This is a genomic window from Arthrobacter sp. U41, assembly GCF_007679325.1.
Classification (GTDB): Bacteria; Actinomycetota; Actinomycetes; order Actinomycetales; family Micrococcaceae; genus Arthrobacter.
The window spans coordinates 1-57,671 of record NZ_VEGI01000006.1 but is presented as its reverse complement, the minus strand read 5'-3'; the positions used below and the strand labels follow the sequence as shown (position 1 = coordinate 57,671).

At 68.7% G+C, this 57,671-nt stretch carries 45 protein-coding genes and 2 riboswitches (1 of these 47 running past the window's edge); of the genes, 11 read left to right on the top strand and 34 right to left on the bottom strand.

From position 1 onward, the window contains the following. Positions 1–385, bottom strand: partial view of a DMT family transporter gene (locus FS787_RS15690; protein ID WP_144673827.1) — the 5' portion only. The gene continues 584 nt to the left of window position 1, outside the view; the window shows 385 of its 969 coding nt (coding positions 1–385); its start codon is at positions 383–385; its stop codon lies off the left edge, out of view. A 33-nt stretch (positions 386–418) separates the two neighbouring features. Here FS787_RS15690 and FS787_RS15685 point away from each other — a divergent pair, with 33 nt between their 5' ends. Further along, the gene (locus tag FS787_RS15685) at positions 419–655 is read left to right on the top strand and encodes an RNA-binding S4 domain-containing protein (RefSeq protein WP_056432688.1); all 237 of its coding nucleotides are present in this window, start codon (positions 419–421) and stop codon (positions 653–655) included. A gap of 95 nt (positions 656–750) precedes the next feature. Here FS787_RS15685 and FS787_RS15680 read toward each other — a convergent pair whose 3' ends face one another. Then, positions 751–1,401 carry an alpha/beta hydrolase gene (locus tag FS787_RS15680; protein ID WP_144673825.1) on the bottom strand — a complete coding sequence of 217 codons (651 nt, stop codon included), beginning with the start codon at positions 1,399–1,401 and terminating at the stop codon, positions 751–753. A 70-nt stretch (positions 1,402–1,471) separates the two neighbouring features. On the opposite strand from FS787_RS15680, the gene FS787_RS15675 reads away from it, so the two are divergent. Beyond that, on the top strand, positions 1,472–2,347 hold the full coding sequence (locus FS787_RS15675) for an SGNH/GDSL hydrolase family protein (protein WP_395940361.1): 876 nt from the start codon (positions 1,472–1,474) through the stop codon (positions 2,345–2,347). Between the two features lie 564 nt (positions 2,348–2,911). Next, complete coding sequence (locus tag FS787_RS18220) at positions 2,912–3,052, top strand: DMAP1-binding domain-containing protein (protein WP_260982593.1); 141 nt, start codon at positions 2,912–2,914, stop codon at positions 3,050–3,052. A 78-nt stretch (positions 3,053–3,130) separates the two neighbouring features. Here FS787_RS18220 and FS787_RS15665 read toward each other — a convergent pair whose 3' ends face one another. Both FS787_RS15665 and mmsB read right to left on the bottom strand, forming a co-directional pair. Beyond that, complete coding sequence (locus FS787_RS15665; protein ID WP_144673823.1) at positions 3,131–4,615, bottom strand: CoA-acylating methylmalonate-semialdehyde dehydrogenase; 1,485 nt, start codon at positions 4,613–4,615, stop codon at positions 3,131–3,133. An 80-nt stretch (positions 4,616–4,695) separates the two neighbouring features. Then, complete coding sequence (mmsB, locus tag FS787_RS15660; protein ID WP_144673821.1) at positions 4,696–5,598, bottom strand: 3-hydroxyisobutyrate dehydrogenase; 903 nt, start codon at positions 5,596–5,598, stop codon at positions 4,696–4,698. A gap of 184 nt (positions 5,599–5,782) precedes the next feature. On the opposite strand from mmsB, the gene FS787_RS15655 reads away from it, so the two are divergent. Beyond that, positions 5,783–6,682: a LysR family transcriptional regulator gene (locus tag FS787_RS15655; RefSeq protein WP_144674115.1), complete on the top strand. Its 900-nt coding sequence runs from the start codon at positions 5,783–5,785 to the stop codon at positions 6,680–6,682. A gap of 30 nt (positions 6,683–6,712) precedes the next feature. Here the strand turns inward: FS787_RS15655 and FS787_RS15650 are convergent, their stop codons facing one another. The 3 genes from FS787_RS15650 to FS787_RS15640 form a co-directional block, all read right to left on the bottom strand. Beyond that, positions 6,713–7,180, bottom strand: coding sequence for an SRPBCC domain-containing protein (locus FS787_RS15650; protein ID WP_144673819.1), 468 nt, complete (start codon positions 7,178–7,180; stop codon positions 6,713–6,715). Positions 7,181–7,316: 136 nt separating this feature from the next. Continuing rightward, the gene (locus FS787_RS15645) at positions 7,317–8,699 is read right to left on the bottom strand and encodes an MFS transporter (RefSeq protein ID WP_144673817.1); all 1,383 of its coding nucleotides are present in this window, start codon (positions 8,697–8,699) and stop codon (positions 7,317–7,319) included. A 161-nt stretch (positions 8,700–8,860) separates the two neighbouring features. After that, the gene (locus FS787_RS15640) at positions 8,861–9,400 is read right to left on the bottom strand and encodes a DinB family protein (protein WP_144673815.1); all 540 of its coding nucleotides are present in this window, start codon (positions 9,398–9,400) and stop codon (positions 8,861–8,863) included. A gap of 92 nt (positions 9,401–9,492) precedes the next feature. Here FS787_RS15640 and FS787_RS15635 point away from each other — a divergent pair, with 92 nt between their 5' ends. Then, positions 9,493–9,837, top strand: a complete 345-nt coding sequence (locus tag FS787_RS15635; protein WP_144673813.1) for a PadR family transcriptional regulator — start codon at positions 9,493–9,495, stop codon at positions 9,835–9,837. Beyond that, positions 9,834–10,235 carry a hypothetical protein gene (locus tag FS787_RS15630; protein ID WP_144673811.1) on the top strand — a complete coding sequence of 134 codons (402 nt, stop codon included), beginning with the start codon at positions 9,834–9,836 and terminating at the stop codon, positions 10,233–10,235. The genes FS787_RS15635 and FS787_RS15630 overlap by 4 nt, the downstream gene beginning before the upstream one ends. Here the strand turns inward: FS787_RS15630 and FS787_RS15625 are convergent. Together FS787_RS15625 and FS787_RS15620 are read right to left on the bottom strand one after the other, a co-directional pair. Next, complete coding sequence (locus FS787_RS15625) at positions 10,201–11,376, bottom strand: homoserine O-acetyltransferase (RefSeq protein ID WP_144673809.1); 1,176 nt, start codon at positions 11,374–11,376, stop codon at positions 10,201–10,203. The genes FS787_RS15630 and FS787_RS15625 overlap by 35 nt on opposite strands. Positions 11,377–11,387: 11 nt before the next feature. Then, a riboswitch (SAM riboswitch) is annotated at positions 11,388–11,503 on the bottom strand. 183 nt (positions 11,504–11,686) lie between these two features. Then, on the bottom strand, positions 11,687–13,003 hold the full coding sequence (locus FS787_RS15620) for a bifunctional o-acetylhomoserine/o-acetylserine sulfhydrylase (RefSeq protein WP_144673807.1): 1,317 nt from the start codon (positions 13,001–13,003) through the stop codon (positions 11,687–11,689). Positions 13,004–13,064: 61 nt separating this feature from the next. Further along, a riboswitch (SAM riboswitch) is annotated at positions 13,065–13,180 on the bottom strand. A 211-nt stretch (positions 13,181–13,391) separates the two neighbouring features. Here FS787_RS15620 and FS787_RS15615 point away from each other — a divergent pair. Continuing rightward, positions 13,392–14,030, top strand: a complete 639-nt coding sequence (locus FS787_RS15615) for a VOC family protein (RefSeq protein ID WP_144673805.1) — start codon at positions 13,392–13,394, stop codon at positions 14,028–14,030. A 186-nt stretch (positions 14,031–14,216) separates the two neighbouring features. Here FS787_RS15615 and FS787_RS15610 read toward each other — a convergent pair whose 3' ends face one another. Then, complete coding sequence (locus FS787_RS15610; RefSeq protein WP_144673803.1) at positions 14,217–14,999, bottom strand: CPBP family intramembrane glutamic endopeptidase; 783 nt, start codon at positions 14,997–14,999, stop codon at positions 14,217–14,219. Positions 15,000–15,075: 76 nt separating this feature from the next. Between FS787_RS15610 and FS787_RS15605 the strand changes: the two genes are divergently transcribed. Beyond that, a complete protein-coding gene (locus tag FS787_RS15605) occupies positions 15,076–15,756 on the top strand; it encodes a histidine phosphatase family protein (protein ID WP_260982592.1) in 681 nt (226 codons plus the stop codon). 73 nt (positions 15,757–15,829) lie between these two features. Here the strand turns inward: FS787_RS15605 and hutI are convergent, their stop codons facing one another. The 4 genes from hutI to tdh form a co-directional block, all read right to left on the bottom strand. Then, a complete protein-coding gene (gene hutI / locus FS787_RS15600; protein WP_144673801.1) occupies positions 15,830–17,038 on the bottom strand; it encodes an imidazolonepropionase in 1,209 nt (402 codons plus the stop codon). A gap of 11 nt (positions 17,039–17,049) precedes the next feature. Further along, entirely contained in the window at positions 17,050–18,174 is a 1,125-nt protein-coding gene (locus tag FS787_RS15595) for an FAD-binding oxidoreductase (protein ID WP_144673799.1), read from the bottom strand. Between the two features lie 81 nt (positions 18,175–18,255). Then, positions 18,256–19,464, bottom strand: a complete 1,209-nt coding sequence (locus FS787_RS15590) for a glycine C-acetyltransferase (RefSeq protein ID WP_144673797.1) — start codon at positions 19,462–19,464, stop codon at positions 18,256–18,258. A 51-nt stretch (positions 19,465–19,515) separates the two neighbouring features. Next, positions 19,516–20,562, bottom strand: a complete 1,047-nt coding sequence (gene tdh, locus FS787_RS15585; protein WP_144673795.1) for an L-threonine 3-dehydrogenase — start codon at positions 20,560–20,562, stop codon at positions 19,516–19,518. A gap of 145 nt (positions 20,563–20,707) precedes the next feature. On the opposite strand from tdh, the gene FS787_RS15580 reads away from it, so the two are divergent. Continuing rightward, positions 20,708–21,616 carry a LysR family transcriptional regulator gene (locus FS787_RS15580; protein ID WP_144673793.1) on the top strand — a complete coding sequence of 303 codons (909 nt, stop codon included), beginning with the start codon at positions 20,708–20,710 and terminating at the stop codon, positions 21,614–21,616. Between the two features lie 3 nt (positions 21,617–21,619). Here FS787_RS15580 and gatB read toward each other — a convergent pair whose 3' ends face one another. From gatB to FS787_RS15560, 4 genes are all read right to left on the bottom strand, one after another. After that, positions 21,620–23,125 (bottom strand): Asp-tRNA(Asn)/Glu-tRNA(Gln) amidotransferase subunit GatB, encoded by a 1,506-nt coding sequence (gene gatB, locus FS787_RS15575; RefSeq protein WP_144673791.1) that lies wholly within the window; start codon positions 23,123–23,125, stop codon positions 21,620–21,622. Then, the gene (gatA, locus tag FS787_RS15570; protein ID WP_260982591.1) at positions 23,125–24,723 is read right to left on the bottom strand and encodes an Asp-tRNA(Asn)/Glu-tRNA(Gln) amidotransferase subunit GatA; all 1,599 of its coding nucleotides are present in this window, start codon (positions 24,721–24,723) and stop codon (positions 23,125–23,127) included. The genes gatB and gatA overlap by 1 nt, the downstream gene beginning before the upstream one ends. Before the next feature lie 4 nt (positions 24,724–24,727). Then, positions 24,728–25,024, bottom strand: a complete 297-nt coding sequence (gene gatC / locus FS787_RS15565) for an Asp-tRNA(Asn)/Glu-tRNA(Gln) amidotransferase subunit GatC (RefSeq protein ID WP_056432749.1) — start codon at positions 25,022–25,024, stop codon at positions 24,728–24,730. Between the two features lie 286 nt (positions 25,025–25,310). Continuing rightward, complete coding sequence (locus FS787_RS15560; protein ID WP_395940360.1) at positions 25,311–26,804, bottom strand: CitMHS family transporter; 1,494 nt, start codon at positions 26,802–26,804, stop codon at positions 25,311–25,313. 141 nt (positions 26,805–26,945) lie between these two features. Here FS787_RS15560 and FS787_RS15555 point away from each other — a divergent pair, with 141 nt between their 5' ends. Next, positions 26,946–28,724 (top strand): sensor histidine kinase, encoded by a 1,779-nt coding sequence (locus tag FS787_RS15555; RefSeq protein ID WP_260982590.1) that lies wholly within the window; start codon positions 26,946–26,948, stop codon positions 28,722–28,724. Then, entirely contained in the window at positions 28,717–29,388 is a 672-nt protein-coding gene (locus tag FS787_RS15550) for a response regulator (protein WP_144673789.1), read from the top strand. The genes FS787_RS15555 and FS787_RS15550 overlap by 8 nt, the downstream gene beginning before the upstream one ends. A 21-nt stretch (positions 29,389–29,409) precedes the next feature. Here the strand turns inward: FS787_RS15550 and FS787_RS15545 are convergent, their stop codons facing one another. From FS787_RS15545 to FS787_RS15470, 16 genes are all read right to left on the bottom strand, one after another. After that, the gene (locus FS787_RS15545) at positions 29,410–29,793 is read right to left on the bottom strand and encodes a RidA family protein (protein WP_144673787.1); all 384 of its coding nucleotides are present in this window, start codon (positions 29,791–29,793) and stop codon (positions 29,410–29,412) included. 431 nt (positions 29,794–30,224) lie between these two features. After that, positions 30,225–30,746: a hypothetical protein gene (locus FS787_RS15540; protein WP_144673785.1), complete on the bottom strand. Its 522-nt coding sequence runs from the start codon at positions 30,744–30,746 to the stop codon at positions 30,225–30,227. Positions 30,747–30,874: 128 nt separating this feature from the next. Next, positions 30,875–31,378, bottom strand: coding sequence for a GNAT family N-acetyltransferase (locus FS787_RS15535; RefSeq protein ID WP_144673783.1), 504 nt, complete (start codon positions 31,376–31,378; stop codon positions 30,875–30,877). Positions 31,379–31,526: 148 nt separating this feature from the next. Further along, positions 31,527–32,366: an inositol monophosphatase family protein gene (locus tag FS787_RS15530; protein ID WP_144673781.1), complete on the bottom strand. Its 840-nt coding sequence runs from the start codon at positions 32,364–32,366 to the stop codon at positions 31,527–31,529. Then, positions 32,363–34,636 carry an NAD-dependent DNA ligase LigA gene (ligA, locus tag FS787_RS15525; protein WP_144673779.1) on the bottom strand — a complete coding sequence of 758 codons (2,274 nt, stop codon included), beginning with the start codon at positions 34,634–34,636 and terminating at the stop codon, positions 32,363–32,365. Before ligA ends, FS787_RS15530 begins: the two co-directional genes overlap by 4 nt. 36 nt (positions 34,637–34,672) lie before the next feature. Next, a complete protein-coding gene (locus FS787_RS15520; RefSeq protein WP_144673777.1) occupies positions 34,673–35,992 on the bottom strand; it encodes an LssY C-terminal domain-containing protein in 1,320 nt (439 codons plus the stop codon). A 38-nt stretch (positions 35,993–36,030) separates the two neighbouring features. After that, entirely contained in the window at positions 36,031–40,476 is a 4,446-nt protein-coding gene (locus tag FS787_RS15515; protein WP_144673775.1) for an FtsK/SpoIIIE domain-containing protein, read from the bottom strand. Continuing rightward, entirely contained in the window at positions 40,473–41,204 is a 732-nt protein-coding gene (locus FS787_RS15510) for a hypothetical protein (RefSeq protein ID WP_144673773.1), read from the bottom strand. The genes FS787_RS15515 and FS787_RS15510 overlap by 4 nt, the downstream gene beginning before the upstream one ends. A gap of 33 nt (positions 41,205–41,237) precedes the next feature. Continuing rightward, complete coding sequence (locus FS787_RS15505) at positions 41,238–42,908, bottom strand: serine/threonine-protein kinase (protein WP_144673771.1); 1,671 nt, start codon at positions 42,906–42,908, stop codon at positions 41,238–41,240. After that, on the bottom strand, positions 42,905–44,761 hold the full coding sequence (locus FS787_RS15500; RefSeq protein ID WP_144673769.1) for an FHA domain-containing protein: 1,857 nt from the start codon (positions 44,759–44,761) through the stop codon (positions 42,905–42,907). The genes FS787_RS15505 and FS787_RS15500 overlap by 4 nt, the downstream gene beginning before the upstream one ends. Continuing rightward, positions 44,745–45,773 (bottom strand): PP2C family serine/threonine-protein phosphatase, encoded by a 1,029-nt coding sequence (locus FS787_RS15495; protein WP_144673767.1) that lies wholly within the window; start codon positions 45,771–45,773, stop codon positions 44,745–44,747. Before FS787_RS15495 ends, FS787_RS15500 begins: the two co-directional genes overlap by 17 nt. After that, the gene (locus FS787_RS15490; RefSeq protein ID WP_144673765.1) at positions 45,770–47,254 is read right to left on the bottom strand and encodes an RDD family protein; all 1,485 of its coding nucleotides are present in this window, start codon (positions 47,252–47,254) and stop codon (positions 45,770–45,772) included. The genes FS787_RS15495 and FS787_RS15490 overlap by 4 nt, the downstream gene beginning before the upstream one ends. Further along, positions 47,251–49,824 carry a transglutaminase family protein gene (locus tag FS787_RS15485; RefSeq protein ID WP_144673763.1) on the bottom strand — a complete coding sequence of 858 codons (2,574 nt, stop codon included), beginning with the start codon at positions 49,822–49,824 and terminating at the stop codon, positions 47,251–47,253. The genes FS787_RS15490 and FS787_RS15485 overlap by 4 nt, the downstream gene beginning before the upstream one ends. After that, positions 49,821–51,152 (bottom strand): DUF58 domain-containing protein, encoded by a 1,332-nt coding sequence (locus FS787_RS15480; RefSeq protein WP_144673761.1) that lies wholly within the window; start codon positions 51,150–51,152, stop codon positions 49,821–49,823. The genes FS787_RS15485 and FS787_RS15480 overlap by 4 nt, the downstream gene beginning before the upstream one ends. A gap of 65 nt (positions 51,153–51,217) precedes the next feature. Further along, entirely contained in the window at positions 51,218–52,192 is a 975-nt protein-coding gene (locus tag FS787_RS15475) for a MoxR family ATPase (RefSeq protein WP_144673759.1), read from the bottom strand. 91 nt (positions 52,193–52,283) lie between these two features. Beyond that, positions 52,284–57,671 (bottom strand): Ig-like domain-containing protein (locus tag FS787_RS15470; protein ID WP_144673757.1); only part of this gene is annotated, 5,388 nt, incomplete at its 5' end.

Genomic DNA, 57,671 nt, shown 5'->3' with positions numbered 1-57,671 from the left:
TCCTGTCCACGAGCAGCCCGCTCAGGGTCTGCCCGGTGACGGTGGCGACGGTAAACAGGGCGACCCCCAGCAGGCCCACGGTGAAGGACTGGGCAAAGACGAAGAACCCGCCGATACAGCCGGCCAGGAGGTAGTACGGCGGGAACTTGCGCTCCCGGACGGCCGGCAGGATGCCCCGCAGCCCGGCCCGGCCGCGTGGCAGCGCAAGCGAGATCACGATCATCAGGGCCAGCCCGGTGGTGAAACTCACCACGGCGGCGGCGATCCCGTCCGCGAGCGCCGCCCCGAGGGCGCCGTTGATCCTGCCCTGGACAGGCATCAGCAGCCCCGCCGCCACCGCGAGGGGCAGCCCCGCGAGGAACGGAAGCCGGGGAGTGTGGGTCATTGCTGTCACCTTACGTCAGGCATTATTGCTTGTATGAGCAACCCGGAAATTGAAGAAATCCCCATCCGCGACGACATGATCCGGCTGGGCCAGCTGCTGAAGCTCGCCAGCCTGGTGGAGGACGGAGTGGAAGCGGCGGAGCTGATCAAAGCCGGGCTCGTCAAGGTCAACGGCGAGATCGACGAACGCCGCGGCCGGCAGCTCCACCACGGCGACACGGTGACCGTCAACGGCCGGACCGTGCGGATCAGCACTCCCGCCGGAGCCTAGCACCGGCGCCGGGGCCTAGCCCCGGCACCGGGGGGCAGGCGCCGGACGACGGGCGGGACCCGCCCGTCGTCGTGAGGTCTACGTCCGCCGCGTGGTTACTTGTTCAGCACCCCGTGGGTGAGGAACTCGGACACGTGTCCGATTTCCTGCTGGTTGATGCCGTGCCACATTCCGGTGTAGAGCACCTTCGTGAGCTTCACGTGCTTGCGCACCCAGCCCATGGTGAACTCAACCTTGTCCGGCGTGATCACCGGGTCCTGCTGGTCACGGCCCCAGAACATCGGCACCGTCCCGTCCAGTTCGGCGTCGCGGAAGGCGGGGTCGCCGTCGGCGTCGACGGCAAAACCGGACAGCCCGATGACGGCGGCGTAGTCCGCGGGCCGGCGCCGCAACAGCGTGGTGGCCAGCGCCATCCCCATGGAAAAGCCCAGCAGCGTCACGGAAGGGTGGTTCGGCCGGACGGTATCGAGCCAGTCCTCCACGTAGGAGGCGGCCTCCTTGACCGCGTCGAGGGAGTAGTCGATCGAGGCGGTCAGCGGGAACCACGTGAAGCCCGCCCCGGAAACCATCGGAGCGCGCACCGAGGCCACGGCGAATTCCTGCGGCAGCAGGTCCGCCAGGCTCAGGAGATCCTCTTCGTTGGCTCCGTAACCGTGCAGCAGGACCAGGAGCGGCTTTCCGGCGCGCTCCTCCTCGGGCTTTGACCATAGGACAACGGGGGCGGGGAAGGCAGCGGCGTTCGTCATGGCTCCATTCTTACAGTTACCCGGAGGTAACAACCTACGGTGGCGTAGCTTTGCAGGAACAGTGCACCATATGAAGGTGAGCGAAACCGAAGCCATGGAGAACACTCCAGACAATGCCGTGACCCACCCTTGGACCCGCTATGTGGCCATGGGGGATTCCTTCACGGAAGGCATCGGCGATCCCGAGCCGGCGAGTCCGGGGGGCCACCGGGGGTGGGCGGACCGTGTGGCGGAGGAGCTCAGCCGCGGCCACGAAGGCTTCGCCTACGCCAACCTGGCCGTCCGCGGCAGGCTCCTGCAGCAGATCGTGGACCAGCAGCTGGCGCACTGCCTGTCCCTCCGGCCCGACCTCGTGACGCTCTCCGCCGGCGGTAACGACCTGATCCGTCCCGGCGGTGACCCGGACGCCCTGGCAGAAAAGCTGGACTCGGTGGTGCAGATCCTCACCCTGGCCGGCGCCACGGTGGTGCTGTTCAACGGCCCGGACACCGGCTCGTCCGTGCTGGGGCGGGTGCGCAGCAAGGTGGCGATCTACAACGAAAACCTCCGCACCGTCGCGGCACGGCACGACGCCGTCATCGCGGACATGTGGTCCCTGCGGCAGCTGAACGATCCGCAGATGTGGGACGTGGACCGCCTGCACTTCTCTCCGCTGGGCCATCACACCATCGCGGCGATGGTCCTGGATTCCCTCAACGTCGAGCACACCCTGGAGCCCCTCTCCCCCAAGCCGCTGCCGCAGCAAAGCTGGCGGCAGGCGCGCTCCGGCGATCTGGTCTGGGCCCGCGAGCACTTTGTGCCGTGGGTGGTCCGCCGGCTCCGGCACCGCTCATCCGGCGACGGCATCACGGCCAAACGCCCGCTCCCCGGACCGGTCTTCGGCCCCGGGATGCCGCTCGGCTCGGGCGAGGGTCCGCCCGGCGCCGAAGAGCCAGTGCGCTCCTGACCTGCCCTCTGCCGCCCTGCCCGGCCGAGGGGGCAGCCGGGCACGGGCACTGACGCCTGGCCGTGGGCGTTAAGCTGGAAGGACACTTCCTGAGAGGCCCGGTACCGTGAACAGTCTGTTCTTTTGGATCATCATCTTGTCATTCCTGATCCCGATAGCGATGCGCTACTACAAGAAGTCTATGCGCGGACGGAACCAGGACCAGGGTATGCCGGGCGGCTACCCCGGCCAGTTCGGGCAGTTCCCGGGGGATGCTCCCGGAAACTACCCCGGCCAGCAGAACAAGCAGCCTCGTGACGGCTTCACCCAGCGCGACTACTACGGCGCCTTCGGCCAACTGGGCGCTCCCCAGCAGCCCGCTCCCCCGGAAACCAGCCGTACGGCCAGCAGTACCCCGGGCAGCCGTTCCCGGGGCAGCAGCCGTACCAGCCCCCGGTCCCCTACGAAGACAGCCCCGACTACCCGGCCAACCAGCCCGGGACCGGAGCTCAGCGGGATGCGCAGCAGTTCAACAGCCAGCAGTTCAACGCTCAGGAGTCTCCGGCCCGGCCGTCCGGCCCCGCAGTGCCTCCTCCGCCGCCGTCACCGGCGGCGCCGCAGGGATTCCGGGCGCGCAAGCTCGCGGAACTGGACCAGCGATACAGCGACGGCGACCTCACCATGGAGGATTACATGGCCCAGCGCGCGGAAATCATGAAGGGCTGACCGGAAACCGCTCCAACAAGGACGACGGAAAGGGGCCCTGCAGCAGTGCTGCAGGGCCCCTTTCCATCGGTTCCTGTGTCAGTCGACCTGGGGGAAGCCGAGGTCGATCACGGAGGTGGACGGGTCCGGCCAGCGGGTGGTGACCACCTTGCCGCGGGTGTAGAAGCGGATGCTCTCCGGGCCGTACATGTGGGTGTCGCCGAAGAGCGAGTTCTTCCAGCCGCCGAAGGAGAAGGTACCCACCGGGACGGGGATCGGCACGTTGACGCCCACCATGCCGGCCTCGACGTCGAACTCGAACTGCCGCGCTGCGCCGCCGTCGCGCGTAAAGATCGCCACGCCGTTGCCGAACTCGTTGTCGTTGACGAGCTTGACGGCGTCGGCGTAGGTCTCAACGCGGACCACGGACAGGACCGGGCCGAAGATCTCGTCGTCGTAGACCTTCATGCCGGGCTTGACGTGGTCAACCAGGCTGACGCCGATGAAGAAACCGTTGGAGTCGAACGTCTGGTCCCGGCCGTCCACCACCACGGTGGCGCCTTCCTGGGCCGCGCCGGCGACGTAGGAGGCCACCTTGTCGCGGTGCTCGGCGGTGATGAGCGGGCCCATCTGCGATGCCGGGTCGGTGCCGGGGCCGATCTTGAGCGTGGCCATCCGGGTGCTGATCGCCTCGATCAGCTCATCGGCGATGTTCCCGACGGCCACCAGGACGCTGACGGCCATGCAGCGCTCGCCGGCGGAGCCGTAGGCTGCCGAGACGGCTGCGTCGGCGGCCATGTTCAGGTCCGCATCCGGCAGCACCACCATGTGGTTCTTGGCCCCGCCGAGCGCCTGCACGCGCTTGCCGTGGTCGGCGGCGCGCTTGTAGATGGACTGGGCGATCGGCGTCGAGCCGACGAAGCTGATGGCCTTGACGTCGGGGTGCTCCAAGAGGACGTCCACTGCTTCCTTGTCGCCGTGGACCACGTTGAGCACACCGGCGGGCAGGCCGGCTTCGGCGAAGACCTCCGCGATGAAGATGGCCGAGGACGGGTCCTTTTCGCTGGGCTTGAGCAGCACCGTGTTGCCGCAGGCCAGGGCGCTGCCGATCATCCAGAGCGGCACCATGGCCGGGAAGTTGAACGGCGTGATGCAGGCGACCACACCCACCGGCTGGCGCACCGAATGGACGTCGACGCCGCCGGCCACCTGCTCGGAGCGCTCACCTTTGAGCATGTGGGACAGCCCGGTGGCGAATTCGATGTTCTCCAGGCCGCGGGTGATCTCGCCCTCGGCGTCGGAGAGGACCTTGCCGTGTTCGCTGGTCAGCAGGGCCGCCAGTTCGGGCCGGCGCTGCATGAGCAGTTCGCGGACCTTGAAGAAGATGTTGGTGCGCTTGGCGAGGCTCGTTGCGCGCCAGCCGGGCAGGGCGGCGCGGGCGGCCTGGACGGCCTCCTCGACGCGGGCGGCGGAGGCCAGCGCCACCTCTTTCTCCTGCTCGCCGGTGGCCGGGTTGAAGACCGGGCCGTAGCGCTCGGCGTCGGAAATCAGGGCGCCGTTAATGAAGTGTGGAATGCGTTCCATGGGGTAAGTCTCTTTCGTGTGGTGCTGTGTGTGCGGGGCAGCGGCGTGTGGCCGCTGTGCGGGTGAACCGGCCGGGACGGCTATTTGGCGGTGTCGAGGGAGCCGTCCACCAGCTTCACGATCGCGGAGCAGTCCATGCCGGACTGGCCGGAGTCGATGAGGCGCTGGAAGAGCTGCTGCACGTGCTCGCCGATTTCCAGCGGGGTGCCGGTGTCCCGTGCGGCGCTGATGGCGAGTCCGATGTCCTTGTTGGCCAGCTCGGTGGTGAACGTCGGGGCGAAATCATTGTTGGAGGCCGCGGTGGGAACCACTCCGGCTACCGGGTACCACGTGCGCAACGCCCAGCTGTCGCCTGAGGAAACCGAAGCGATGTCCCAGAAGACCTGCTTGTCCAGCCCGAGCCGGTCGGCCAGCACAGCGCCTTCCGCGGTGGAAGCGAGGTTGATGAAGAGCATGAGGTTGTTGCAGATCTTTGCGGCCTGGCCGGTGGTGGCGCCGCCGGTCGGGATGATGTTGGCGGCCATCGGCTTGATGTATTCGGTGGCCTCGGCCACGGCGCCGGCCTCACCGCCGATCATGAACGTCAGGGTGGCGGCCTTCGCGCCGCTCATGCCGCCGGACACCGGGGCGTCGACGAAGCGGAAGCCGGCGGCAGCCGCGGCGTCGTGCAGCGCCTGGGCGGAGGCGATGTCGATGGTGGAGGAATCCACCAGCAGCGTGCGGGTGTCGGCGTGGGCCAGGACCCCATCCTCGCCAAGGTAGACGGCGCGGGCGTGCTCGCCCTTCGGGAGCATGGTGAAGACGACGTCGGCACCGTCCACGGCGTCGGCGATGCTTCCGGCGGGCTTCACGCCCCCTGCCTCCGCGGCGGCGACGGCCTCCGCGTTGAGGTCGAAACCGCGGACGTCGTGGCCTGCCTTGGCGAGATTCACCGACATGGACCCGCCCATGTTCCCCAGTCCGATCCAAGCGATTACTGCCATGGCATAAGCTCCTTTGCTCTGCGTCGTACGGTGCGTCTTTGCTGCGCTGCTGCTGTGCGCGGTGCGCGCTATCCGGATGTTCCGTGTCAAGCATCACACCCTGCTACAGTGCAATCAAGGGAAAAATTTACAGATGGCATGTGCATGGATGCACATAGCCGGATCCAGAGGAGTTCGTGTGGACTTGAGGCGGCTTCCGAGTCCGGATGATCTGCTGATCCTGCTGACCGTCGCCCGGCTGGGCCGGTTCAATGCGGTGGCGGAAACCCTCGGCACCACCCACACCACCATCTCCCGGCGGATCCTTGCCCTGGACAAACAGTTGGGCGGCCGCACCCTGGAGCGGAGCCCGCACGGCTGGGAACTCACCGATCTCGGTAACGAGGCGGTGGCCGCCGCCGAGGCGATCGAGGGAACCCTCGGGGCGCTGAGCAACCGGATCGCGCAGTCCGAAGATGTCCTCTCGGGCCTGGTCCGCATCAGCACGCCCGACGGCTTCGGCGCAGGGTTCGTTGCGCCGGCCCTCGTGCGGCTGCAGCGGCAGCACCCGCTGCTCAACGTCGAAATGCTCAGCGCCACCCGCAAGGTCAGCCAGAACCGCTCCGGCGTGGACCTCGAAGTGGTGGTGGGCAACCTGGACGTCAGCAATGCGCAGACGATCTTCCTGTCCAACTATTTCCTGCGGCTCTATGCGAGCCCGGAGTACTCCCGGGACCACGGGCTGCCGGAGACGCTCGACGACGTCCGGCAGCACGGGTTCGTCTCGTACGTGGAGTCGGCGCTGCAGGTCGCAGAACTGGGCCACCGGTCCACCCAGCTTCCCGTCCCGCGGTCCAGTTTCCAGGCCACCAGCATCTTTGCCCAGCTGGAGGCCGTCCGGCGGGGCGCCGGGATCGGTCTGCTGCCCAACTTCCTGGTGGCCGACGATCCCACGTTCCTGCCGGTGCTGCCGGACGACTTCCAGCGGCAGCTGCCCATCTGGGCGGTGGCACGCGCGGAATCACTGCGCTCGGCCCCCGTGCAGGCCGTGCTGGAGGCGATCCGGACCGAGATCTCCGCCCGCCAGGACGTTCTGGCAGGCTGAGTCGTCGCGGAGGCGCCCGGATCCGGAGGTTCAGGAGTCGGTTAGTCCGTCATAGGTGGACCAGAAGTCGGCCATGGAGCGGGGCTGACCCAAGAGCAGAGATTCAAGGTAAAGAAGGTGTGTGTGCCAACCAGGCAGGTAGTCGGCGGCCTGGTTTCCGAGCCCTTCGTGCTGCAACGCCAGATGGGTTGGCCCACCGGCGGGAGTGAGCACAATCCTCACTTGCGACAGTGGTTCGTCTGGGAACTCCCACGTCATGCCGAGAACCCGCTCCGGCTCACACTCCTGAATACGGCTGCTGCAGAAATAGCCATCGGCATGCTGAATCGTGATGGCGCTCCCGGCGACGAACTTCCCAGAGGTCAGCTTACCCAGCCAGCGCGGCAACGCCTCAGGGTCGGTTAGCCCCCACCAGATGCGCGCCGGGGGCGCGGCCATGGACCAGTTGTGGGTCAACCGCTTGTTCGCAGCATCGAGCGAACTGTTGATGATTGGCATAACCGGAGCCTAGTGCAGTGCCGGGTATCTGCCGTAGGAGCGGCCGGCAGCACCGAAGGCACATCTGCAACGGCAACAGCCCGGGTCCCGCAGTGCGGGGCCCGGGCTGTTGCCGTTAATTCGTCGTTACACTTGCCTACTTCTTGGAAGCGGCAAGCAGGTCCGCGGTGCCCTGGGCATCAGCGGCGTCGACGTCGTGCAGGGAGATGCCGCGGGTTTCCTTGAGGAAGAACACCGCGACCATGGTGACCACACAGGCGCCAAGGAGGTAGATGGCCACCGGGACGGAGGACTTGTACTGGCTCAGCAAGGCGACGGCGATGATCGGTGCCATCGAACCGGCCACGATCGAGGTGACCTGGTAGCCCAGCGAAACACCGGAGTAGCGCATCCGGGTCGGGAACATTTCGGCCATGATGGCCGGCTGGCCGGCGTACATGAGCGAGTGGAACAGCAGACCGATGGTGATCGCCGCGAGGATGATGAGATCGTTCTTGGTGTCCATCATCGGGAAGGCGAAGAAGCCCCAGGTGCCGCCGAGGACAGCGCCGGCCATGTAGACCTTCTTGCGGCCGAGGTTGTCGGAGAGCTTACCTACCATGGGGATCACGGCGAAGTGGATGAAGTGCGCCACCAACAGCAGCAGCAGGATGCGGGAGGTGTCCGTCTGCACAATGACCTTCAGGTACGTGATGGAGAACGTGACCACGAGGTAGTAGAGGATGTTCTCCGCGAAACGCAGGCCCATCGCGGTGAAGACACCGCGGGGGTAGCGGCGGAACACTTCGCCGACGCCGTAGCCCTTCTTCTCAACGGTGACTTCCTTCTGGGCCTCCAGGAAGATGGGGGCGTCCGTGACCTTGGTCCGGATGTAGTAGCCAACCAGCACGATGACAGCGGAGAGCCAGAAGGCCACGCGCCAGCCCCAGCTGAGGAAGTCGTCGGAGGACAGGGTGGCGGACAGGGTGAACAGCACACCGGTGGCGAGCAGGTTGCCCAGCGGAACGGCGGACTGCGGCCACGCGGACCAGAAACCGCGGGACTTGCTCGGGCTGTGCTCGGCCACGAGGAGGACTGCACCGCCCCATTCACCGCCGACGGCGAAGCCCTGGGCGAAGCGCAGGAAGACCAGGAGGGCCGGGGCCCAGTAGCCGATCTGCTGGAAGGTGGGCAGGCAGCCCATCAGGAAGGTGGAGACACCCACCAGGATGATGCTGAGCTGGAGGAGCTGCTTGCGGCCGAACTTGTCGCCGAAGTGGCCGAAGACGATGCCGCCGATCGGGCGGGCGACGAAGCCGACAGCGTAGGTCAGGAACGCGGCGATGATGCCGTCCAGCTCGGTGCCCGAGTTCGGGAAGAAGATCTTGCCGAAGACGAGGGTCGCCGCGGAGGCGTAGAGGAAGAACTCATACCACTCGACAACGGTGCCGGCCATGGAGGCCGTTACTACTTTTTTGAGGCCGGACGATTTGACGTCTTCCTCTTCCGGCCGCCTGGCGGCAGCGTTTTGCGTACTCATTTCGACTCCTTTGGCGTCTCCGTCGACACCCTATGGACCTCTGGGCAATGGATGCCTGTGATTTGGGACACGGGCATCATTCTCAACGAGTATGGACGCTCAAGCCCCGGGCCTCAACGGCCATTAGTGCAGAGCGCATCTGCAAAAATGCACATTTGGGCTCATTCCCCGACGCTTCCGTCCACGGATTCGCGCAGGAGATCGGCATGGCCGTTGTGCCGGGCGTACTCCTCGATCATGTGGCACATGATCCAGCGCAGGCTGGGCACCCCGCCGTCGGACCATGCACGCCCGGCCGGCGAGTCCAGACCGCCCGCGGCCAGGGTTTCGGCCACGAGGGAGCGCGAGCGCTCGACGGCGTCCTGCCAGCGTCCGCGGAGGTCGTCTGCTGAGTCTTCGGCGGCCGAGTGGAAATCCCAGTCGGGCTGCGCCTTCCAGTCCACCGCGTTCCACGGCGGCTGCCGGTCCTGGCCGTGCAACGAGTAGGAGAACCAGCTGTCCTCCACATAGGTCATGTGCTTGAGCAGCCCGCCCAGGGTCAAGGCGGAGGCGGCGGTCTTCGCGCCCAGGGCCGCGGCATCAAGGCCGGCGCACTTCCACTCAAGGGTGGCCCGCTGGTAGTCGAGGAAGCCCAGGAGCGTGGCGGCCTCACCGTCCGCAAGGGGAGGTTCCGGACGGCCTTGTTCATCGATGGTGATCATGCGCCGTGAGCCTACCGGCGGACGTGCCCCGGCGGAAATCCGGGCCCGCCAAATGAATTGTACCGCAAGCTAGGTCGTGACACTATCTATCCATGCAGGAGGATGACTGGAACCAGGAGCTGACCCGCGCAGCGCTCCCGCAGGCGGTACTCGCGGTACTCAGCCACGGCGAATCCCACGGCTATGCGATCGCCGAGATTCTCCGGCAGCACGGCTTTACGCGGATCAAGGGCGGGACCCTGTATCCCCTCCTGAAAAGACTGGAGGACCAGGGTCTCGTCGTGCATTCATGGCAGCACGACCAGTCTGGCCCCGGGCGCAAGCAGTTCTCGATCACGGAGCACGGCCGCAACACACTGGAAAACTCGGCCGCGGCCTGGCAGCGCGTGAGCACGGCCCTCACCGAGATTCGATCAACCCGACAGGAACGCCCATGAGCTACGAACGAGACCTGGCTTTCAACCTGCGCATCCGCGGGCTCCCGGAGGATGCGATCGCCGAGACCCTGGATGAGGTTCGTGCCCACACGGCCGCCAATGGGTCGCCGGCCGATGAGGAATTCGGTAGCCCGCAGGAGTACGCGAAGCAGTTTCCCAAGCAGAAAACGCGCTCACGCGGCTACGCCATCGCGATGGTCGGAGCGGTGCTGGCAATTACCTATGCTGCCGTCGCGATGCTTCTTCTACCGTTCGTGCGCATCGATGTCCGAGACCTCGTGGGGCCCATCAGGCTTTGGCCTGCGCTGGTGCTGATTCTGGGTGGTGTGGTCTCTGGCTTCCTGACCGACTACTTCCGCCCGCCTAGCCGAAGAAGTGCTGCCGGAGCTGGTCGGTGAGCTGGCCGATCTCGGTCAGGAAGCCGTCGTGCCCGATCGGCGCCTCGATGGTGTGCACGGCAACCTCTCCCGGAAGCGCGGCGGCGAGCGCGCTGGTCTGGGCCGGGAAGTACAGCCGGTCCGAGTCGACGGCCGCCAGCAGGAATTCCGCCGTTGCCGGAGCCAGGGCGTCCGCGAGGGCGCCGCGGCCCCGGCTGATGTCGTGGCTCATCAGCGCTTCCGTGATGGCGATGTAGCTGTTCGCGTCGAAGCGGCGGACCAGCTTGTTGCCCTGGTGGTCAAGGTAGCTCTCCACCTGATAGCGCCCGCGCCCGGCGAGCGATCCGGCTTCCAGCGGGGCTTCCGGGTCCTGGGCCTTGCGGCCGAACCGTCCGTCCAGCTCCGCGGCGGAGCGGTAGGTGATGTGCGCGATCCGCCGGGCCAGCGCCAGACCTGCTTCCGGCTGCGGGCCCCCGTAGTAATCCCCGCCGTTGAAGTTGGGGTCCTGCCGGATGGCAAGCGTCTGGGCCTGGGCGAAGGCAATCTGTTCGGCGGTGCTGCTGGCCCCCACCGAAAACACACCGCAGCGCCGGACCCGGTCCGGGTAACTGACGGCCCACTCCAGGGCACGCGCTCCGCCCAGCGAACCGCCCAGCACGGCGTACCAACTCCGGATGCCCAGGGCGTCCGCCAGCCTGGCTTCGGCCGTCGTCGTGTCCCGCAGGGTGACCAACGGGAACCGGGAGCCCCAGGGCCGGCCGTCCGGTGCCGGCGTCGAGGGTCCCGTCGAGCCGTAGCAGCCGCCCAGGATGTTGATCGAGACGACGAAGTACTTGTCCGTGTCCACGGGGGCGCCGGGGCCGGCGAGCTGTTCCCACCAGCCCGGTTCCTCGCCGGCGCCCCGGGTGACGTGGGTGTCCCCGGTCAGGGCGTGTTCGATCAGCACCGCGTTGGAGCCGTCCCGGTTGAGTGTCCCCCACGTTTCATAGGCGAGGATCACGTCCGGCAGCCGGGCACCGGACTCGAGGTCCAGGTCGCCGATCCGGGCGTACCGGACGGTTCCATCCAGAACCGTTCCATCCAGCACCGCACCGTCAGGGACTGCCTGGGGATGGGAGGTCGTGTTTACGGGTGCACCCTGGCGGGTGACGGCAATAGTCATATGAGGACCTAACTTCGCGCTTGCCCACCGTCAGCAGACCGGCAGGCCAGGTCTTCACCCGGGGCACCCCGCCGCAAAAGGAGGGTTGCCGGCCAGCAAGCCGGGGCTGTCGCTGGCACTCATGACCTTCCCTGAGTGTACGAAATGGGGCGGCCCCGTGGCGAAGATTGTGACTTCCATGTGACGGCCGTCTGCGTCAGCACCGCAATTTCCCCACTTTCGAAGGCCGTGTCCGGCGGGTCGCCCCCGAACTGTCGGCGATTACCGGCGTCGCGCCGGCTAAGGTGGGGAAATTCGGCGTTGAATTGTCTCAGGCGTTCTTGGCCGCCCGGAATCCGGCTTCGAGGTCCGCGAGGATGTCGTCAATATGCTCCAGTCCCACGGAGAGCCGCACGAGGCCCGGGTTCACGCCGGCAACAGCCTGCTGTTCCGCCGAGAGCTGGCTGTGCGTGGTCGACGCCGGGTGGATGACCAGCGAGCGCACGTCACCGATGTTCGCGACGTGGGAGTGCAGCTCGAGGGCATCGACAAAGCGCTTCCCGGCCTCCGCTCCCCCGCCGATGTTGAAGGACACGACGGCGCCGGTTCCCCGGGGACCGTACTTGCGGCCGCGCTCGTACCAGGGGCTCGACGGCAGCCCCGCGTAAGCGACCGATTCGACGTCGTCCCGGGCTTCGAGCCATTTGGCCACCCTGGTGGCGTTGGCGACGTGCCGCTCCATGCGCAGGCTCAGGGTCTCAATGCCCTGGGCGATGAGGAACGCGTTGAACGGCGAGACCGCCGAGCCGAGATCGCGCAGGAGCTGCACGCGCGCCTTGAGGATGAAGGAGAGGTTGGCGCCCAGGGCGCCGTCCTTGCCCAGGTCCCGGGCGTAGACCAGTCCGTTATAGGTGGGGTCAGGGGTGTTGAAGCCCGGGAACCGCTCCGGATCCGCGCCGAAGTCGAAGTTGCCGGAGTCCACGATCACGCCGGCGATCGCGGCGCCGTGGCCGCCGAGGTACTTGGTGGCGGAGTGCACCACGATGTCCGCACCCCACTCGATGGGACGGATGAGGTACGGCGTGGAGAGGGTGTTGTCCACGATGAGCGGGACACCGGCCTCGTGGGCCACCTTCGAGATGCCTTCAATATCCAGGACGTCCTGGCGAGGGTTGGAAACCACTTCGCCAAAGAAAAGCTTGGTGTTGGGCTGCACGGCGTCCTGCCACTGCGCCAGGTTGTCCGGGTCCTCCACGAACGTCACGGAGATGCCGAACTTCTTCAGCGTGTGCGCCAGCAGGTTGTAGGTGCCGCCGTAGAGGCTGGGGCTGGCCACCACGTGGTCGCCGGCCTCGGCGACGTTCAGGATGGCAAGGGTCTCCGCGGCCTGGCCGGAGCTCAGGAGCAGCGCCGCGAGGCCGCCCTCCAGGCTGGCCACCCGCTGCTCCACGGCGTCCTGCGTGGGGTTGCCGATCCGGGTGTAGATGGGGGCCAGTTCGGCGAGGGCGAAGCGGTTGGCGGCGCTTTCGGCGCTGGGAAAGACGAACGACGTCGTCTGGTAGATCGGGAGCGACCGGGCACCGGTGGCGCTATCCGGCTCCTGGCCGGCGTGGATCTGGCGGGTTTCGAAGGACCAGGCATTGGACATCGTGAGACTCCTCAAGGGTCTGGGCACACCGGCTCCGGCACTCCATGGCCGGTCAACGCTGGCGCCGCGCTTGCCTTCCGGCGGGCGCCGGACGGCCAGGTCTTCACCCGGGGCACCCCACCGCGATACGAGGGTTGCCGGCCAGCAAGCCGGGGCTGTGTGCTGGCACTCATGACCTGGCCCTAGTCTAGGAACCGCTTCCGGGCCGAGGATAGCTTTGTGACGAAGATGAAGCCGCACGCCCGGCGCGCCCGGCCGGGCCCAGTGGGCCCCGGTTCCCCGTCATGACACGGAAAAGTCCCCTTCCCGCGCTCCCCGAAAATGACATCCCATCTCGGTAAGGCCAGCCTAAGCTGAGAGCCGCATCACAAAGTGCCAAGATGAGGGCATGCGCATGGATCACGTCTCTTACGCCTGTGAACAAGATGGCCTCGCGGCCACCACCGAACGAATTGCGTCTGCCCTCGGCGTCGAAGCCGTGAAGGGCGGAGTACACCCCCGATTCGGGACCCGCAACATGATTATCCCGCTCGCGGGACACAAATACGTCGAGGTGGTGGAGGTCCTGAACCACCCGGCATCCGACAAGGCCCCCTTCGGCCAGGCCGTCCGCGCCCGCTCCGAAGCCGGCGGCGGCTGGATGGGCTGGTGCGTCGAGGTTGACGACCTGGCCCCGTTCGAAGAGCGGCTGGGCCGCGCCGCCGTCAACGGCAACCGCAAGTTCCCGGACGGCCGCGAGCTCGTCTGGAAGCAGATCGGCATCCTGGGGCTCATCGCCGATCCCCAGGTTCCGTACATGCTCAAGTGGGAAGGCGATCCGGAACTCCACCCGTCGAAGGCCTACGAGAGCAACGTCAAGATGTCCGCGCTCACGATCGCCGGCTCGGCGGAGCGGGTCACCGAATGGCTCGGTGTCCCGGTCGAGAAGCCGCTGGAAGACGTGGCCGTGAACTGGCTCGCTCCGCGCGGGACACCCGGCATCATGTCCGTCACGTTCGAGACGTCCTCCGGAGCCGTCACGATCTGACTTTTCCCGCCCCACACTTCGGCCGCCATCAGCGGGTGCCAATGACGTCACCCACCGATGGCGGCCGAATCTTTTAACGGCACGGGTTGCCGGCCCGTGAAAGGCAACGCCGGGGTCAGATCGCGTCCATCCAGGGGCTCCGGATGGGCGATACGTGACCCCGCGTTGCCCTGTGGACGCTCCCGCTCAGCCCAGGCCGATGGCCCGGCCAAAGAGGCTGAAGCCGACAAATGCCACGATGTCCAGCACAGCGTGAGCGATTACCAGCGGCATCAACCGGCGGGTCCTGGTGTAGAAGACGGCGAAAATGACGCCCATGATGGCGTTGCCGATAAACGGCCCGAAGCCCTGGTAGAGGTGGTAGCTACCGCGCAGCATGGCGCTGGCGAAGATCGCCGCGGGCATGGCCCAGCCGAGCTTTCCGAGCCGGTCCAGGAGATAGCCCACCACGATCACCTCCTCCACGATCCCGTGCCGGATCGCGGAGAGCACCAGCACGGGAACGGTCCACCAGTAGGCGTCCAGGGCGCTGGGAATGATCGCCGTTGTGATGCCGAGCGCACGGCCGGCGGCGTAGAGGACCAGCGACGGGATTCCGATGAGCGCCGCCAGGCCGAAGGCCTGCAGCAGGTCCCTGCCGGGCCGGTCGAAATCCAGGCCCAGGTTCTGGAAGGCCGTGATGCCGCGGCCGCTGCTCCCGGGGAGGCCGGATGGCCGGTTTTCGCTCAGGAAGTAGATCACCAGGACCACGGGAACCAGGGCGAAGATGATATCCAGCAGCTGGTAGGTGAGGTCAAAGTACTCGCGGCTGCTTTGCGAGCGGTTCAGCGTGGAGGTCCCCTCCGCGAGCGGGGCCCTGGTCATCTTGTCCAGCAGCTGAACCACCGAATACACGGCCGACTGGCCCAGGGACAATCCCAGGACAATCCACATTTCAATCCGCAGCCGGCGGCGGGAGGGAACCAACATAGTTCCATCTTGCCCGCAGTGGCCGGAGTTGCCTGAATCCGGGCCGCCGCACCGCCGGGCCCTATGCTTGGGGTTTATGAGTGCGCCCGGGAAAATCATCATGATCCGGCACGGCCAGTCCGCCGCCAACGCCGACACCTCGATCTACAACCGGGTCCCCGATTACCGGATTCCGTTGACCGCACTCGGCCTGGAACAGGCCCGGGCCGCCGGCGAGGAGGTCCGGCGGCTGCTGGACGGCCGGCAGGCCTGCGTGTACGTCTCCCCCTACCTGCGGGCCTACCAGACCCTGGAGGCCCTCAACCTCGGCCCCCTGATCGAGCGGGTGATCGAGGAGCCCCGGCTGCGGGAGCAGGACTGGGCCAACTTCCAGATCGCCGGTGAGATCGAGGACCAGAAAGAACTCCGGAACGCCTACGGCCACTTTTTCTACCGCTTCCGTGAGGGCGAGTCGGGGTCCGATGTCTATGACCGGATCTCATCCTTCATGGAAACCCTGTACCGGCACTGGTCGAAACCGAGCTATGCCCCGAACGCGCTGTTTGTCACCCACGGACTCACCATGCGGCTGTTCTGCATGCGCTGGTTCCACTGGTCCGTGGAGTACTTCGAGTCGCTCAACAATCCGGACAATGCCGAGGTCCGGACCCTGCTGCGGACCGAGCTCGATAAATATGAGCTGGACAAGCCTTTCAGCCAGTGGGTGGAGCGCCGCGTCGACGAGACCGTCCTCGACGCTCCACCGATGTTTTTCTAGCGAACGAAAGTGACTCGCAGCAGGGGCCGTTTTGAGCGCCCAAAACGGCCCTGCTGCGAGTCAGTTGGGTGGGTCAGCGGGCGCGGACTCCGGCGCGCCAGACGGCGTGGGTCAGCGGAATGCCCGGCCGGTAGGCCAAGTGGGTGGCGGACGGCGCGTTGAGCAGGTGCAGGTCCGCACGGTGCCCGACGGCGATCGAGCCGACGGCGCGTTCGCCGTCGACGTCGTTCCCGGACTCCCGGCCGAGGGCCAGCGCGCCGCCGTACGTCGCGGCGCGCACGGCCTCGTGGACGCTGAGGCGCATCTGGAGCACAGCGGTGGTGACACAGAAGGCCATCGAGCTGGTGTACGAGGTGCCCGGGTTGCAGTTGGAGGCCAGCGCGAGCTGCACGCCGGCGTCGAGCAGTTCCCGGCCGGGTGCCAGCGGCTGGCGGGTGGACAGATCGCAGGCCGGCAGGCACGTGGCCACTGTGCCGCGCCCGGCACCGGTTCCGCCGTCCCAGCCCGACCAGCTGGCGGCGAGGGCGTCGACGTCGGCCGCGGACAGGTAATTCACGTGGTCCACACTCGCGGCGCCGAATTCCACGGCGAGCCGCACGCCGGGGCCCTCGCCGAGCTGGTTGCCGTGCACGCGCAGGCCCAGTCCGGCGTCCCGGCAGGCCTGGAGCACGCGCCGGGACTGGTCCTCGGTGAAGGCGCCCCGCTCGCAGAAGACGTCGGCCCAGCGCACGAACGGCCGGACGGCGGCGAGCATGGGACCGCAAACCAGGTCCGTGTACTCCTCGGCGTCCATTCCGTCGGGCACCAGGTGCGCGCCGAGATAGGTGACCTCGTCCACCACGGTGGAGGCAATCCTGGCGCTGCGGGCCTCGTTGTCCACATCCAGGCCGTACCCGGTTTTGGTTTCGAGGTAAGTGGTGCCCTGCGAGACCGCTTCGGCCACCCGGCCCATGGCGAGCCGGGTCAGGTCGAAGTCGCTGGTGCTCCGGGTGGCGCCGGTGGTCACGGCGATTCCGCCGGCGCTGTAGCTCTCCCCCGCCATCCGGGCCTCAAGCTCCGCCGTCCTGTCCCCGGCGAAGATGAGGTGGGTGTGCGAATCGACCCAGCCCGGCAGCAGGGCGCGGCCGCCGGCGTCGACGGCCTCGTCGGCGGCCGGCGCGTCCGCCGCCGGCCCGAGCCAGGAGATCCGTTCGCCCTCGACGACCAGGGCTGCGTTCTTCAGGACCCGGTGCTCCGCGTCCTGGGTCATCAGCTCGGCAATGTTGGTGATGAGGGTGCTCATGAATCCATTCTTCAGCGCCGGATGGACCAGCGCGTCGCAGCCAGCGCTTCCGCTGTCCGGGATGCCGGACCGGCCGCCTGGGCCCCGCCTGGAACGGCAGCGGCGCCCTGGCCTGCGAGGATGAGGTCCGCGGCGAGTTCGGCGATGCCGGAGGACGTCTGGAAGCCGTAGCCGCCCTGGCCCGCGAGCCAGAAGAATCCGCGAGCCTCGGCGTCGAACCCCACCACCGGAACACCGTCTGCCGCTTCCGTCCGCAACCCCGTCCAGGCGGTGCGGATGCCGCGGATGCCGAGCGTGGTGAGGCTGTTGAGCCGGGCGATCAGCGCCTCGATGTCGCCCGGGTGCGGCTGCGCGTCCTCGGGGCCGCTCGGTTCGTGTTCCGACGGCGAGATGAGGACCTGGCCGCCGTCGCGCCGGAAGTAGAACGAGTCGTCGGCGGCCGCCACCATGGGGCAGCTCTCCGGGAGGGGATGCTCGACGTCCACGATCGCCGCGGTGCGCCGGTACGGCTGCAGCTGGACCTTCTCGACGCCGCTGAGCACGGCGAGTTCGTCGGCCCAGGCACCCGCGGCGTTGACCACGACGGCGGCCTGGAAGCCTTCCTGCCCGGCGCCGAGTTCCCAGCCGGAGCCGAGGCGCTGGGCCGAGTGCACCCGGGCACCGGTGATGATGTCCACGCCGCCGGCTTCGGCCCGCCGGCGGTGGTCCTCGAGCAGGAGGGGCGCGTTGCAGGCGAAGGAGCCGGTGTCCAGGCCGGCAGCGGTGAAGGAATCCGGGACCAGGGCCGGGCAGAGTTCCATCGCCTCGGCGTGGGAAATCGGCCGCATGTGGCCGCTGGCCTGTTCCCGGACGGCTGCGTCGTCACCGATCAGCATAAAACTGCGCGGTGAGAGCACGGGTTCGGGCCGGTCTGCGTCCTGGGCGGCGATCAATTCGAGGGTGCGGAGCGTGAGTTCCTGGACCGCGGGAGGGCCGTAGCTGGGGATCAATTGCCGGGCCGAACGCGCCGAGGTGTGGTACGCCAGCGTCTGCTCGGCTTCCACCAGCGCGACGCTGCATTTTCCGGCCAGGGCTGAGGCCAGGGACAGGCCGGCGATCCCGCCGCCGACAATCACGACATCGTAATTAGCTGACATGGGTCCATCCTTGCAGACGGAACGGTTGCGGCGCCGTTTGTGGCGCCGCAACCTCGATTCTTCTCAGCGCTGACGCTCCGCTTAGCCGGCGACGGCGGCGCGGCTGCGCACGAAGGCCTGCACGCAGGCCTCAACGTCTTCGGCACTGTGCGCGGCGGAGAGCTGGACGCGGATCCGCGCCGCGCCCTTGGGGACCACCGGATAGCTGAACGCCGTCACGAAGACGCCGTGGTGCAGCATGGCGTCGGCCACCTTGGCGGCCATGACGGCGTCGCCGAACATGACCGGGACAATGGCGTGCTCGCCCGGGAGCAGCTCGAAGCCTTCCTCGGACATGCGGCTCCGGAAGAGCCCGGCGTTGGCGAAGAGCTTGCTGCGCAGTTCTCCGGAGTTCTCCACGAGGTCCAGGGCCTTGAGCGTGGCGGCAACGATGGCCGGGGCCAGCGAGTTGGAGAACAGGTACGGGCGGGCCTTCTGGCGGAGCATGGCCACGACTTCGCGGCGGCCGGAAACATAGCCGCCGGACGCGCCGCCGAGGGCCTTGCCAAAGGTGCCGGTGTAGATGTCCACGCGGTCCGAGACGCCGGCGTGCTCCGGGGTGCCCGCGCCCGTGGCGCCCATAAAACCGACGGCGTGGGAATCGTCCACCATGACCATGGCGTCATACTTTTCCGCGAGGTCGCAGATCGCTTCCAGCGGGGCGAGGAAGCCGTCCATCGAGAAGACGCCGTCCGTGACGATGATCTTGCGGCGGGCCGGGTTCTCCTGTGTGGTGGCTTCGATCAGCTTGGATTCGAGGTCCGCCATGTCCTGGTTGGCGTAGCGGAAGCGCTGGGCTTTGCAGAGCCGGATGCCGTCGATGATCGAGGCGTGGTTGAGCGCGTCGGAGATGACGGCGTCCTCCGGGCCGAAGAGCGATTCGAACACGCCGCCGTTGGCGTCGAAGCAGCTGGAGAACAGGATAGTGTCCTCGGTGCCAAGGAACTTGGAGACGCGTTCCTCGAGGGCCAGGTGCAGGTCCTGGGTGCCGCAGATGAAGCGCACGCTGGCCATGCCGAAGCCGCGGTCGTCCATCGCAGCCTTGGCGGCGGCGATGATCTCCGGGTGGTCCGCGAGGCCAAGGTAGTTGTTGGCGCAGAAGTTCAGCACGTCCGCGCTGGACTCGCCGATCTGGCCGGCCTTGATGTGGTTGGCCTGGGGCGAGTCGATGTGCCGCTCGGTCTTGAACAGGCCGGCGCTGCGGATCTCGTCCAGTTCGTGCTGCAGCTGGTCCTTGATGGCTGAATACATTTCGGTGGGCTCCTCAGCGGGTGTGGGGTCGGTGGTCCGGAACGGTGGAGGTTAGAAGCAGGTCCAGTCGAGGACCACTTTGCCGCCCACGCCGGCGCGGGCGATCTCGAAGCCCTTCTCCCAGTCGGTGGCAGGAAGGGTGTCCGTCACGACGGCGGAGATGTTGGCGTGCAGGACCGGGTTGGAGGACAGCATGGCGCTCATGGCGTACCAGGTCTCGAACATTTCGCGGCCGTAGATGCCCTTCATGGTCAGCATGTGCGTGACCACCTTGCCCCAGTCGATGTTGATGGACTGGCTGGGCAGTCCCAGCATCGCGATCCGGCCGCCGTGGTTCATGTTGTCGATCATCTCAGGCAGGGCCGTGGGGTGTCCCGACATTTCCATGCCGATGTCGAAGCCTTCGCGCATGCCCAGTGCGCGCTGGGCGTCCTTGACCCGCATCTGCGAGACGTCGATCGCCAGGTCGACGCCGAGCTTGCGGGCCAGTTCCAGCCGCGGGGCGGAGACGTCGGTGATGGCGATCTTGCGGGCTCCGGCGTGGCGGGCGACGGCGATTGCCATCAGGCCGATGGGGCCGGCGCCGGTGATCAGCACGTCCTCGCCGACGAGGGGGAAGCTGAGCGCGGTGTGGACGGCGTTGCCGAAGGGGTCGAAGATGGCACCGAGTTCCGGCGTCACGGACTGGTCGGTGTGGACCCAGACGTTGGTCTCGGGGATCACGACGAATTCGGCGAAGGCGCCGTCGCGCTGGACGCCGACGCTGACGGTGTTGATGCACATCTGCCGGCGGCCGGCGCGGCAGTTGCGGCAGATGCCGCAGACGATGTGGCCCTCGCCGGAGACGCGGTCACCCACCTTGACGTCCCGGACGTCCTCGCCGATCTCCACCACCTCGCCGTAGAACTCGTGGCCGGCGATCAGGGGGGCATTGATAATGCCCTGCGCCCAGGCATCCCAGGACTGGATGTGCAGGTCGGTGCCGCAGATGCCGGTGGTCATCACCCGGATCTTGACGTCGCCGGCGCCGGTTTCAGGCTCCGGACGGTCGACGAGTTCGAATCCTGCATGGGCGCCGGCCTTGTAGAGAGCCTTCATGGGCCTTCCTAACTTCAGGGTGCACCCGCCCGCTGGACAGGTGGTGTGGGTCAACTCACCCCATTAGAGCCGCTGCAAAGCGTTAGCACAACCGAATTTTTCTCAATCGACGATTTAGCTTTTCCTTGCGCATAGACTGGTCGGCATGGAAATCCACCAGCTCGAAATGCTCCGCGAACTCGGGGCCCTGGGCAGTGTGAAGGCGGTCGCCGAAACCCTGTTGGTCACACCTTCGGCGGTGTCGCAGCAGCTGGCCGCGCTGCAGAAATCGGTGGAGGTCCCGTTGACCCGCAAGGACGGCCGCAACCTGGTCCTCACCGAAGCCGGGCAGGTGCTCGCGGACGCCGGGGCCGCCGTCGTGAGCGCCATGGCGGACGCCCGGACGGCCATCGGCGCGTATCACGGCTCTCCCGTGGCGCCGGTAACGCTGAGCGGCTTCCACAGCGCGGGCCAGGCGCTGTTCGCGCCGCTCGCGCGACTGCTGGCGGCGCCCGGGCAGCCGCGGATCCTGCTCTCCGACGAAGATGTGGCACAGCAGGACTTCCCGGCGCTGACTGCCCGGTACGACCTGGTGCTGGCGCACCGGATGGACCACAGCCCGCGCTGGCCCCAGGAGCGCGTTGCGGTGATCCCGCTCGCGCACGAACCGCTGGACGTCGCGCTGCCGGCCGGGCACCGGCTGGCGGGCCAGCGGGCGGTGACGGCGGACGACGTCGTCGGGGAACCCTGGGTGACCAGCCGCACCGGTTACTCCCCCGCGGACGTGCTCTCCGCCGTCGCGGCCGTGTCCAGCCGGGAACTGAACATCGTGCACCGGATCAACGACTACTCCACCGTGGCCGCGCTGGTGGCCACCGGGAACGTGATCGGGCTGCTGCCCCGGTACACGGCGCGGCCGGTGCTGAACCCGGACATTGTGCTGCGGCCACTCGAAGGCATCAGCACCCGGCGCCGGATCGACGTTCTGGCCCGGCCGGAGAACCTTAAACGCACATCGGTCATGATGGTCTGCGAAGCACTGCAGACCATCATGACCGATTTGGTGGGCGGCTAGAACCTAGCCTTCGACGCCGAGGCGTTCCAGGATCAGCTCGCGCACACGGCCGGCGTCGGCCTGTCCGCGGGTGGCCTTCATGACGCCGCCGACGATCGCGCCGATGGCCTGGATCTTGCCGCCGCGGATCTTGTCCGCGACGCCGGGCTGCGCGGCGAGGGCAGCGTCGATGGCTTCGAGCAGGGGCCCGTCGTCGGAAACCACGGCCAGGCCGCGCTTCTCCACGATTTCCGCCGGGGTGCCTTCGCCGGCGAGCACTCCGTCGAGGACCTCGGTGGCCATCTTGTTGTTGATCTTGCCGTCTTCGACCATCTTGTTCAGTTCCACGATGGTGGCCGGTGCGACGCCCAGCTGGCCGGGATCGACGTCGGCGTTCTTGGCACGCCCCACGATCTCGCCCATCCACCATTTGCGGGCCACCGTGGCGGTGGCGCCGGCGGCGATGGTTTCCTCGATCTCGTCCATGACGCCGGCATTGACGACGTCGCGGAACTCCAGGTCGGAGTAGCCCCAGTCGGCCTGCAGGCGCTTGCGGCGGGCGGCCGGAGGCTCGGGCAGCGTGGCCCGGAGTTCCTCGACCCACTCGCGGGAGGCGACGATCGGCACCAGGTCCGGTTCCGGGAAGTAGCGGTAGTCATCGGCGTCGGACTTGGGCCGGCCCGACGTCGTGGACCGGGTGTCCTCGTGCCAGTGGCGGGTTTCCTGGACCACCGGCTCACCGGATTCCAGAACGGCGGCGTGCCGCCGGATCTCGTAGTGGACGGCGTGTTCGACGGCGCGCAGCGAGTTGACGTTCTTCGTCTCGGAGCGGATGCCGAAGCGTTCGCGGCCGTGCGGGCGGAGCGAGACGTTGGCGTCGCAGCGGACGTTGCCGCGTTCCATCCTGGCGTCCGAGACGCCGAGGTTCTTGACGATCTCGCGGACCGCGGCCACGTACGCCTTGGCGAGCTCGGGCGCGCGGCTGCCGGCGCCCTCGATCGGCTTGGTGACGATCTCCACCAGCGGCACGCCGGAACGGTTGTAGTCCACCAGCGAGTAGTCCGCGCCCTGGATGCGGCCGGCGGCGCCGCCCATGTGGGTGAGCTTGCCGGCGTCCTCCTCCATGTGGGCGCGTTCGATCTCGACGCGGAACACGGTGCCGTCGGAGAGCTCGATGTCCAGGTACCCGTCGTACGCGATGGGCTCGTCGTACTGCGAGGTCTGGAAGTTCTTCGGGGTGTCCGGGTAGAAGTAGTTCTTCCGGGCGAAGCGGCAGGTCTCGGCGATCTTGCAGTTGAGCGCCAGGCCGATCTTGATCGAGGACTCGATCGCGGTGCGGTTCACCACCGGCAGCACGCCGGGCATGCCGAGGTCCACCTCGTTGACGTTGGTGTTGGGCTCGTCGCCGAAGACGTTCGGCGCGGAGGAGAACATCTTGGTCTTGGTGTTGAGCTCCACGTGGACCTCGAAGCCCAGGACGGGATCGTACTTCTCCATCGCCTCTTCGAAGCTGAGGGTTGCGTCAGACATTAGTGGGAACCTCCGTGGCTCAGGGCGGCGCCAGCCGAAGAAGAATCAGCCGAAGAAGAATCGTTAAGTGAGGGGGCCGCGGTCAGGGACGGAGCCTTATCCAGCAGCGGGCCGCCCCACTGCGCCTCGAGCAGGGATTCCAGCACGGCGCCGACGCGGTACAGCCGGGCGTCCTGGCGGGCCGGGGCCAGCAGCTGTACGCCCACCGGCAGTCCGTCCTCGTCAGCCAGGCCGCCGGGCAGGGAGAGCCCCGGGACGCCGGCCATGTTGGCGGGGATGGTGGCGACGTCGTTGAGGTACATGGCCAGCGGGTCGTTGAGCTTCTCGCCGAGCTTGAACGCCGTGGTGGGCGCGGTCGGGGAAATCAGCACATCGGCCTTGGCGAACGCGGCGTCGAAGTCGCGCTGGATCAGGGTGCGGACCTTCTGGGCCGAACCGTAGTAGGCGTCGTAGTAGCCGGCGCTCAGGGCGTAGGTGCCCAGGATGATGCGGCGCTTGACTTCGTCGCCGAACCCGGCGGCGCGGGTGGCGCCCATGACGCGTTCAATCGTCATCGGGCCGTCTTCGGGCAGGACCCGCAGGCCGAACCGGACGCCGTCGAACTTGGCCAGGTTGGAGGATGCCTCGGAGGGCATGATCAGGTAGTAGGCGCCCAGGGCGTACTTGAAGTTGGGGCAGGAGACCTCGACGATTTCCGCGCCGGCTTCCTTGAGCAGCTCGAGGGACTCGTTGAAGCGGTTCTCGACGCCGGCCTGGTAGCCCTCGCCGTGGAGTTCCTTGATGATGCCGATCTTCATGCCGCGCACGTTGCCGATCGACGCGGCAGCGACGAGGTCCTCCAGCGGGTCCGGCAGCGACGTGGAGTCATGCGGATCGTGCCCGCCGATGACCTGGTGCAGCAGCGCGGAGTCCAGCACGGTGCGGGAGACCGGGCCGATCTGGTCCAGCGAGGAGGCCATGGCGATCGCGCCGTAGCGGGACACGCCGCCGTAGGTGGGCTTCACGCCGACGGTGCCGGTGACGGCGCCGGGCTGGCGGATCGAGCCGCCGGTGTCGGTGCCGAGGGCCAGCGGAGCTTCGAAAGCGGCGACGGCGGCAGCGGACCCGCCGCCGGAGCCGCCGGGGATGCGGTCCAGGTCCCAGGGGTTGTGGGTGGGGCCGTAGGCGGAGTGCTCGGTGGAGGAGCCCATCGCGAATTCGTCGAGGTTGGTCTTGCCCAGGATCGGCATCTTGGCGGCGCGGAGGCGCTGGACCACGGTGGCGTCGTAAGGGCTGTGCCAGCCTTCGAGGATCTTGGAGCCGGCCGTGGTGGGCTGGCCGACGGTGACGATCAGGTCCTTGACGGCGATCGGCACACCGGCGAGGGCATGCAGTTCTTCGGCAGCGGCGCCGCCGGCGGCACGGATCGCGTCCACCTCGGCGGCGACGGCAAGCGCCTCTTCGGTGTTGACGTGCAGGAAGGCGTTGACCTTGCCGTCGACGGCGGCGATGCGGTCCAGGTGCGCCTGGGTGACCTCGACGGCGGTGACTTCGCGGGCGGCCAGCTTGCCGGCGAGCGCGGCGGCGGAGGAGCGGATCAGTTCGTTGTTCTCAGTCATGTTCTTAGCCCTCATCCAGGATTGCCGGGACCTTGAAGCGGCCTTCGTACGCATCAGGGGCGCCGGAGAGTGCCTGTTCGGCCGTGAAAGTGTGGCCCACAACGTCCTCGCGGAAGACATTCGTCAGCGGAATCGGGTGGGACGTGGCCGGGACGTCGTCACCGGCGGCTTCACTGACGGACTTCACTGAATCGACGATGACGGCGAGTTCGCCGGCCATCCGGTCCAGCTCTTCAGCACTCATCTCGATGTGCGCGAGACGCGCGAGATGCGCGACGTCGTCGCGGTTGATCGCAGCCATGGATCTCCCCTGCAAGTTCGGATTATTTTCCGTCCCAGTCTACGTGTCTTGGTCTGCTGTTCCGCACTCGTTAGCGGCGCCTCCCGCCTTACGGCGGCAGACCGGACGATCCTCCGCGTGCTCGCTCGTGCCTCGCTTAGACGCACGCTTCCGGATGCCCGTCCTGCCACCGATGTGCTTCTCTCGCCTTCCGCAATGCGGAATCAAACAAAACGAGACTGTCGGGTCCGGAAAATCTCCGGACCCGACAGTCTCGTTGTTTGTTCTTGTGGTGCTCGTTGGTTGGTTAGCCGATTCCGATGGCTCCTGTGGCTACTCCTACTCCGAGCATGACCAGGGAGACGACGGCGGTGCGCCAGAGGACCTTTTTGTGGTGGTCGCCTAGGTCCACCTTGGCGAGGGAGACCAGGAGGAGGATGGCCGGGACCAGGGGGCTCTGCAGGTGGAAGGGCTGGCCGGTGATGGACGCCCGGGCCATGTCCGCCGCGCTGATGCCGTAGTGGCCGGCGGTCTCGCTGAGGACGGGCAGCACACCGAAGTAGAAGGCGTCGTTGCTCATGAAGAACGTCATCGGGATGCTCAGCACGCCGGTGATGACGGCCATGAACGGGCCCATGTCGGACGGAATGATTGCTACGAGCCACTGGGACATGGCCTCGACCATGCCGGTGCCGTTCAGGACGCCGGTGAGCACCGCGGCGGCCATGACCATGCTGACAACGGCGACGATCGACGGTGCGTGGGCGATCAGCTGGGCGCCCTGGTCCTTGACCTTGGGGAAGTTCACCAGCAGCGCGATGGCGGAGCCCACCATAAAGACGAAGGGCAGCGGCACGAGGTCGGCCACGAGCAGGGCCATGATGGCCACGGTCAGGCCCAGGTTGAACCACAGCAGCTTGGGCCGCAGGGTGGGACGGTTGGGATCCAGGGCGGTGTCCGCCATGGCGGTATCGCGCTCGTCGACGAGGTCCTCGGTGCGCTCCAGCACGGCGACTGAGGAACCTCCGGCTGCGGGGCGTCCGACGGCGGGGACTCCGCCGGCCGGTGCAGAGCCCTTGCTGCCGAAACCGAAGCGGCCGGTGCCGCTGCCGCCGTCGGGCGTCCCGCCGTCGATCATGTCGGCGGAGGTCCAGATCTCCGGAGCGGTGGCGCGGAGGCGGTTGCGCTCCTGCAGGCCCAGCAGCCAGGCAAAAACGAATACAACAACCAGGCCGGCGATCAGCGAGGGGATCATGGGGACGAAGACGTCGGAGACGCTGAGGTTGAGCGCGGAGGCGGCGCGGGCAGTGGGGCCGCCCCAGGGCAGGATGTTCATGGTGCCGTTGGCCAGGCCGGCGACGCAGGTCAGGACCACGGGGCTCATCTTCAGGCGGAGGTAGACCGGGAGCATGGCCGCGGTGGTGAGGATGAAGGTGGTGGAGCCGTCACCGTCGAGCGAGACTGCCGCGGCGAGGATGGCCGTGCCGAGGACCACCTTGGCGGGGTCGTTGCCGAGCTTGCGCAGGATGAACCGGACAAGCGGGTCGAAGAGGCCGACGTCGATCATCAGGCCGAAGTAGATGATGGCGAACATCAGCAGCGCCGCCGTGGACGTCATGGACTTCATCGACTCGAGCACCATGTCGCCGATGCCCAGCCCGGCGCCGGCAAAAAGTCCGAAAACGGTGGGGACGATGATGAGCGCCAGCACGGGCGTCAGCTTCTTGGTCATGATCAGCACCATGAATACCGCGATCATGGCGAATCCTAGTAATACCAGCACGGCCGGCTCCTTCTTCATTGAATCGCACCACCCCGGTGTGATGCGTACTACAGACGTTAGAGTGGCGTCCGTCACGGCTGGGCCTTTGCCTCATTTGATTGGCATACTGCTTGTTGGACGCATTTTGCGCATTGTGCTCACACCTGAAGGAGGACCGCCGTGCCCCGCGTAGCCCGCCTGACCGGCCGTACTCCGCTGCGTTTTTCCACCCAGACCCTGCTGCTCCAGCTGGGGGTCGTGGCGCTGGTGGTGCTCCTGACCAGCGCCGTCCACGTCTGGCTCACCTACGAGCGGCTGGGCCGCGAGGCGGAGAACCAGGCCCTGACGCTGGCCCGGACCGTGGCATCGGACCCCGAGGTACGGGCGGAAGTGCAGCAGATCAGCGCATTGCCCGGCACTCCCCCGGCCGCCGAGCTGCTGGCCGGGCCGCTAATGGCCGCTGCCGAGGGCGCCCGCACCCGCACCGGCGCACTGTTCGTGGTCATCACCGACGAGACCGGCCTGCGCCTGGCCCACCCCGAAGCCGAGCGGCTCGGCGAACGCGTTAGCACGGACCCGTCCGAGGCCCTGGCCGGCAACGAGGTCACCACCCGGAACACCGGAACTCTCGGCCCCTCCGCCGGGGCCAAGGTTCCGGTGTTCGCCCCGGACTCGGGCACCGTCGTGGGAGAGGTCAGCGTGGGCTACTCCACCGAAACCATCGGCCAGAGCCTGGCCCGGGACGTTGTCCCGATCGCCCTGACCGCCGCAGGCGCCCTGATGGTGGGCGTTTTCGCCTCCTTCCTGCTCCGGAGCAGGTTGCAGCGGCTGACGCTGGGCCTGGAGCCGGAGGAAATCAGCACCCTGGTCCACGATCAGGTGGCGGTCCTGCAGGGTGTCGACGACGGCGTGATCGGCATCGCCGCCGACGGCAGGATCAGTGTGTTCAACGCCGCCGCCAGGCGCCTGCTGGGCCAGCCCGACCTCACCGGGACGCCGTGGGCCGGTGCCCCGGTGCCGGCTCAGCTGATCGCCCTGACCAACGCCGACGCCGCGGAGGGCGACGCGGTGGAGCTTGTGGCCGGCGGCCGCGTGCTGGTGGCGAGCGCCCGCAAGGCCCTGCACGGCCGCGAGGACCTGGGCTGGGTGGTCATGCTGCGGGACCGGACCGAACTCCAGCAGCTGACCCGCCAGCTCGACGCCGTAGGGACCATGTCCAGCGCACTCCGGGCCCAGCGGCACGAGTTCGCCAACCAGCTCCACACCATCGCGGGGTTCATGAGCATCGGCGAGCACCAGCAGGCCCGCGACTACCTGGCCCGGCTGGCAGCCACCGGGCCGCTGAAGTTCCCGGTGGACCAGGCCGAGCTGCTCCAGGACCCGTACCTCCAGGCGTTCCTCGGCGCCAAGGGGGTGGAAGCGGACGAACGCGGCGTGGCCCTGAGGCTCGGCCCGGAAACCCTGGTCCGCGGCCAGGTCACCGAGCCGCAGGAGGTCACTACGGTCCTGGGCAACCTGATAGACAACGCCGTGAACGCCGCCGTCGGGGGCTCGGCGCCGGACCGCTGGGTCGAGGTGGAGGTCCTCGACGGTCCCGGCACCGGGGCCGACGGCGGGACCCTCCATATCGTCGTCGGGGATTCCGGTGACGGACTGCCGGCCGCAGCGGCGGGCGGCGACGCCGAAGCGGTGTTCACGGAGGGATTCACCACCTCGGAACGCCCGGTCCGGACGGGGGCAGGCCACGGCCTGGGCCTGGCGCTGGCCCGGCAGCTGGCGCGCCGCCGCGGCGGGGACGTACGGGTCCTGGACCCGGGCTCCCCCGGCGGCCCCGGCGCGGTGTTCATGGCGACTTTGCCGGAGACCACGGCGCCGTATGCGGCAGTGCCCCACGAGGCAGCGCCCGATAAGACGAAGCCCACTGAAACGAAGCCCAACGAAAGGGACAACGATGCCTGAGGACTTCCGGGTGTTGATTGTGGATGATGATTTCCACGTCGCGAAGCTGCATGCGGCCTATGTGGACTCGGTGGCCGGGTTTCTGGCGCTGCCTCCGGCCGGCTCGGCGTCGCAGGCACTGCAGGCCATCCACAGCCTGCGCCCGGACCTGGTGCTGCTGGATGTCTACCTGCCGGACGCGTCGGGCCTGGACCTGCTGCACCAGCTGGACGTGGACACCATGATCCTCAGCGCAGCCTCGGATACGGCCTCGCTCCGGCTCGCGTTCCGCCGCGGTGCGCTGGGGTATCTGCTGAAACCGTTCACTGCCGAGTCCCTCTCCCAGTTGCTGCGTTCGTATGCGCGCTACCGGCGAATCCTGGCCCAGCCGGGGAACGTCACCCAGGAGACGGTGGAGCGGGCCAAGCGCGCGCTGATCCCCGGGGACGTTATTGCATCGGCCAAGCCCCGGTCCGCCACCGAGGCCGCGGTGCTGGAGTCGCTGGAACCCGGCGAGCAGTATTCGGCGGCCGAGGTGGCCACCCGGGTGGGCGTTTCCCGGGCCACCGCCCAGCGGTACCTGTCAGCGCTCGCCGACGACGGCGCCGTCGACATCCAGTTGCGCTACGGCACCACCGGGCGGCCGGAGCACCGCTACGGGCTGCCCCCGGCGGCGGGCGGCTGAGCCTGCTGCGGCGCAGACCGGTTAGCCGGTGCTTTTCTGGGCGACGAGTTCGATCTCGACCAGCATCTTGGGGTCCAGGAACGGCAGCACGTGGACCAGGGCCAGGGTGGGGCGGATCTCGCCGAAGACTTCACCGTGGGCGCGGCCCGCTTCCTCCCACTGGCTGATGTCCGTCAGGTACAGCTTGGACTGCACAACGTCCGCGTAACCAAAGCCGGCGTCGGCCAGGACGGTGCCGAGTTTGTCCAGGATGAACCGGGTCTGGGTGTAGAAGTCCTCGCCCACGATGCCGTCCTCGCCGCTGGCGGCGGTGGCGGAGATGTAGAGCGTGTTGTCCACCTGGACAGCCCGGGAGTAGCCGACCTTCTGTTCCCAGACGGAACCGGTGCCGAATGTTTTGCGCATGGAAGTGCCTTTCGCAGTATGGCGTGGAGTCGGCACCACTTTAGGGCGGCCGAGGCCGCTGCCCGAAAACCGGTGGAAATGTGTCGGGGTGGGCTGGGTTCTTGCATGGCTGCACCCCGCCGCCTGGGCTTTCGGCACCCCGGGGGAACATTGGCGCGGACACGCCGTCAACTAAGGCGCCGGCGTCGAACATCGCGCCCAAGTGCCCCCGGACGGAGGTAACCGGTCGCAGAATAAGACCGCCAGCCGCGCTTGGCCCCCTAGAACCCTCGGCCCCTCGGCCCCTCGCCTCTCAGCCAGCAACTCACCCGGGGCTGCCGGCACACCGGGGGCACGTCGACTCGGACACGCCGTCAACTAAGGCGCCGACGTCGAACATTGCGCCCAAGGTGCCCCCGGACGGTCACGGCACGGAATGACGGCTTAGACCCTCAGCTGCCGATGTCCCGGTTCTGCCGGAACGCGTTGCGGCGGGCGTGCTCGTGGACACGGCTGAGCGCCTCGATCTGGGACCGGGCGTCGTCGCCCAGGGCGGCGAACTTAGCCGGGTCGAGCCCCAGGTCGGGGGCCAATTCCTCGAGGGTCTGCCAGCCGCCGAGCTTTCCCAGGATCGCGGCGCGCATCAGCTCGGCTTCCAGGACCATGGTCATCGGGGAACGGCGCACGACGCGGCCGTTGAGCTTGAGGCGCCCGGCGTGCTCGGCCAGCCAGGCCGCGGCCTGCCGGTGCGGGCGCTGCCGCACGCCCAGATCCTGGATCAGGCCGAGGAGGACCTCGCGTTCCTTGGTGATTTCCGCGCTGACCCGGGCGAGCTCGGCGGACACCGGGGTGTCGGCGAAAGCCTCGGCCATGCGCTGGATCCGGGAAACGCCTGCGGTGGCGCCGGTCAGGTGGTCCGATAGGTACAGACCAAGGAGTTTGCCGTCGATTGAGCCGGGGATGTGCGGTGCCATGGATCCTCCAGAGTGAAGTGCTTTGGCCTGAGCATTGGCGTTTCGGTTGACCAAAACCCTACACGGTGACGGCGGCGTTCACAGAGTGTCGCCGCCCTGCTGTTGCCGCTGAAGGCAGGAACCGGGAGTTACAGCTCCTGGCGGTACACCAGCAGTTTGATGTCCGTGTCCGGCACCACCCAGTCCCGCTCCGGGGCCCGCTGGAAGCCGGTCTTGAGGTAGAGGCCGTGGGCGCTTTCCCAGGTCAGGCCGGTGGTGAGTGCGACGGCGTTGATCCCGGGCAGCGACCGGGCGTGGTCCAGGATGGCATGGACCATGGCCTTGCCGGCGCCGCTGCGCTGCACGTCCGGGTCCACCACGAGCATCCGGAATTCCAACTCATCGCCCTGGGCGATGTCCGCGAAGGGCTCGCCGGCCACGGCCAGGGTCACGGAGCCGACGACGCGGCCCCCGCGTTCGGCCACCCAGATGGTGGCCTTCGCGGCCCGGCGGGCCACGTCCTGGATCTGGAGCATATACGGGTGCTCGGCGCTCTCAAAGTAGCCCGCGGCCAGATAGGCGTCCCGGGTGATGCGCGCGATGGCGTCGTAGTCGGCCGGAACTGCGGGTCGGATGAGGATCTGAGGATGCACCTGTCCATGCTACGGGCGCGCACGGCCGTCCGGACCCGGAACGGCCGTTTCCGTGACTGAACTATCAGTACGGGGCTACCGCAGCAGAACGGGGCTACCGCAGCAGAACGGGGTGCCGCCAGCAGACCTACCTGCCTTGCAGGCGGACCTAAAGCGGGAACTTGCCGGAGAGTTCCAGTGTCCCGGCGCACGTCCAGGCCGCGAGGCGGTCGTCGTCGGAGGGGCCGCCGTCGAGCGGGCTGGTCAGCCGCGGACGGCGCACCCAGCAGCCGGCCTCTTCGGCGATCAGGGCACCGGCGGCGAAATCGTGTTCGTTGAGGCCCCGTTCACCGTAGGCGTCGTGGGTTCCGTCCGCGACGAGGCAGAGGTCCAGGGCGGCCGAGCCGAGGCGGCGGACGTCGGCGAAGCCATCCATGAGGCCGCCCAGTCCGGCGGCCTGTTCCGCCCGGACGGCGGGGTCGTAGCTGAAGCCCGTGGCCAGGATCTGCCCGGTACGCCCTGCGACCGGACCGTAGAGCTGAGTCCGCCGGCCGCCCTCCTCCAGCCATGCCCCTTGCCCGCGCAGGGCGTAGTACCTCCGGCCCAAGGCCGGTGCGTCAACGACGCCGGCCAGCCAGACGCCGTCGGGGTCCGCCACAGCCACGGAGGTGCCGTAGTAGACGATGTTGCGGATGAAGTTGGTGGTGCCATCCAGCGGGTCGATGGACCAGCGGTAGCCGCTGGCCGCCGCGGGCAGGACGGTGCCGCCTTCCTCGCCGGTGATGGCGTCGTCGGGCCGCGCCCCCGTGATGACGGCGCGGACCGCGGTTTCCGCGGCGAGATCGAAGGCGGTCACCCAGTCCCCCGAGTCGCCCTTGTTGCTGACGTCCAGCCGGGCGGTGTTCCGGCCGGCCAGGACCGCCGCCCCGGCCGCCGCCGCGGCCAGCGCGAGGTCCAGCAGCGCGGCCGGCAGGGTGCCGGCAGACCCGCCGGGGGCGTCGGCGCTCATTCGGTCACAACTTCCTGGTGGTCCTCTTCGGCGTCCTCCGACTCCGCGGTGGCGTTGTCCGGGTTCTCCGGGCTCGCCGAGCCGTCCGGGCTCTCCGGACCGTTGGCCAGCAGGGCGCGGAAGCCGTCCTCGTCCAGGACGGGCACACCGAGCTGTTCGGCCTTGTCCAGCTTGGTGCCCGCGTTCTCGCCGGCCACCACATAGCTGGTGTTTTTCGAGACAGAGCCGGCGGCCTTGCCGCCGCGGACCAGGATGGCTTCCTTCGCCTCGTCCCGGCTGAAGCCCTCCAGGCTGCCGGTGACCACGATCGTCAGTCCCTCCAGGGTCCGGGGCATGGATTCGTCGCGTTCGTCCTCCATCCGGACACCGTCGGCAGCCCACGTGTCCACGATTTCGCGGTGCCAGTCCTCGGCGAACCATTCGATCAGGGCCGCGGCGATCACGGGCCCGACGCCGTCGACGTGCGCCAGTTCCTCCTCGGAGGCCGCCCGGATGGCGTCCATGCTGCCGAACGCCGTCGCGAGCGCCCGGGAGGCCCGCGGGCCGACGTGCCGGATGGACAGCGCCACCAGGACGCGCCAGAGCGGCTGGGTTTTGGCTTTCTCCAGTTCGCGGAACAGTTTGTCGGTGGTGGCGGTGGGCTTGGACGGTGTCTTGGCCGTGCCCTTGCTGTAGAAGTACGGGACCAGCTCGAACTCGCCGGTGGCCACACCCTTGGACCGCTTTTCCCGCCGGATCCGGACCTCGGCCAGGTCAGCGGGGGTCAGCCGGAACAGGTTCGCCTCGGTGGTGAGCGGCGGCGTTTCCGGTTCGGTGGGCTGGGTCAGGGCGATGGCGGCTTCCCAGCCGAGGGCCTCGATATCGAAGGCGCCGCGGCCGGCCAGGTGGAACACCCGTTCGCGCAGCTGCGCCGGGCAGGAGCGGGAGTTGGGGCAGCGAATGTCCACGTCCCCTTCCTTGGCCGGCGCCAGCGGGGTGCCGCAGGCGGGGCATTCGGTGGGCATCACGAAGTCGCGGACCGGCGGGTCCTGCTGATCGCGGAGGGCCAGGACGGGTCCGACGATTTCCGGGATGACGTCCCCGGCCTTGCGGAGCACCACGATGTCGCCGATCTTGACGCCCTTGGCCTTGACGACTTCCTGGTTGTGCAGGGTGGCCATTTCCACGGTGGAGCCGGCCACCTTGACGGGTTCCATCACACCGTACGGGGTGACCCGGCCGGTGCGGCCCACGTTGACGGCGATGTCCAGGAGTTTAGTGTTGACCTCCTCGGGCGGGTATTTGTAGGCGACGGCCCACCGCGGAACCCGGGAGGTGTAGCCGAGGGCGCGCTGGGTGGCGAAGTCATCAACTTTGACCACAATGCCGTCGATCTCGTGGGTGAGGCTGTGCCGCTTGTCACCGTAGCGGGTGATGAATTCCAGCACGTCTTTGAGTCCGGGCAGGACCTCGAAGTACGGGCTGGTGGGCAGCCCCCACTCCGCGAGTCGCCTGTAGGTGTCGGACTGGCTGGCGGTGTCCAGCCCCTCGCGGGCACCGATGCCGTGCACGTACATCCGCAGCGGACGTTTGGCGGTTTCCGCCGGGTCCTTCTGGCGCAGCGAGCCGGCGGCGGCGTTGCGGGGGTTGGCCAGCGGCGCCTTGCCGGCCTCGATCAGCGCCTCGTTGAATTCGGCGAAGGCCTTGGACGGGATGAACACCTCGCCCCGGACCTCCATTTCGGCCGGGAAGCCCTCCCCGCTGAGCTGCTGCGGGATTTCCTTGATGGTGAGCACGTTGTGGGTGATGTCCTCGCCCGTGGTGCCGTCGCCGCGCGTGGCCGCCCGGATCAGCACGCCGTCGCGGTAGAGCAGGTTAACGGCGAGGCCGTCGATCTTGAGTTCGGTGAGCCAGGCTGGCGTGCCGTTGCCGAGTTTGGCGATGTTGGCTTCGGCCTTGGCGATCCACGCCTCCAGCTCCTCGAGGGAGAAGACGTCCTCCAGGCTGTACATCCGCTGCAGGTGTTCGACGGCGGCAAAGGCGGCGGACACTTCCCCGCCCACCTCCTGGGTGGGGGAATCGTTGGCCACCAGCTCCGGATGCATGGCTTCGATCGTTTCCAGCCGCCGGTAGAGTTCGTCGAACTCGGCGTCCGAAATGATCGGCGCGTCCTCCTGGTAGTACGCGAAGCGGTGCTTGCGGACCTCCTCGACAAGGACCTCGTACTCTTCGCGCACGGCCTCGGAGGGAGTGGGTGTTTCGGCTTCTGCTGCAGTGTTCGCTGTGCTCACAGACCTATCCTGCCCTAGATCGCCGACATTGTCCGGTCAGATACGTGGGCCCGGGACGTCGGCGCGGGGGGCCTTCGCCAGCGTGGCCAGGTGCCGGCCGCTCTGGCGCGCAAAGTCGCGGGACCGCTGGCTCGACAGGGCGATAATCAGAAGGATGTCCAGCGAGAGTCCCACCAGGTTGGTCGCAAAAGTGACTCCCGGGCCGCCGTTGAGGACAGCAACCCATTGGGTCACGATGGCGGCAGAACTCAGGGCCATGGCCCCCAGCCGGGACCGGTTACCGCCGCGAAGAATGAACCAGGCCAGCAAGATCTCCGTGACCCCGAAGACGGCGAGGACCACAGCGACAGGCGGTAAGAGGGCGTCGGCGTCGATCTCGGCCACCACGGCAGGACTCCCGGCAATCAGGCCGGCGGCGAGCGCGAGCGCCGCCACGCCTCGGAGGACAACGAGGACGCCGCCAAACAGTGTCGGTGCCGGCCGGCGGTGCCGGCGGTCCGTCGCCACCGGCACGACCGTTCCGGGCTGTGGCCTGAGCCTCGTGAGATCGACGACGGGCAGGTCTCCGTCCGTCGATATGCTGTCCCCGCCGCCGTTGCGGGCGTGGTATCCGGTTGAAAAGTCCCGGATCAGGCGGACCTCCACGCCGGTTACACCCTGTTGCAGGGAAGCCAGCACGTAGTCGCGTTCCGTGTCGGTATTCTCCTCGATTTTGTGCGTGATCTGCAGCGTGAACAGCGACAGCCCTACCGAACGGTCATAGGTGCCGGCGGCAAGCCAATCGACCTTGACCCCGCCGGGCAGGACCCACCCCGGCGGGCAGCGCCAAAAGCGGATGTGGTGGCGCTTCCCCGGGTTCCCGTCGACTTCCTGCTGGTACGCGAAATCCTGCTGCCGGCCGAAAAGGAACAGCGGGCTGACCGGGGCCTCGTCGTAGCTGCGCCGTGTCAGCGTCGCGGTGACGATCCGTCGGCTGCTCGCCAGATCGACGTCGTCCGCCAAAGTCCAGCCGGCCTGGTGCATGGCCGAATGGAGTTGCTCCTCCGAGCCGAGCAGCGCCACGTTGACGGGGTCTCCGAGCAGCCCGTCGCTGGTGCGGGCCCGGCCGATGAAGTAGTCGGGCAGGTAGATACGGGTCAGGATCCGGTGCAGCCGTGGCAGGACCAGATACGCCAGGGCAGCCCAGAAGATGACGGAGAACCAGAGGCGGTCCCAGTGCAGGCTCTCCTCGAAGAGGAGTGTGGCCAGCCAGATGGCGGCCATCCCGCTGAAGGCGAAAAACGCGGTGTCCACGACAGTGCCGCTGTCCTGGATACCGCCACGGGTCTCGGCTACCCGATTCGTCGCGTCGGCCATACACAGACATTAGCAACCACAACTGATAGGCAACGGGTCTAGTTCCGATTCTCGGGCGGCAGCGCCACCTGGAGTTTGCGGACCTTGCCGCGGCCCACGATGTAGCCGCGGCCCGGGATGAAGTCCGTGCTGATCCGGCCCAGCGAGGTGCTGAGCAGGCTGTCGCCGTCGATGTCGCCCGGGTTGAGCAGCAGGCCGCGGCGGCCGGACTTGAACGGCTGAGCCAGCGACCAGGCCGAGGACCAAGTGGAGGTCTCGGCTTCGCCCACCACCCACTGTTCGGCCTTGATCGACGCCGTGACCAGCCGTTCGATCCCGGACTCCGCTCCCGTGTCGGTGAAGTCGGTCAGCCCCTCGATGAAAATGGCCAGCTTGCCCGGGGTGCCGGTGGAGTAGTCCACCAGCTCGTCGATGGCTTCCTCGACGTCGTCGGCGCCCACCACGGAGCGGTCCCAGAGCTTCAGGGCCGCCGCCGCGGATCGGCGGGAGCCGACGTAGATCAGTTCGACGCCGGGGTTGGAGCGGCGCAGCGCGTAGGCCAGGGTCACAAGGGCCACGGTGCGGCCGGAGCCGGGCGGGCCGGCCAGCAGCAGCGGTCCCTTGGCCAGGATCTCGGCCGGCTGGAGCGTCTCGTCGTCGACGCCGATCACCGGCAGGTCCGGGCTTCCGGCGGGCAGGATCTCAAGGTCCACCTGGTCCGGCAGTCGTTCGATCTGCGGGGCGCGCTCCACGCCCTGGCGCACCATGGCCTCGCTGAGCTTGTGCACCTCACGGGCCTGCACGGCCAGGTTTGAGTTGCCGCCAAGCACCGCGAGCTGCACTTCGAGGTTGCCCAGCAGGCCGCGGCCCGGAGGCGAGGCCTGGCCCAGGACATCCTTGGGCACATCCATGGACAGGTAGTCGTCCTCCGAGGACAGGCGCAGCACCAGCCGGCGCTGGATCGAGGCCAGCAGCGACGCCGGCACCGAGTTGGGCCGGTCCCCGCTGACCACAAGGTGGATGCCCAGCGGACGGCCGTCGGTGGCGAGCTGCAGGAAGATGTCCCACAGCGCCGAGAGCTTGCTGTATTCGTAGGCCTCCCGGAAGGAGGACATGCCGTCCACCAGCACGAAAATCCGCTTCTCGTCCGGCCGGTCCGCGAGCTTGCGGTACTCCACGATGGTGGACGCGCGGACTTCCGAATAGCGGGCCGCGCGGTCATCGGCGAGGTCCCGGAGCCAGCGCAGCAGCCGGCCGACGCGTTCGACGTCGTCGCCGTTGATGATTTCCCCGACGTGCGGCAGCTCATCGAGCATCTTCAGTCCCGAGGAGCCGCAGTCGATGCCGTAGACGTTGACCGGCCCGCCGCGCGGGGTGACCGCGGCGGCGATCGCGATGCCGCGCAGGGCGGCGGACTTGCCCGAGCCGCCGGTGCCGTAGATGGCCATGTTGCCGTCCTGGTCCGGCTCGTAGAACACGGTGGGCTGGTCCTGGTGCGCGGGGTCGTCCGCCACGCCCAGGAGCAGCCGCTCGTCGGTGCGGGGGTTTGGCAGCTTGGAGAAGTCGTAGGTCGTGGCGAGTTCGTCCAGCCAGGGTTTGCGCGGCGGCTCGATGGAGAGCACGTCGGCGGCCCGGATGATGTTGGCGGTCATCCGGGCGATGTCGTTGGGACCGGCGGCCTCTTCTTTGACGGGGCTCTCGGGGGCCGGGGCGGCCCAGGCCGGCCCGGACCCGAAGGCCATCTCGACGATTTCGATCTGCGGGCGCTGCGGCTTCTCGGTGGTCCAGCCGCCGGCGTATCCGGTCTGGAATCCCTGGATCCGGCCGGGGCCGGTCTTGGCGGCGCCGCGGCCGGGAATGGAGGGGTCGAAGTACGCCGCCGTGGGCACGCCCAGGATGTCGATCGCGTCGTCCTCGTCGGCCATCCGCAGCGCCACCCGCAGGTTGGTGTTGGCGCGCAGGCTTTCCTTGATCACGCCGGCCGGGCGCTGGGTGGCCAGGATCAGGTGCAGGCCCAGGGACCGGCCGCGGGCGGCGACGTCCACCACGCCGTCGACGAACTCCGGCACTTCGGTGGCGAGGGCCGCGAACTCGTCCACGATGATGATCAGGTAGGGCGGCGCGTCCGGGTCCGCTTCCCGCTGGAGTTCCAGCAGGTCCTTGGCCTTTTTCCGGTTCAGCAGCCGTTCCCGGTGGTGCAGCTCGGCCCGCAGCGAGGTCAGGGCGCGGCGGACCAGGTGCGGGGACAGGTCGGTGACCAGGCCCACGGTGTGCGGCAGGTGCAGGCAGTCCGCGAACGCGGCGCCGCCCTTGTAGTCCACGAACAGGAAGCTCACCCGGTCCGGGCTGTAGGCGGCGGCCATGCCCATCACCCAGGACTGCAGGAACTCGGACTTGCCGGCGCCGGTGGTGCCGCCCACGAGGGCGTGCGGGCCCTCGTTCTTGAGGTCGAGGTAGAGCGGTTCGATGCCCTTGGAGCCCACCAGGGCCCGGAGGGTGCCGTTGTCCTTCCGGTTGGGCACGGCGGAGGCCCGGACCGAGTTGTTTTCGGTCCAGCGTTCGGCCACGGCCGCCGGGTTGTCCAGGAAGTCCTTGCCGATCAGGGCCGCGTAGGAGACGGCCCGCGGCAGGTCGGAGTCGTCCTCCAGCGGCTTGCCGACGTCCACCACCGGCGTGAGCATCCGGGCCAGCTGGGCGGCGAGCCCGGCGTCGAGGCTTTCGCAGCTCACCGGGAAGGTGTGCCGGCCGAGCCGGACCTGGCCGGTGGTGGTGCCATGGTCGCCGTCGACCGCCATGAAGTCCCGGCACGCGGCCGGAAGCTGCTGCACCGAGGACGCCACCCACATCACGTGCACGCCGGAGTCGGGGCCCCGCTCGAGGACCCTGGTGAGCCGGCCGCGGTCCACCGGGGCGTCGTCTTCGACCACCACCAGCACGGTGGGCAGCAGCGGTTCCGCCAGGTCCGTGCTGAGCGGGTCGACGCCGGGCCGCAAGGCCGGGCGCGGAGTCTGTGACGCGGCCTCGCGCTGGTCGATCAGGTCTTCCAGGCGGGAGAGAAGGGCTGAGCCGCCCGCGGGCCCGGCGGCGAGGTGGTCGCCGCTGAGCGGGCTGTGGCCGGAGCCGACGTGCGGGAGCCACTGCAGCCATTCCCAGCGTTCCTTCGACTGCGCCGAGGTGATGGCGGCCAGGACCACTTCGGCGGGCGAGTGCAGCCCGACGAGCTGCAGGACCATGCCGCGGGCCACGTCGTCGACGAGTCCGCGGGAGCCCGCCAGGCCGAAGGAGCCGGCGGAGCGCAGCTGCGAGACGATCGGCACGCCTTCGATGTCCCGGAACTGCGCCATGCACTCCTGGATTTCGGCCATGTATTCGGCTTCGGTGTCGTTGCTGTTGGGCTCTTCGAACTGGATCCGCGAGGGCGCGGTGCCCAGGCCGAAGCGCAGGCCGAGGAAGCCGGTGTGCTCGGGCCGGTGGGTCCAGAGCAGCGGGCCGAGCTTGTAGATCGAGTCCACCGTGTCGCTGACCGAGGGTGCTTCCTGCAGCCGGACGGATCGCTCCACGTTCTGCAGCCGGGTGATGTCCGTGCGGAACACGGCCATGGACTCGCGGAACTGTTTGAGCTGTTCCTTCCGTTCCCGCTTTGCCTGCAGCTTCTGGTCCACGTGATGGCCCACGATGAACAGCGGCATCATCAGCATAAACACGACCGAGAGCACGTTCTGCGTGACGGCGAACAGGATGGCGCCCATCATCAGCGGCGCCATCAGCATGATGTACGGGAAGGCGTGGTGCTCCTGGCGTTTGGGTCCGGCCGGGAGCATCCGTTTCTGCGGTTCGAAGCGCGGCACCACCCGCGGCGAGCGGTTGAAGTCGATCAGCGGGGAGCTCGGGGCCGAACTGTGCCCGGTGCCCAGCGACACCACGGACACGGTGGTGTCGCCCAGGGCCACGGTGTCCGAGGAGTTCAGCGTGGCGCGGGTGACCGGCAGCCCGTCCATCAGCAGGCCGTTGGCCGAATTCGTGTCCACGATTTCGATCGTCTCGCCCACCGTGATGCGGGCGTGCCGCTTGGAGGTGAGCGGGTCCGTGAGCCTGATGTCGACGTCGCGGTCCCGGCCGATGTAGCTGGTGCCCGACGGCAGCGGGAATTCGCGTCCGACGTCGGGCCCGGACAGTACGCGCAGCGTCGCCGCCGCCGGCCCCCGGTTCGCACCGGGGGTCGCGAACTGCTCACTCAGCCGGGTCAGCGAAACAATCGAGCCCGGCCGCAGCCCGGATTCGAGCAGGTTGTCCTGGCGGTCCAGGACGCTGCCCTTCATGCCGCCGGCGGCGAAGGCCTCCTCGATGCGCAGGGACAGGTTCGACGGCGGCGGGGTCCCCCGCCGCGCCGGGTCGGCGGCCCAGAGCTGGGTGGCGATGTCCGCCACGGTGGCGAGCCCGTCCACGGTGACGGCGAGGTCTTTGGCCTCGGCCGGGTCGCGCCGCAGCGTCAGTCGGATTCTCATGCTTCGTCTGCACCCTTCTTGCCGGTGCTGTTCGTGCCGGAACCCTGCTCCTCGAGCAGATACAGGTCCGCCGGCGTCACCAGGTGCGAGGTGACGGCGTGTTCCACAAGCCGCGCGCGCCGGTTGGTGGCGAGTTTTCCGCCACCGCCGCGCAACCCGGCGACTCCCACCCTGTCGAGCTTGTCGCACACGTTGTCCAGTTTTCGGTTGAACCGGGTCAGGGCCCAGCCCAGGGTCCGGGCGGCCTCGGCCGAGGACGGGATGGCGCTGAAGCCGGTCCCTTCGCGGCGCAGCATGGGTTCGGCGAGGGCCACGATCAGGGCCTTCTGCGAGTCGGTGAAAACCACCGGGCCGATCGTGGTGTCGCCGCCGCTGTCCTCGTCGCGGGATTCCTGCCGGAACGCGGGGGTCCGGAGGTGCACGGCGAACTCGTAGGTGGTGGGGCCGGCGGTGAAGATGACGTTGGTGTGGCTGAAGACCAGCGGGATCCGCGCCCCGGGCGCGAGCCACGCCTGCATGCCGCCGGAAGCGTCGGCGATGGTCGCGGAGAGCATACTGCCGACGTTGCTGAGCCACCAGATGCCGTCGTAGCGGGCGATCTGCAGGAACTGCCGGTGCAGGTACGGGTTGTCATCCACCTCCAGGTCGCCTTCGCGGCCGATGCTGAAGATGTCCTCGTCCGAGGGCTCATGCCACTCGCCGCAGAAATCTATTGCCAGATCCCCCATAATCCGTGCCTTTCTGGAAAGTCGTTGGTGCTGCTACTTCGGGACGCAGGCGATGGAATCCGGGCCGAGCGGCGAGGAGGCCCCGTCGCTGCGGACGATCATGACCTGGATGCAGCTGGGTTCGGACGGGTTCGCCGCCATTTCGGCGGCGGGCCCGGCGGTGGCCTGGTACTGCCCGTCGCCCTTGAGGGTGTGGACCCGCCATTTGTAGGTGTCGCCGGCTTTCGGCTGCGGGTTGGTCCAGGTGAAACGGACTTTTCCGGCCGGCCCGGCCGCTCCGGCGAGCCCGGTGACGTCCGGCACGGTGCCGTTGTCCAGGGCGTCCGCGGGCGGTTTGCTGACCTGGTCCGTGGCTTTCGGCGCCGGCTCCGGCCGGGTGGTGCCCGCCACAATCCCCAGCACGACGGCGGCCACCAGGACGGTGCCGCCGACGATCGAGAGCAGCAGATTCCTGCGGCCGTGCCCGGCCGGGTGCTCCCCCGCGTCGTCGCCACTGCTGTCCCCGCCGCTGCCGGGCCCGCCGCTGCCCGGGGACACGGCAGCCGCGGCGGCGCTGGACCGGTTGACCGTGGCCGCGACGTCGTCCTCCGGGGCCGTGTTTGTGTTCCGGGGCCCGGGGGTGTCGAATCCGGGCAGCGCCGGGGGCCGCGCGTTGTTGACAGCTGCTTTTCTAAACGTGGTGGCGTTGTCCGCCGTGGGGCGGGCGTCGGGATTCGGGACCCTGGCCGGGAAGGTGGGGGTGCTGCCGGTGGCGTCCGGGTCGATCGCGGCGACGCTGCGGACCCGGGTTTCCTCGAAGCCGTCGTCGGGGTGGCTTTCCTCGGCGCGCGGTTCTTCCAGGACCTCGAACGGCGTCACGGACAGGTTCAGTTCGGCCTGGATCCGCTGCAGGGCCAGGGCGAAGGCGTGCGCCGAGGAATAGCGGGAGGCTGCCGACTTGGCCATCGCCGTCGAGAGCGCCAGTTCCAGGGATTCCGGCACGTCGGCGCGGCCCAGTTTCGGCACGGGCAGGTTCGTGATGCGCGAGATCAGCTCCCGCTGGGAGTTGTCGGCGCCCGGCAGCACAAACGGGGACCGCCCGGCCAGCAGGGTGTAAAGGGTGGCACCGAGCGCCCAGACGTCCACCAGGACGCCGTCCACCTGGTGCCCGGTGAACTGCTCCGGCGGGGACCACGGGATGGACATGCCAGCGTCCTCGTCCGCATCCCCCGCGAGGGTGCCGGAGATACCGAAGTCGGTCAGTGCCGGCCGGTTGTAGTCCGTGACCAGGATGTTGGCGGGCTTGATGTCGCGGTGCGCGATCCCGGCCCGGTGGGCGGTCTCGACGGCGGATGCCACCTGGATGCCGACAGCCAGGACCTCGTCCACGCTGAAGCGCTGCCGACGGTACCGGACATCCAGGCTGGGCCGGGAGCAGTACTCCATGGCCAGGTAGGAATGCCCCGTGTCGGTGATCTCGGCTTCGAAGATGGTCACGATGTACGGGTGCGAGGACAGCTGCGCCATCAGGTTCGCTTCGGATTCGAACCGGCGGCGCGCGCCCTCGGTCTTCAGGTCCGAGAGCAGCACCTTGACAGCCACCTTGCGGCGCGGCCGGTCCTGTTCGTAGAGGTAGACGTCGGAGAACCCGCCGGAGCCGAGCAGGCTGATGTAGGTGAAGCCCGGGATGATTGGCGGCGGGGCTACGGGCCGTTTTGAGCTCACGGGATCTCCTCAAAGCGCAGCGAGACGCCGTCGCCCACCTCGGCGATGTCGCCGTCGAGCAGGATGGCCATTTCGCCCTGGGCCAGCCGGCGCGGGGGCTGGCCCTCGCGGACCAGCACGGTGCCGTTGGTCGCCTTGAGGTCACACAGCATCACGTGCCAGCCTTCGAGCCTGACCTCCACGTGCGAGCGGGAAATGTCACCGCTGGGGCTCGCCACCTGGATCAGTTTGGGCATCACGGCGCCCTGGACGCGGGACACCGAGGGCTGGCGGCCCACGATGAGCGACTGGTTGAGGTCGATCAGCTCGCCAGTGGACAGGCGCATCCGGCCCAGCCGGGGGCGACGGACCTGGACCCCGTCCCCGGGCAGCGGCAGTCCGCAGCGGCCGCACTGGGCATAGGTGGAGGGGTTCGCGTGACCCTCCGGGCAGACCCGGGCCAGGACCATGGGCCCGGTGGACGGTTCCGTGGCCGGTCCTGTGGACGGGCGCTGCGCACCGGCACCTTGCGGGCCTGCGCCGGCGAGCTCGCCCTTCATGATCGTCTGGCCGTCGTGGTCCGCATCGGCTCCCGGCTCCGCGGCCGGCATGAGCTGGTCGGGTGCCTGCTGCTGGGCGGGTGCCTGCTGTGCCGTCGGCGCGGGCGGCACAGGCGTAAATGCCGGCGGCTGCGCTGCGGCCGGTGGGGACGACGTCGGCCGGTCACCGCCGGTGTGCCAGGGCACGGAGTCGATCAGTCCGGCGGGTACCGCCGGGCGCGGCGCCGCGGGCGGTTCCGGCGCAGGAGCAGAGGCGGCTGCGGCTTCCGCTCCGCCTGCCGCTGACCCGTCCGATTCAGGGGTCCCGGACACTGGCTCCGCGCTGGCGGATTCAACGGCGGGCACGGCGCTGGCGGGCCCGACGCTGGGTTCTGCATCGGCGTCAGGGTCCTCGCGGACGGCGGCGTCCTCGATATTGCGCATCACCGTTCGCTCCCACAGGTGGTCGTAGCTGCTCGTCAGCTCCTGTTCGGCGGGTTCGGGCCCGGGTTCTGGTTCGGGTTCTGGTTCCTCAGCCAGTCCACGTTCCGGTTCCGGTTCCGGTTCCGGTTCCGGTTCCGGTTCCTGTCGCGGTTCCGGCTGCGGTTCCGGTTCCGGTTCTTCGTGCAGGGTTCCGTCGTGCTCGGAGTCCTCGCCGGGGAACTCCAGGACGGTCTCCGCGGAGGCACCATGGTCGCTTAGCTCTGCGGCGATGTCGGCTTCGGCCGCTGCCAGGACTTCGTCCTGCACCGCTGTTTCGGCGTCGGGAGCGGGCCCTGCGGCGGTGAGGCCGGCTGCAGCCGTGGCCGCGGCAGGGACCGCCGGGGCGTCCGCCGGTCCGGCAGCACGGGTGAACTGCAGCCGCAGTCCCTTGAGCAGGACCACGCCGTCCGTCAGCGGCAGGTCAGGTCCGACGCCGGATGCCCCGGCGGCGGATGTCCCGGCGGCGGCGTCGGGGACCGTCACGTTGAATCCGTCCGCAGCGGCGAACCGCCGTTCCGTCCAGGTGGTGACTTCCCGCCCGCTCAGTTCCACCGGCCCGGAGGGCAGGTCTACCGTCAGGTCGATGTCTCCGCGCAGGAACACCTGCACGGAGCTCCGGCAGTCGACGATCGCGAACCACGGCAGCCGGGCGAGCGAACCGCCCGAGGCCGATGTCACGGCGTCGAGCACCTCGTGCACTGCGGGACCGGCGTCGAGGAGGTCCCACAGCGAGTCAACCAGGGCGGGCGCGCTGTCCGGGCGCAGCAGCACCACGGTTTTGGAGCGCACCACACCGAGCCAGCTGCCGGGCGTGTAACGCGCTGCGGCGGCGGGGTTACTGCTTGCCATCATTGGGGCCCTTGGCGTGTCCGTCGGCAGCAAGTTCGCCAGCTGCCTGCTCCCCGGCGGCAGGCACGTCCCCGGAGGCCAGTTCCCCATTGGGGGCGAGGTCCAGGGCATCGGTCCGGGGCAGGGTGTCCTCGTCCTCCGCGTCGGCGGCGGAGCGCGGTGCGGTCTGGGCGGCGCCGTCGTAGTCGCTGGCAACATTGGTGGCGTCCAGCACGATGCAGGTGACGTTGTCGCGGCCGCCGCTGCGCAGGGCCGCCTGGATCAGTTCGTCCACGGCCGCCTGCGGGTCCGCATGGGAGCGCAGGATGTTGGAAATGTGCTGGTCATCGAGTTCGCCGTTGAGGCCGTCGGAGCAGACCAGGATCCGGTCGCCCTCCTCGATGGGCAGCAGCCAGTAGTCAGCCTCGATCTCGTCGCCGGAGCCGAGGGCACGCGTGACGACGTGCCGGCGGGGGTGCACGGCGGCCTGGGTCTGGGTGATCTGCCCGGCATCCACCAGCTCCTGGACTTCGGAGTGGTCGACGCTGACCTGGCTCAGCTTCCCCTGGTTGAGCCGGTAGGTCCGGGAGTCGCCGATGTTGAGGACCAGCCAGTAGGGGGCGCCCATCTGTTCCACCACCACGACGCCGGAGAGGGTGGTCCCGGCGCGGGAGCCGGTGGCGTCGCGGATGCCTTCGTCGGCCATCTGCAGGTACTCCTGCAGGACGCCAGCCGTTGCGTCCCGCTCGCCGCTGGCCAGCTGCGGGATCCTGGCGAGTGTGCGCACGCAGATGCCGCTCGCGATCTCGCCGGCTTCATGCCCGCCCATGCCGTCCGCGACGGCGAAGACGGGATCGGAGGCAATAAAGGAATCCTCGTTCATTTCGCGGCGCAGGCCGCGGTCGGTGCCGTAGCCGCAGTTGAGCCGCAGGCTGGAGGTACTGCTGGAGGAACTGCTGGAGGGAGTGCCCGGAGCCGGCACGGGGGCGGCATCGGAACTGTCTGAGGGTGGAACGGCGGCCGGCTGGGTATTCATGCCTGTCCTAGGTAGAAGGAGCGGTCACCGAAGTGGACGGTGGAACCTGGGCGGACGTGGGTGGGCTCCCCCGCCGCGAGGGCGGTACGGATACCGTCCGGCGTGGTCACGGCGCTGCCGTTGGTGGAGTTGCGGTCCGTCACCCAGACTCCCCCGTTTCCGGCGAGGAGATGGAGGTGGGTCTTGGAAATTGAACGGCCCGGATCGGCAACCGGGATCAGCTGCACGGAGTCCTCACCGGGGTGCCCGGAGGGGTTCCGGCCGACCAGCACGGTGCGGTCAAGTTCGATGTCGCGGCCGTCGTCCAGCCGGATCCGGAGCATCGCCACGGTGACGGGGGCGTTCGTGTCGCCGCGGACCTGGGTGCGGTCCAGGTCGTCGTCGGGATGCGGGAGCTCCTGGGACGACGACGGCGACGGCGACGGCGCGGACGCGGCTGGCGGCGCAAACGACGCCGCTTGCGGAACGGGCCGGACCTGCGGCGAAGCGATCACAGCCTGCGGCGCTCCGGGCGCAACCTGTGGCGCTCCGACGACAGCCTGCGGCGCTGCGGCACCGGCCAGCGGCGCTGGGACCCGAGCCTGCGGCGAAGCGACAACAGCCTGCGGCGCTGCGGCACCGGCCAGCGGCGAAGCGACCTGCTGGACCGGCGGAAGGTCCAGCGGCGCGAAGCTGTAGGGTCCCGCGATGCCGCCGGTGGTGATCGGGTTGCGTCCGGACTTTACGTCGAAGACGAGGGTCTTGGCGGCCTTGTCGTGCCAGCCGCGGAGCTGTCCGTTGCGGTCCCACGCGTTGGAGAGCACCACGAGGACGGCCCAGGCGGCACCCAGAAACAGGAGCGGTCCCAGCACCAGCAGGGCCACGCCGAACCATTGGAAGACCACCACGACGGCGGCGGCGATCACGGCCAGGAGCACCCCGGCGCCGGTGATGAGGCCACGCAGGAACACCGCGCCGCCGCCCGGGGCGTAGCCGTCAGCATCCGTGCAGCGGATGCCCATGAGGCTGTTGCCGGGGGTTACACCGGACCGGCCTTCAAGGGCGGCCAGGACCAGGAGGTAGACCAGGGTGAGGCCGGCACCGATGCCGCCGAACAGCACCACGGACGAGGTGTCATACACGATGAAGCCGCCGCTTTGGCTCCTGGTGATCCCGGCGAAACCGACCGCCAGCAGGATTGTCAGGACGGTGACGGGCGGCAGCCAGTCGAGCACGGCCGCTCCCAGCCGCTTTCCGGCAGCTGCGGGCACCACCTCAAGCTTGCTCGGCATGGAAGGACCTCCCCCTTGTCCGCGGCCCGCGGCTGGGCCCTGCGCTACGGGGATGCTACCGGGGATCAGCGCGGCAGCAGGAACCTCCGGGGCGTTGCGGGCGTTCCGCGCGGAACGGTTGCTCAGCGGTGTGCCGCACGAGGTGCAGAAGGCCGCCCCCTGACGGAGTGGCTGCTGGCAGCGCGGGCAGCGCTCGGCGTCGTCGGTCATGGCTTGTTGCGGTTCTTCCTGGCGGACTGGCGGGACTCGGCTGCGGCTTCGGCGGCACCATCACGGCGGGCTGTGGCGGCAGGACCGGGTTCCACTGTACCCGCGGGCGGTTCCGGCGCTGCGCGTCCGGCGCGCCTGCCGCCGGGCGGCACCGGCCCGGGGCCCGTCAGTTTCGGTGTGGACCGGCGCTTGAGGGCGGCCCTGCCGTCGGCCAGCAGGGAGCGCGGCGAAAACCTGGCGCGCTGCCGTCCCCAGAACCCCAGCGTCCCGGTCAGCTCCTTCAGCGAGCCGTCCACGATGTCCCAGTACTCCCGCACCTGGTCCTCGCTCGGTTGGCCGGCACCGAAGATCGCGGCGTCGGCCCGTTTGGCGAGCAGTGTGGTGGTCCCCCCTGCGGCCGGGAAAGCATCGGCGAGCACCGCGGCGGACTCCCGCCGGGTGGCACGGGTATCGACGCCCGCACCGAGGTCGGTCGCGAGGCTGACAACTTCGTTCCAGCCGCCGCCGACGCGCTGCGCCGGGGGGCCGTCGCTGAAACGGGCCTTCCGGCGCCGGGACTTGAGCAGCGCAATCAGCAGCAGCGGCAGCGCCAGGATCCCGACCGGGATGAGCGCGATGCCGATCGCCGTGAGAAGTGGACCCCAGAACAGCCAGGGGTTGTTTTTCTTCTCGTCAGCGTCCAGCGCATCCGGTGAGGAGTCGGGCGGCAGGTCCGCCGGCTCCTGTGGCGGGGGCGGCGGCTGCAGCACCTGCGGCTTGGGCTTGGACTTGTTCTCCGGATCCGGCGGGATGGGCACGTTGTCCTTGGGTGGCGTGGGGTCGAAGGACACCCAGCCCACCCGGTCGAAGGCGACTTCCACCCACGCGTGGACGTCCTTGCCGGTGATCTTCACGTCGCCGGCGCCGTTCTCCGGGCTCTTCGGATCCGGGTAGAACCCCATCACCACGCGGGAGGGGATGCCGAGGTGGCGCAGCATCAGGGACATCGCGACGGCGTACTGTTCGTCGTCACCGAGCATCTGCTTGGCGGTGAGCAGGCTCCGGACACGGTTGGCGCTGTGGCCGGAGACACTGGGCAGCTGCCCGTCGGCGATCAGGCCGTTGCTGAAGGCGCCCTTCTTCTGGAAGTGCGCCTCGACCTGGCGCACCCGGTCGATGGCGGTGGGCGCGTCGGCGGCCAGGTCGTTCGCCTGGGAACCGACCACCGGCGGCACTTCGGCGGGATCCGGCAGGGCCAGTTTGGCGAAGTCGTACTGGGTCAGCTGCCCGTGTTCCAGGGTGGCGGGATCGGCCACCTGCACCTGGTAGGCGTCCCCCTTGGCGAGGCCCCTGGTGGTCACGGCCGTGTCCGTTCCGGCGTTGAAGTACAGTCCCGCGGCGGCACCCGAGCCGTCCCGGGCGAAGCTGATTCCGGTGGTCTTGCTGCCGCCGGGCAGGAAGTAGCCCTGGTAGTCCTCGATCGTGATGTCCAGGGTGTAGTTGATGCTCGGCACGATCCCGGTGGAGTCCGCGAGGGTGTTGATGGACTTGGCGTCGCCCACCTTGCTGAAGCTCCCGGAACCGTTGGGGTCCATGTTGTAGTTGGTGCCGTTGAAGGAGTCCAGCGCGGCGAGGCGCACACGCGCGTCCTTGGGCAGGCCCTTCACGGTGAAGAGAGTGTCGTCCTTTTTGTCCTTGACGAAGGTCCGGAAGCTCGCCAGCGGGGTGATGTAGTCCTTGGGATCGAACGGCGGAACGATCGTGTTCCGAAGTACCCGGCGGTCGTCGCCCGCGGTGACCAGCGGGGACGCGACGGCGGTGATCCCGACGGCGGCCGCGATTACCGCCGCGGCGGTTCCCATCCGGCGCAGCTTGGCCGCGCGGGCGGTGGCCTCGTCCTTCTCCAGCCGGTTGACGGAGATTTTGCGCGTGTCGCTGCGACGGAGCGCGTCGCGGCGGAACGTGGCCCAGGCGATGGCAATCACGGTGAGTGAAATGCCGCGTTCCACCGTGAGGAAGCCGGCATTGGTGCTGAAGGCGATGCCGGTGACGAACAGCACCAGCACCGGCAGCAGCGGCCAGTACGGGCTTTTGAGCCGCCAGATCAGCAGCCCGGCGGCCAGCGCGGTGAGGAGCGAACTGAGGAACGGCACAATCAACATGCCGCCGGCCGTGCCCACCGGCACCCCGACGGTGAGCATGTCCTTCCACGCGAACACCACGCCGAGCAGCAGGGTACGCAGCGAGTCGAGAGTGGGCAGTACACCGGCGATCGAGGCCTCGGGGACGGCCAGGGCGGTGCCGAAGACGAGGTAGGCGCCAAGTGTCAGGGCGGTGGTGATCAGGAGCCCCAAGCGGAAATGCACAGCGGCGGCCGCCAGGCCCAGGCCCAGCAGGATGCCGCCGAAGCCTGCGACCAGGTAGTAGGGGTCGCCGCCGAAGCTGAGGCTGAAGCCGAGGACGCCAAGGCCCAGCAGCACGGTGAGGGCGCCGGCGTCGAGCGCCAGATGCCAGAGCGGCTGGCCGTCGGCGAAACCGGAGCGCTGCGCTGCCGTGGTGTTCCGGGGGCGGAGCGGTGCTGCGGCGCTCATGCTGCCGCCTTCCTCAGCACGATGGCCAGGTCAGAGAGGTCGCCGAGGGTCAGGACGGTCAGGTCCCCGATGTTGGCCCGGGCCGGTGCGGCGCCGAGCTGGAGCCGGACGGCGAGGCTGCGGACCCCCATGGGCACCGAGGCCGACGCGGAGCGCAGCTGGGTGGGGGTGATGTTGCTGCCGACGATCAGGAACACGACGGAGGCGTTGGGGACGGTGTCCGCCAGGGTCCGGGCGAGGTCCACCGCATTCTTGCGCTGGGGTGCGCCGACGATCCGGGTCATGTCATCGAGCATGTTGCGGCCGGTTTCGCAGCGGAGCGGGCCCTTCTGGGTCAGCACGTCGAGGTCGCGTTGTTCACGGATGGCCTGGCGTCCGATCGAGGCGGCGGCGGAGACGGCCAGCTCGAATTCCTCGTCGGAGGCGTATTCGTCGGTGTTGATGGACAGCGAGATGGCGAGGTGCGCACGTCGGGTTTCCTCGAACTGGCGGACCATCAGCTTGTTGGTGCGGGCCGTGGTTTTCCAGTGGATGTGCCGGCGGTCATCGCCCGGCACGTAGTCGCGCAGCGCATGGAAGGACACGTCTGCGCTGGAGAGGTCGGTGGTGGGCATGCCCTCGAGGTCACGGATGAATCCGGCGGCCGAGCCTGCCAGCGCCACGGTTTTTGGGTGCACGAACAGGTCCTCGGGTTCGGTCCAGAGCACCTGGCGCCGCAGCAGGTGCAGCGGGTCGGCGCGGACCGAGCGGACCGGGCCCACCACGATCACGGCGCGGCGGGCGGTGGGGATGGTGAACAGGTCCTCGTGGACCTGCCCGGGTTTCATCCGGGGCAGGTGGAACACAGCGGTGGCGGCACCGACCGGGAGCTCCAGGTCCGCCGGCAGCAGCGGCCGCGCGGAGGTGTTGGAGACCGCGATGCTGCCGACGGCGCTGTCCCCCACCGCCACCCGGGTCCGGGCGAGGTCCAGGACGACGCCGTAGGAGGAACGGCCCAGGATGAACCCGACGGCGAGCACGAACAGGACGAACGCGGCGATCGCGGCGGCTTTGGCTTCCTGCCAGCCGAAGGCCTGGCCGACGGTCCACAGCAGGATCGAGGCCGCCAGCACGGACCAGCCCAGGACGCTCACCACCGAGAGGACCGGCCACAGGTAGCGCAGCCAGAGCGCGCGGACGGCGCTCCGGCCCGGGGCGAGGGCCAGGCCCGCGGTGCCGCCGGCCTCGGTCCAGAGTGAGGCTGGGTGCAGCCGGGTGGGCCTGCCGTGCCGGTGGAAGGGCCGTTGCAGGCGTTCAGCAAGCCGTGTCAGCGGAGTGCTGGAGGACATATGGGTGCCTTTGTTCGTGCTGGGTCGGGGGTGCCGGTCGGGGTGGCGCAGGCTAGCCGCTGCAGTTAGACAAGAGCGGCGCGCTGCTGCGGCGCGGCGACCTCGGCCAGGACGCGCGCCAGCACGGCCTCCGCCGTGGCGCCGGAGAACTCTGCTTCCGGGTCCATCACCAGCCGGTGGGTCCAGACGACGGCGGCAAGGTCTTTGACGTCGTCCGGCAGCACGAAGTTGCGGCCCTGGCTGGCGGCCCAGACTTTCGACGCGCGGACCATGGCGAGGGCGCCGCGGACGGAGACGCCCAGGCGGGTCTCCGGGGCGCTGCGGGTCTCCTCGCAGAGCCGGGAGATGTATTCCAGCACGGCGGTGTCCACGTGGGTGGTGGCGGCGAGGTCGGCCATGTCGGCCACCGCCTGGGTGGTGATGACGGCGGTGATGTCCTTGGAGCGGTCCTTGAGGTTGGCACCGCCCAGCAGCTGCACGGTGGAAGCGTGGTCCGGGTAGCCGATGGAGGTCTTGATCAGGAAGCGGTCCAGCTGGGCCTCGGGCAGACGGTAGGTGCCCGCCTGCTCGATCGGGTTCTGGGTGGCCATCACCATAAACGGCCGGCCGGCCTCGTAGGTGGTGCCGTCCACCGTGACGCGGGATTCCTCCATGACCTCCAGCAGCGCCGACTGGGTCTTGGGCGAGGCCCGGTTGATTTCATCGGCCAGGACGATGTTGTTGAAGATGGGTCCCTTGTGGAACTCGAACTTCTGCGTCTTCTGGTCGTAGATGGTCACGCCCGTGACGTCCGAGGGCAGCAGGTCCGGGGTGAACTGGATGCGGTTGTTGGAGCCCTGGACGGTGGCCGCCAGGGCACGCGCCAGGGAGGTCTTGCCGGTGCCCGGGGCGTCCTCGAAGAGGACATGCCCCTCGGCCAGCATCGCGGTGAAGGTCAGGCGGATGACGTGGGACTTGCCCAGGACGGCCTGGCCCACGTTGTCGACGAGCTTCTCGAAGGTGCCGGCAAACCATTCGGCCTGTTCGGTGGTCATGGTCATGGGTTGGTCCTCTTCTGTTCTGGGTGGAGCGTTGCAGGGGCCGCCGGCAGGGAGTTCCCGCTTGGTGCGGCGTCGGGTCTAGTTGTGGGCATCAGCAGCCGCCGGGCCTGGGGCCGTAGAGATCCACGGTGGTGGATTTGACGAACCAGCCCGGGTGGCTGCCTTCGGTGACGCGGAACCAGGGGGTGCCGTTGCCGTAGATGTCCTTGGTGCAGTTGATGGCGAGCCGGCCTTCGGACCGTTCAACCCAGCCGGCACCACAGGTCTTCGGCGGCCCCTCGGAGTACGTGTCGGTCCGGCCCGGCATGCCGGGACACGTCCGGACCGTAGTGGCCTCCACCTGGATCTGGGATGTCGGGACCGGCGGCGGCGGCTCCGAGCCGCTGCGGGAGGTGTCGCTGCCGATGCGGCCGGGCTGGCCGGCGCTGATGGCGCGGACCCGCAGGGTGTGGGTTTCGCCGAAGCCCACGCTCTTGGAGAAGGACCGCTGCTGGGTGTTCTGCCAGGCACCGCCGTCGAGGCTGTACTGGTAGCCCGAGACCGGGCGCCCGTTGCCGTTGGGCTGGTTCCAGGTCCAGGACACGGTCCTGTCCCCGACGCCGCTGCTCTTGCTGCCCGTCACGGCCGGCGCGAAGGCCAGTCCGTAGGGGTTCACCGAATTCGAGGCAGGGCTGGCGTCGCCGGGGCTGGAGCTCCGGGACGAGACCGCCCAGACCACAACGGCGGTGGCCGTCCCGTTAGGGGCGGCCACGACGCCGCCGCCGGCCGGGATGGTGCCGCTGCCGCTGCCGGAGGTGAGCCTGTACTTGTAGGTGATTTCACCGGCGCTGGAGCCGTTGCGTTGCTCGGCGGTCAGGACCGGGAACCTCACGTCGATCTTGCCGCCGTCGCCGCCGGTGTCCTTCAGGGCGGCGGACGGCTGGCCCACCATGCCCGGCTTGCCCACGGCGCGCACGGCGGCGGACGGGGCGCTGGTCCGGGACGTTCCGGCCTTGTTCGTGGCGGCCACCGTGAAGGTGTAACCCGCCTCCGAGTTGTTCACGGTGACGTTCTGTGTGGTGCCCGAGACCTGCTGGGTCGCCACGGCCGCCCCGCCGCGCAGCGTGGTCAGCGTGTAGGCGGAGATGGCGTCGCCGTTGTTGTCCGGCGCGGTCCAGTCGACCTTGAGCTGGCTTTGGTTGCCCACGGAGCCGGCCGCCGTCGCGCTCGGCGCTGGTGGGGTGGCGGGCACCCCCGCGGGGGTTTCCGCGGCGGAGTAGGCGCTCCATTCGGAGGGCTCCTTGGCATCGTTGCGGGCCAGGACGCGCACCTTGTAGGCCACTCCGTTCTGGAGGCCCTTCCAGACGTAACTCACCGAGGTGAGGTTCTGGATCTGGGCGTTCTGCCCTGCCGGTGCCGGCGAAATCTCCAGGTCGTAGCTCTTGACCGGCGAGCCCTTGGACGCCGGGGCCGCCCACGTCACGGTGAGCTGGGTGTCGCCGAACTTCACTGCGGGCGCGGCCGGGGTGTCCGGCTTGACGTCCGGGCGCACCTCGGCCGACGCCGGGGACCGCTCGGATTCGCCCAGTGCGTTGGTGGCGGTCACCTGGAAGTGGTACTTGGCGTTGTTGGTCAGCCCGGTCAGGGTGCAGGAGTTGGCCGGGCAGTCCTGCCGGTAGCCGCCCTCGCCGTACACCGTGTACTTGGTGATAGGTGAGCCGCGGTCCGCCGGGGCGGTCCAGTTCAACAGGGCGGTGCTGTCCCCCACGCTCGCGGCCTGCGGTGTGGTGGGCGCCAGCGGCTTGTCCTTCACCGTCAGCCGGATCCTGGCCGTCGCGTAGCGGGACGCGTCGCCGGTCTTGTCGGCCACGGTGTAGGACACGATCATGGTGCCCGAGAAGCCTCCGGCCGGGGTCACGGTCACGGAGTCGCCGGCGGCGACGGCGGAGCCCTGGCCGGTCTCGGTCACGGCGGACACGATTTTGAGGGCCGTCTCCGGGAACGGGTTGGCGTCGTTCGCAAGCACCGGAACGGTGACGGGTTTGCCGGCCGCGGCGTTGGGTTCGACGTCGTCGTTGGCCACCGGTTTGGGCCGGTTGGAGGCCGTGACGGTGAGCTGGTAGGTCGCGGTGGCTTCAAGCCCGCGGGGGTCCCTGGCCTTGACCTGGACCGCGCCGCTGGTGCCGGCGTCGGCGCCGTCCTTGGCGGAGGCCTTCAGGGTGGTCCCGTCAATGCCCGCGTTGAAGCCTGCGGGCACGCCGCCCACCAGTTCGTACGTCATCCGGTCCGCGTCGCCGTCGTCCGGGTCAGTGGTCAGCCGGGCCAGGTCGGCCGTGGCGGAGTCACCCGTGGGCACCTCCAGCTGGCTGCCCAGCAGCACCGGCGGGTTGTTCCGGTTGGGGTCCGGGAGGACCTTGGTGCGGATGCTCAGGGTCGCTTTCAGGCCGGCGGGATCGTCCGGGCCGGAGCCGTCGGTGACCTCGAAGCTGAGCGAACCGGGACCCACGTAGTCCTGGCCCGCGGTGTACTTCAGGGCGGTGCCGTTGCCGGCCACCGGGTCCGAACCGTCGGCGCCGATCAGCGTGATCCGGTCCGTCTGGGTCAGGCGCGGCGAGCGTCCGTCGCGGACCTTGACCCATTCCTTCAGGTCGACGGTCACGGACTGCCCGGCGACCACTTCGATCACCTCGTCCTTGGCGAGGGTGGGGACCTGCTGGCCCACGCCGGGGACCCAGATGATGGCGGTGGATTTCTGGCCGTCCAGGTCCTCCACGGTGTACGGGATGAGCTGCGGCTGTTCGGTCAGTTCCACGATCATGTTGCCCGCGGTACCCGGCCGGGCGGTGGTGGCCTCGGTGGCGATCTTGAGGTTTTCGCCGACTCCGTCCGGGTCCTCGTCGTTTTTGAGGACGGGGACGTCCACGGCGGTCTTGCCGAGGGTCTGGGCGGAGGTCACCCGGTCATCCCGGGCGACCGGGGCCTGGAGCGGGACGTCCTTCTTGACCTGGACGGCGACGGCGGCCTGCGCTGTGGCGCCGCGGTCATCCGCCACCGAGTACCGCACGTTGACCGTGCCTTCCGCGGCGGGGGCCAGCAGGAGCAGGCGGGAGCTTTGTTTGCTGACGGTGGCCTGCAGTTCCGGCGCGGCCTCGATGCCGTCGCTGAGGATCCGGATCGGATCGCCGTCGGGGTCGGTGTCGTTGCCGGTGGCGTCGACGGCGATCTGGCGGCCCGGCCGGACCTTGACCTCATCATCCACCGGGGTGGGTTTCTGGTTCATCTCCCCGCGCGGGGCGATGCCGACCGTGACGGTGCCGGTGTTGACGGCGCCCTGCCGGTCCACCACCTTGTAGCGGAAGGTGTCCGTGCCGGCGCCGTCCCCGGCCGCCGTGAAGTCGATAAAGTTGCTGCCCACGGTGGCGGTGCCCATCGCCGGGGTGCTGTCGATCCCGGTCAGCTGGACGGAGTCGCCGTCGGGATCGATCCCGTCGAGCTCCACCGGAATCCGCACCGTCCCGGCCGCCACCGCTCGGGCGGTGAGGTTCTTCGGCTGCGGGCGGGAGTTCTCCGCGCCTTCCAGCGGCAGGATGTGGATGGTGACGGCCGCGGCGCTCTTCTGGCCCTGCGGGTCCACGGCGTTGTAGATGGCACGGACCGTCTTGGGCTCGGCGCCGGCGATGAAGCGGAGGGTGTTTTCGGAGACGAAGCTTTTCCCGTCCGCTGCGGGAACCGGCTGCGGAAGCGCCGGGTCCACGGTCAGCTTTTCGCCCTGCGGGTGGGTGTCGTTCGCCAGCACCGGGATGGTTACGACGTCGTTGACCCGCACGTTGACTTCGTCCGGCTTGGGCTGCGGTGCCTCGACGACGGCGGGAGCCGGGACCGGGACCACGGAGACACTGCCGGTGGCGGACTGGGTCCCGTTGGACATGGTGTAACGGAATGTGAACGGGTCCTTGGTGCCGATGACGTCGGTGATCCGCAGGACGCTGTGGTCGATCACACTGACCGACGCGGTCGCGTTTTCCGGGAGCTGGACAGACTGCAGGACCAGCACGCCGCCGGACGGGTCGGAGTCGTTGGCCAGCGGGTCCAGGAGCACGCTGCCGCCGACCGGCATCAGGGCGACATCGTGCACGGCCACCGGGTTGCCGGCGTCCTTGCCGGATTCGACGTCCACCCGGATCAGGCCCTGGCTGCTTTGCGGGCCGTTACTGGCGATATAGGTCAGGTAGACCGGGCCCGGCGTGTTGCTGCGGAACGTGAAGGTCCCGCCGTCGGTCACGGGGCCCAGCTGGGCGGTGCCGGCGGCCTCCACCTGGGCGAGGCGCAGCGCGCCGCCGTTGGGGTCCACGTCGTTCTTCAGCGGCGCGATCACCAGGTCCTGGCCAACGACGGCGGTCACATGGTCCGCGTTGACCACCGGCTGCAGGGCGCCCGGCGGCTGGACGTTCACCACGACTTTGCCGGTAGTGGTGGCCCGGCCGTCCCAGACGGTCACGGTGACGGATTTCTTGCCCGGGGCGGCGCCGGCGTCCTGGTAGGTGAGCAGGCCGTCGCGGCGGACCTTGACCTGGTCCAGTTCGTTGTCGGCCTTGGCGTCCATCAGGACAAGGTCGTCGCCGTCAGGATCGGTCCAGTCGGTGAGGATGTTCTGGCTGACGGTCTTGCCCTGTTCCAGGAGCAGGGTGGTGGGCTCGCCGCGCTTGAACTGGGGCGGTCGGTTCTCGTCGGGGCCGACGACGTTGAGGGTGATGCTTCCGTCGGCGGAGAGTCCGCGGCCGTCGGCGGCGTTGTAGCCGAAGGTTTCGGTGCCGGGTTTCGCGTCCGCGGGAACGGTGATCTGGAAGGCCGTGCCGCCGTTGATGTTCTCGAGGCTGCCGGAGGTCGGCCCGTTGCCGCCGGCGGTGGCCGTAAGGACGTCGCCATCGGGGTCCGAGTCGTTGTCCAGCACGGAGAGGATGGTGGTGCGGCCCGGACGGACGCCGACGGCGTCAGGCTTGGTTTCCGGGGGCCGGTTGGGTTTGGTGCGGTCCGGCAGGATATTGATGGTGTTGTTGTCCGCCGATTCCTGGTCCTGGTCATCGGACTGGTTCTTGGGCGGGATGACGTCGTCCCAGTTGTTGACCAGCTGCATGTTCTGGTTCACCAGCCACACATTGCCGGAATTCACATCGTTCAGGACCACCAGATCCCGGTTCACCCGGAACACATACGACGGCGACGCACTCGCCTTCGGCACATCCACCGTCTTGTCACCGGCATCATCCGTGCAGTCCCGGACATACTTATTCGCCCCCGACCACGCCGCATGCACACACCCGCCCAGCTGCACCGGAGCCGCCGGCACCCCCTGCCCGCCAAACGTGACCGCCTTCGCCGCCGACCCATCCAACGGCTGCCGCAACAACGCCTTCGGCGTCGCGACCGCCACCGCATCCGCAGCCGGACCCGAAAGCTGCAACTTCGCATCCCGCGCCTCCGCCAGGGCCAACTCACGCCC

Coding starts and splice junctions, on each gene's coding strand:
- FS787_RS15685 (WP_056432688.1), top strand. CDS start 419: ATGAGCAACCCGGAAATTGAAGAAATCCCCATCCGCGACGACATGATC.
- FS787_RS15680 (WP_144673825.1), bottom strand. CDS start 1,401: ATGACGAACGCCGCTGCCTTCCCCGCCCCCGTTGTCCTATGGTCAAAG.
- FS787_RS15675 (WP_395940361.1), top strand. CDS start 1,472: ATGAAGGTGAGCGAAACCGAAGCCATGGAGAACACTCCAGACAATGCC.
- FS787_RS15665 (WP_144673823.1), bottom strand. CDS start 4,615: ATGGAACGCATTCCACACTTCATTAACGGCGCCCTGATTTCCGACGCC.
- mmsB (WP_144673821.1), bottom strand. CDS start 5,598: ATGGCAGTAATCGCTTGGATCGGACTGGGGAACATGGGCGGGTCCATG.
- FS787_RS15650 (WP_144673819.1), bottom strand. CDS start 7,180: ATGCCAATCATCAACAGTTCGCTCGATGCTGCGAACAAGCGGTTGACC.
- FS787_RS15645 (WP_144673817.1), bottom strand. CDS start 8,699: ATGAGTACGCAAAACGCTGCCGCCAGGCGGCCGGAAGAGGAAGACGTC.
- FS787_RS15640 (WP_144673815.1), bottom strand. CDS start 9,400: ATGATCACCATCGATGAACAAGGCCGTCCGGAACCTCCCCTTGCGGAC.
- FS787_RS15635 (WP_144673813.1), top strand. CDS start 9,493: ATGCAGGAGGATGACTGGAACCAGGAGCTGACCCGCGCAGCGCTCCCG.
- FS787_RS15630 (WP_144673811.1), top strand. CDS start 9,834: ATGAGCTACGAACGAGACCTGGCTTTCAACCTGCGCATCCGCGGGCTC.
- FS787_RS15625 (WP_144673809.1), bottom strand. CDS start 11,376: ATGACTATTGCCGTCACCCGCCAGGGTGCACCCGTAAACACGACCTCC.
- FS787_RS15620 (WP_144673807.1), bottom strand. CDS start 13,003: ATGTCCAATGCCTGGTCCTTCGAAACCCGCCAGATCCACGCCGGCCAG.
- FS787_RS15615 (WP_144673805.1), top strand. CDS start 13,392: ATGCGCATGGATCACGTCTCTTACGCCTGTGAACAAGATGGCCTCGCG.
- FS787_RS15610 (WP_144673803.1), bottom strand. CDS start 14,999: ATGTTGGTTCCCTCCCGCCGCCGGCTGCGGATTGAAATGTGGATTGTC.
- FS787_RS15605 (WP_260982592.1), top strand. CDS start 15,076: ATGAGTGCGCCCGGGAAAATCATCATGATCCGGCACGGCCAGTCCGCC.
- hutI (WP_144673801.1), bottom strand. CDS start 17,038: ATGAGCACCCTCATCACCAACATTGCCGAGCTGATGACCCAGGACGCG.
- FS787_RS15595 (WP_144673799.1), bottom strand. CDS start 18,174: ATGTCAGCTAATTACGATGTCGTGATTGTCGGCGGCGGGATCGCCGGC.
- FS787_RS15590 (WP_144673797.1), bottom strand. CDS start 19,464: ATGTATTCAGCCATCAAGGACCAGCTGCAGCACGAACTGGACGAGATC.
- tdh (WP_144673795.1), bottom strand. CDS start 20,562: ATGAAGGCTCTCTACAAGGCCGGCGCCCATGCAGGATTCGAACTCGTC.
- FS787_RS15580 (WP_144673793.1), top strand. CDS start 20,708: ATGGAAATCCACCAGCTCGAAATGCTCCGCGAACTCGGGGCCCTGGGC.
- gatB (WP_144673791.1), bottom strand. CDS start 23,125: ATGTCTGACGCAACCCTCAGCTTCGAAGAGGCGATGGAGAAGTACGAT.
- gatA (WP_260982591.1), bottom strand. CDS start 24,723: ATGACTGAGAACAACGAACTGATCCGCTCCTCCGCCGCCGCGCTCGCC.
- gatC (WP_056432749.1), bottom strand. CDS start 25,024: ATGGCTGCGATCAACCGCGACGACGTCGCGCATCTCGCGCGTCTCGCG.
- FS787_RS15560 (WP_395940360.1), bottom strand. CDS start 26,804: ATGAAGAAGGAGCCGGCCGTGCTGGTATTACTAGGATTCGCCATGATC.
- FS787_RS15550 (WP_144673789.1), top strand. CDS start 28,717: ATGCCTGAGGACTTCCGGGTGTTGATTGTGGATGATGATTTCCACGTC.
- FS787_RS15545 (WP_144673787.1), bottom strand. CDS start 29,793: ATGCGCAAAACATTCGGCACCGGTTCCGTCTGGGAACAGAAGGTCGGC.
- FS787_RS15540 (WP_144673785.1), bottom strand. CDS start 30,746: ATGGCACCGCACATCCCCGGCTCAATCGACGGCAAACTCCTTGGTCTG.
- FS787_RS15530 (WP_144673781.1), bottom strand. CDS start 32,366: ATGAGCGCCGACGCCCCCGGCGGGTCTGCCGGCACCCTGCCGGCCGCG.
- FS787_RS15520 (WP_144673777.1), bottom strand. CDS start 35,992: ATGGCCGACGCGACGAATCGGGTAGCCGAGACCCGTGGCGGTATCCAG.
- FS787_RS15515 (WP_144673775.1), bottom strand. CDS start 40,476: ATGAGAATCCGACTGACGCTGCGGCGCGACCCGGCCGAGGCCAAAGAC.
- FS787_RS15510 (WP_144673773.1), bottom strand. CDS start 41,204: ATGGGGGATCTGGCAATAGATTTCTGCGGCGAGTGGCATGAGCCCTCG.
- FS787_RS15500 (WP_144673769.1), bottom strand. CDS start 44,761: ATGATGGCAAGCAGTAACCCCGCCGCCGCAGCGCGTTACACGCCCGGC.
- FS787_RS15495 (WP_144673767.1), bottom strand. CDS start 45,773: ATGAATACCCAGCCGGCCGCCGTTCCACCCTCAGACAGTTCCGATGCC.
- FS787_RS15490 (WP_144673765.1), bottom strand. CDS start 47,254: ATGACCGACGACGCCGAGCGCTGCCCGCGCTGCCAGCAGCCACTCCGT.
- FS787_RS15485 (WP_144673763.1), bottom strand. CDS start 49,824: ATGAGCGCCGCAGCACCGCTCCGCCCCCGGAACACCACGGCAGCGCAG.
- FS787_RS15480 (WP_144673761.1), bottom strand. CDS start 51,152: ATGTCCTCCAGCACTCCGCTGACACGGCTTGCTGAACGCCTGCAACGG.
- FS787_RS15475 (WP_144673759.1), bottom strand. CDS start 52,192: ATGACCATGACCACCGAACAGGCCGAATGGTTTGCCGGCACCTTCGAG.